The organism is Klebsiella sp. w6 (assembly GCF_033100215.1).
In the GTDB taxonomy this organism is placed as follows: Bacteria; Pseudomonadota; Gammaproteobacteria; order Enterobacterales; family Enterobacteriaceae; genus Klebsiella; species Klebsiella variicola.
This window is the reverse complement of record NZ_CP136907.1, coordinates 1833689-1890114: the sequence shown is the minus strand read 5'-3', so window position 1 is coordinate 1890114 and position 56426 is coordinate 1833689. Positions and strand designations below refer to the sequence as shown.

General features: G+C 55.7%; 57 protein-coding genes, 5 tRNA genes and 2 pseudogenes (2 of these 64 running past the window's edge). 22 read left to right on the top strand and 42 right to left on the bottom strand.

The features are described 5' to 3' along the window. From ruvA to aspS, 5 genes are all read right to left on the bottom strand, one after another. Positions 1 to 441, bottom strand: the 5' portion of a protein-coding gene (gene ruvA, locus R0140_RS09105; RefSeq protein WP_002911454.1) for a Holliday junction branch migration protein RuvA. The gene continues 171 nt to the left of window position 1, outside the view; the window shows 441 of its 612 coding nt (coding positions 1-441); its start codon is at positions 439 to 441; its stop codon lies beyond the left edge, outside the window. 79 nt (positions 442 to 520) lie between these two features. After that, positions 521 to 1042 (bottom strand): crossover junction endodeoxyribonuclease RuvC, encoded by a 522-nt coding sequence (ruvC, locus tag R0140_RS09100; protein ID WP_008804247.1) that lies wholly within the window; start codon positions 1040 to 1042, stop codon positions 521 to 523. A 34-nt stretch (positions 1043 to 1076) separates the two neighbouring features. Next, complete coding sequence (locus R0140_RS09095) at positions 1077 to 1817, bottom strand: YebC/PmpR family DNA-binding transcriptional regulator (RefSeq protein WP_002911459.1); 741 nt, start codon at positions 1815 to 1817, stop codon at positions 1077 to 1079. A 27-nt stretch (positions 1818 to 1844) separates the two neighbouring features. Next, a complete protein-coding gene (gene nudB / locus R0140_RS09090) occupies positions 1845 to 2288 on the bottom strand; it encodes a dihydroneopterin triphosphate diphosphatase (RefSeq protein ID WP_002911477.1) in 444 nt (147 codons plus the stop codon). A gap of 1 nt (position 2289) precedes the next feature. Then, the gene (gene aspS / locus R0140_RS09085) at positions 2290 to 4077 is read right to left on the bottom strand and encodes an aspartate--tRNA ligase (RefSeq protein ID WP_008804246.1); all 1788 of its coding nucleotides are present in this window, start codon (positions 4075 to 4077) and stop codon (positions 2290 to 2292) included. A gap of 267 nt (positions 4078 to 4344) precedes the next feature. Here aspS and R0140_RS09080 point away from each other — a divergent pair, with 267 nt between their 5' ends. Genes R0140_RS09080 through cmoB form a run of 5 tightly spaced genes read left to right on the top strand, consistent with a single transcriptional unit; the run spans position 4345 to position 7958 of the window. Beyond that, positions 4345 to 4911: a hydrolase gene (locus R0140_RS09080; protein ID WP_012541248.1), complete on the top strand. Its 567-nt coding sequence runs from the start codon at positions 4345 to 4347 to the stop codon at positions 4909 to 4911. After that, positions 4908 to 5726, top strand: a complete 819-nt coding sequence (locus R0140_RS09075; protein WP_012967677.1) for a DUF72 domain-containing protein — start codon at positions 4908 to 4910, stop codon at positions 5724 to 5726. Before R0140_RS09080 ends, R0140_RS09075 begins: the two co-directional genes overlap by 4 nt. Before the next feature lie 52 nt (positions 5727 to 5778). Further along, on the top strand, positions 5779 to 6174 hold the full coding sequence (locus R0140_RS09070; protein ID WP_008804243.1) for an MAPEG family protein: 396 nt from the start codon (positions 5779 to 5781) through the stop codon (positions 6172 to 6174). 39 nt (positions 6175 to 6213) lie between these two features. Next, positions 6214 to 6957 (top strand): carboxy-S-adenosyl-L-methionine synthase CmoA, encoded by a 744-nt coding sequence (gene cmoA / locus R0140_RS09065; RefSeq protein WP_008804242.1) that lies wholly within the window; start codon positions 6214 to 6216, stop codon positions 6955 to 6957. Next, complete coding sequence (gene cmoB, locus R0140_RS09060; RefSeq protein WP_008804241.1) at positions 6954 to 7958, top strand: tRNA 5-methoxyuridine(34)/uridine 5-oxyacetic acid(34) synthase CmoB; 1005 nt, start codon at positions 6954 to 6956, stop codon at positions 7956 to 7958. The genes cmoA and cmoB overlap by 4 nt, the downstream gene beginning before the upstream one ends. A gap of 81 nt (positions 7959 to 8039) precedes the next feature. Here cmoB and cutC read toward each other — a convergent pair whose 3' ends face one another. Both cutC and R0140_RS09050 read right to left on the bottom strand, forming a co-directional pair. Continuing rightward, the gene (cutC, locus tag R0140_RS09055) at positions 8040 to 8783 is read right to left on the bottom strand and encodes a copper homeostasis protein CutC (RefSeq protein ID WP_008804240.1); all 744 of its coding nucleotides are present in this window, start codon (positions 8781 to 8783) and stop codon (positions 8040 to 8042) included. 76 nt (positions 8784 to 8859) lie between these two features. After that, the gene (locus tag R0140_RS09050; RefSeq protein ID WP_008804239.1) at positions 8860 to 9429 is read right to left on the bottom strand and encodes a VOC family protein; all 570 of its coding nucleotides are present in this window, start codon (positions 9427 to 9429) and stop codon (positions 8860 to 8862) included. A gap of 235 nt (positions 9430 to 9664) precedes the next feature. Here R0140_RS09050 and argS point away from each other — a divergent pair, with 235 nt between their 5' ends. Next, positions 9665 to 11398, top strand: a complete 1734-nt coding sequence (gene argS, locus R0140_RS09045; protein WP_012541245.1) for an arginine--tRNA ligase — start codon at positions 9665 to 9667, stop codon at positions 11396 to 11398. A gap of 60 nt (positions 11399 to 11458) precedes the next feature. Here the strand turns inward: argS and R0140_RS09040 are convergent, their stop codons facing one another. Both R0140_RS09040 and R0140_RS09035 read right to left on the bottom strand, forming a co-directional pair. After that, positions 11459 to 12598 (bottom strand): beta-galactosidase BglB, encoded by a 1140-nt coding sequence (locus R0140_RS09040; protein WP_023322900.1) that lies wholly within the window; start codon positions 12596 to 12598, stop codon positions 11459 to 11461. Between the two features lie 4 nt (positions 12599 to 12602). After that, complete coding sequence (locus tag R0140_RS09035) at positions 12603 to 14186, bottom strand: MFS transporter (RefSeq protein ID WP_008804236.1); 1584 nt, start codon at positions 14184 to 14186, stop codon at positions 12603 to 12605. Positions 14187 to 14533: 347 nt separating this feature from the next. Here R0140_RS09035 and uspC point away from each other — a divergent pair, with 347 nt between their 5' ends. Next, a complete protein-coding gene (gene uspC, locus R0140_RS09030; RefSeq protein WP_008804235.1) occupies positions 14534 to 14962 on the top strand; it encodes a universal stress protein UspC in 429 nt (142 codons plus the stop codon). A gap of 23 nt (positions 14963 to 14985) precedes the next feature. Here the strand turns inward: uspC and otsA are convergent, their stop codons facing one another. The 5 genes from otsA to R0140_RS09005 form a co-directional block, all read right to left on the bottom strand. Next, on the bottom strand, positions 14986 to 16410 hold the full coding sequence (gene otsA, locus R0140_RS09025; protein WP_008804234.1) for an alpha,alpha-trehalose-phosphate synthase: 1425 nt from the start codon (positions 16408 to 16410) through the stop codon (positions 14986 to 14988). Then, positions 16385 to 17173, bottom strand: a complete 789-nt coding sequence (gene otsB, locus R0140_RS09020; RefSeq protein WP_032741239.1) for a trehalose-phosphatase — start codon at positions 17171 to 17173, stop codon at positions 16385 to 16387. Before otsB ends, otsA begins: the two co-directional genes overlap by 26 nt. Positions 17174 to 17334: 161 nt before the next feature. Further along, a complete protein-coding gene (gene araH, locus R0140_RS09015; protein WP_004203438.1) occupies positions 17335 to 18315 on the bottom strand; it encodes an L-arabinose ABC transporter permease AraH in 981 nt (326 codons plus the stop codon). A gap of 14 nt (positions 18316 to 18329) precedes the next feature. Further along, a complete protein-coding gene (gene araG, locus R0140_RS09010; protein WP_016161396.1) occupies positions 18330 to 19844 on the bottom strand; it encodes an L-arabinose ABC transporter ATP-binding protein AraG in 1515 nt (504 codons plus the stop codon). 60 nt (positions 19845 to 19904) lie between these two features. Next, a complete protein-coding gene (locus tag R0140_RS09005; RefSeq protein WP_002911518.1) occupies positions 19905 to 20885 on the bottom strand; it encodes an arabinose ABC transporter substrate-binding protein in 981 nt (326 codons plus the stop codon). Between the two features lie 889 nt (positions 20886 to 21774). On the opposite strand from R0140_RS09005, the gene R0140_RS08995 reads away from it, so the two are divergent. Further along, positions 21775 to 22284, top strand: a complete 510-nt coding sequence (locus tag R0140_RS08995) for a non-heme ferritin-like protein (protein WP_032741243.1) — start codon at positions 21775 to 21777, stop codon at positions 22282 to 22284. Positions 22285 to 22348: 64 nt separating this feature from the next. Here R0140_RS08995 and R0140_RS27810 read toward each other — a convergent pair. Beyond that, positions 22349 to 22513, bottom strand: a pseudogene (locus tag R0140_RS27810) (succinate dehydrogenase). Between the two features lie 65 nt (positions 22514 to 22578). On the opposite strand from R0140_RS27810, the gene R0140_RS08990 reads away from it, so the two are divergent. Further along, positions 22579 to 24090 (top strand): MFS transporter, encoded by a 1512-nt coding sequence (locus R0140_RS08990; protein WP_012541237.1) that lies wholly within the window; start codon positions 22579 to 22581, stop codon positions 24088 to 24090. 37 nt (positions 24091 to 24127) lie between these two features. Here the strand turns inward: R0140_RS08990 and R0140_RS08985 are convergent, their stop codons facing one another. Beyond that, a complete protein-coding gene (locus tag R0140_RS08985) occupies positions 24128 to 24379 on the bottom strand; it encodes a DUF2766 family protein (protein ID WP_002911524.1) in 252 nt (83 codons plus the stop codon). A 149-nt stretch (positions 24380 to 24528) separates the two neighbouring features. Here R0140_RS08985 and R0140_RS08980 point away from each other — a divergent pair, with 149 nt between their 5' ends. Beyond that, the gene (locus R0140_RS08980; protein WP_012541236.1) at positions 24529 to 25950 is read left to right on the top strand and encodes an MFS transporter; all 1422 of its coding nucleotides are present in this window, start codon (positions 24529 to 24531) and stop codon (positions 25948 to 25950) included. Positions 25951 to 25986: 36 nt separating this feature from the next. Here the strand turns inward: R0140_RS08980 and R0140_RS08975 are convergent, their stop codons facing one another. Further along, positions 25987 to 26625 (bottom strand): RpiB/LacA/LacB family sugar-phosphate isomerase, encoded by a 639-nt coding sequence (locus R0140_RS08975; RefSeq protein WP_008804227.1) that lies wholly within the window; start codon positions 26623 to 26625, stop codon positions 25987 to 25989. Positions 26626 to 26869: 244 nt separating this feature from the next. On the opposite strand from R0140_RS08975, the pseudogene R0140_RS08970 reads away from it, so the two are divergent. Together R0140_RS08970 and ftnA are read left to right on the top strand one after the other, a co-directional pair. Continuing rightward, positions 26870 to 26980, top strand: a pseudogene (locus R0140_RS08970) (hypothetical protein); the annotation flags it as partial. Positions 26981 to 27037: 57 nt separating this feature from the next. Beyond that, positions 27038 to 27535: a non-heme ferritin gene (ftnA, locus tag R0140_RS08965; protein ID WP_008804225.1), complete on the top strand. Its 498-nt coding sequence runs from the start codon at positions 27038 to 27040 to the stop codon at positions 27533 to 27535. A 36-nt stretch (positions 27536 to 27571) separates the two neighbouring features. On the opposite strand, the gene R0140_RS08960 is transcribed toward ftnA, so the two are convergent. Beyond that, positions 27572 to 27811 carry a YecH family metal-binding protein gene (locus R0140_RS08960; RefSeq protein WP_004200338.1) on the bottom strand — a complete coding sequence of 80 codons (240 nt, stop codon included), beginning with the start codon at positions 27809 to 27811 and terminating at the stop codon, positions 27572 to 27574. Positions 27812 to 28001: 190 nt separating this feature from the next. On the opposite strand from R0140_RS08960, the gene tyrP reads away from it, so the two are divergent. Beyond that, positions 28002 to 29213 (top strand): tyrosine transporter TyrP, encoded by a 1212-nt coding sequence (gene tyrP, locus R0140_RS08955; RefSeq protein WP_012541234.1) that lies wholly within the window; start codon positions 28002 to 28004, stop codon positions 29211 to 29213. A gap of 27 nt (positions 29214 to 29240) precedes the next feature. Here tyrP and R0140_RS08950 read toward each other — a convergent pair whose 3' ends face one another. Both R0140_RS08950 and R0140_RS08945 read right to left on the bottom strand, forming a co-directional pair. After that, on the bottom strand, positions 29241 to 29909 hold the full coding sequence (locus tag R0140_RS08950; protein WP_008804222.1) for a YecA/YgfB family protein: 669 nt from the start codon (positions 29907 to 29909) through the stop codon (positions 29241 to 29243). A 90-nt stretch (positions 29910 to 29999) separates the two neighbouring features. Further along, entirely contained in the window at positions 30000 to 30881 is an 882-nt protein-coding gene (locus R0140_RS08945) for a dihydrodipicolinate synthase family protein (protein ID WP_023297887.1), read from the bottom strand. A 329-nt stretch (positions 30882 to 31210) separates the two neighbouring features. Here R0140_RS08945 and R0140_RS08940 point away from each other — a divergent pair, with 329 nt between their 5' ends. Beyond that, positions 31211 to 32101 carry a DUF1796 family putative cysteine peptidase gene (locus tag R0140_RS08940; RefSeq protein WP_032741245.1) on the top strand — a complete coding sequence of 297 codons (891 nt, stop codon included), beginning with the start codon at positions 31211 to 31213 and terminating at the stop codon, positions 32099 to 32101. 264 nt (positions 32102 to 32365) lie between these two features. On the opposite strand, the gene R0140_RS08935 is transcribed toward R0140_RS08940, so the two are convergent. The 6 genes from R0140_RS08935 to uvrY form a co-directional block, all read right to left on the bottom strand. Continuing rightward, positions 32366 to 32452: transfer RNA gene (locus tag R0140_RS08935), tRNA-Leu, on the bottom strand. 13 nt (positions 32453 to 32465) lie between these two features. Then, positions 32466 to 32539, bottom strand: a tRNA-Cys gene (locus R0140_RS08930). Positions 32540 to 32579: 40 nt separating this feature from the next. Next, positions 32580 to 32655 (bottom strand) — tRNA-Gly (locus tag R0140_RS08925). A gap of 150 nt (positions 32656 to 32805) precedes the next feature. Next, entirely contained in the window at positions 32806 to 33354 is a 549-nt protein-coding gene (pgsA, locus tag R0140_RS08920; RefSeq protein ID WP_008804219.1) for a CDP-diacylglycerol--glycerol-3-phosphate 3-phosphatidyltransferase, read from the bottom strand. A 57-nt stretch (positions 33355 to 33411) separates the two neighbouring features. Continuing rightward, positions 33412 to 35244, bottom strand: coding sequence for an excinuclease ABC subunit UvrC (gene uvrC, locus R0140_RS08915; RefSeq protein WP_032740035.1), 1833 nt, complete (start codon positions 35242 to 35244; stop codon positions 33412 to 33414). Beyond that, a complete protein-coding gene (gene uvrY / locus R0140_RS08910) occupies positions 35241 to 35897 on the bottom strand; it encodes a UvrY/SirA/GacA family response regulator transcription factor (protein ID WP_002911539.1) in 657 nt (218 codons plus the stop codon). Before uvrY ends, uvrC begins: the two co-directional genes overlap by 4 nt. 461 nt (positions 35898 to 36358) lie before the next feature. On the opposite strand from uvrY, the gene R0140_RS08905 reads away from it, so the two are divergent. Further along, positions 36359 to 36583, top strand: a complete 225-nt coding sequence (locus tag R0140_RS08905; protein WP_004122104.1) for a DUF2594 family protein — start codon at positions 36359 to 36361, stop codon at positions 36581 to 36583. 67 nt (positions 36584 to 36650) lie between these two features. On the opposite strand, the gene sdiA is transcribed toward R0140_RS08905, so the two are convergent. The 5 genes from sdiA to tcyJ form a co-directional block, all read right to left on the bottom strand. After that, positions 36651 to 37373, bottom strand: coding sequence for a transcriptional regulator SdiA (sdiA, locus tag R0140_RS08900; protein WP_008804217.1), 723 nt, complete (start codon positions 37371 to 37373; stop codon positions 36651 to 36653). Positions 37374 to 37691: 318 nt separating this feature from the next. Next, positions 37692 to 38444, bottom strand: a complete 753-nt coding sequence (gene tcyN, locus R0140_RS08895) for an L-cystine ABC transporter ATP-binding protein TcyN (RefSeq protein ID WP_008804216.1) — start codon at positions 38442 to 38444, stop codon at positions 37692 to 37694. Next, positions 38441 to 39109 carry a cystine ABC transporter permease gene (gene tcyL / locus R0140_RS08890; protein WP_008804215.1) on the bottom strand — a complete coding sequence of 223 codons (669 nt, stop codon included), beginning with the start codon at positions 39107 to 39109 and terminating at the stop codon, positions 38441 to 38443. The genes tcyN and tcyL overlap by 4 nt, the downstream gene beginning before the upstream one ends. A gap of 15 nt (positions 39110 to 39124) precedes the next feature. After that, on the bottom strand, positions 39125 to 40111 hold the full coding sequence (gene dcyD, locus R0140_RS08885) for a D-cysteine desulfhydrase (RefSeq protein ID WP_012541230.1): 987 nt from the start codon (positions 40109 to 40111) through the stop codon (positions 39125 to 39127). A gap of 95 nt (positions 40112 to 40206) precedes the next feature. Further along, the gene (gene tcyJ / locus R0140_RS08880) at positions 40207 to 41007 is read right to left on the bottom strand and encodes a cystine ABC transporter substrate-binding protein (RefSeq protein WP_008804213.1); all 801 of its coding nucleotides are present in this window, start codon (positions 41005 to 41007) and stop codon (positions 40207 to 40209) included. Positions 41008 to 41207: 200 nt separating this feature from the next. Here tcyJ and amyA point away from each other — a divergent pair, with 200 nt between their 5' ends. Further along, complete coding sequence (gene amyA / locus R0140_RS08875; RefSeq protein WP_032733298.1) at positions 41208 to 42695, top strand: alpha-amylase; 1488 nt, start codon at positions 41208 to 41210, stop codon at positions 42693 to 42695. A 46-nt stretch (positions 42696 to 42741) separates the two neighbouring features. Here the strand turns inward: amyA and yedD are convergent, their stop codons facing one another. Beyond that, on the bottom strand, positions 42742 to 43176 hold the full coding sequence (yedD, locus tag R0140_RS08870; protein WP_074423851.1) for a lipoprotein YedD: 435 nt from the start codon (positions 43174 to 43176) through the stop codon (positions 42742 to 42744). A 370-nt stretch (positions 43177 to 43546) separates the two neighbouring features. On the opposite strand from yedD, the gene rcsA reads away from it, so the two are divergent. Further along, the gene (gene rcsA / locus R0140_RS08865) at positions 43547 to 44170 is read left to right on the top strand and encodes a transcriptional regulator RcsA (RefSeq protein WP_008804210.1); all 624 of its coding nucleotides are present in this window, start codon (positions 43547 to 43549) and stop codon (positions 44168 to 44170) included. A gap of 32 nt (positions 44171 to 44202) precedes the next feature. Here rcsA and dsrB read toward each other — a convergent pair whose 3' ends face one another. Continuing rightward, complete coding sequence (dsrB, locus tag R0140_RS08860) at positions 44203 to 44394, bottom strand: protein DsrB (protein ID WP_012541227.1); 192 nt, start codon at positions 44392 to 44394, stop codon at positions 44203 to 44205. 133 nt (positions 44395 to 44527) lie between these two features. On the opposite strand from dsrB, the gene R0140_RS08855 reads away from it, so the two are divergent. Then, a complete protein-coding gene (locus tag R0140_RS08855) occupies positions 44528 to 44749 on the top strand; it encodes a YodD family protein (RefSeq protein ID WP_032691215.1) in 222 nt (73 codons plus the stop codon). A gap of 299 nt (positions 44750 to 45048) precedes the next feature. Here the strand turns inward: R0140_RS08855 and dgcQ are convergent, their stop codons facing one another. Then, the gene (gene dgcQ / locus R0140_RS08850; protein WP_032740364.1) at positions 45049 to 46728 is read right to left on the bottom strand and encodes a cellulose biosynthesis regulator diguanylate cyclase DgcQ; all 1680 of its coding nucleotides are present in this window, start codon (positions 46726 to 46728) and stop codon (positions 45049 to 45051) included. Positions 46729 to 46843: 115 nt separating this feature from the next. After that, the gene (locus tag R0140_RS08845) at positions 46844 to 47755 is read right to left on the bottom strand and encodes a DUF808 domain-containing protein (RefSeq protein ID WP_032730735.1); all 912 of its coding nucleotides are present in this window, start codon (positions 47753 to 47755) and stop codon (positions 46844 to 46846) included. A gap of 182 nt (positions 47756 to 47937) precedes the next feature. Here R0140_RS08845 and yedA point away from each other — a divergent pair, with 182 nt between their 5' ends. Next, a complete protein-coding gene (yedA, locus tag R0140_RS08840; protein ID WP_008804205.1) occupies positions 47938 to 48849 on the top strand; it encodes a drug/metabolite exporter YedA in 912 nt (303 codons plus the stop codon). Here yedA and R0140_RS08835 read toward each other — a convergent pair. The 4 genes from R0140_RS08835 to drpB form a co-directional block, all read right to left on the bottom strand. Then, positions 48824 to 49318 (bottom strand): very short patch repair endonuclease, encoded by a 495-nt coding sequence (locus tag R0140_RS08835; RefSeq protein ID WP_012967659.1) that lies wholly within the window; start codon positions 49316 to 49318, stop codon positions 48824 to 48826. The genes yedA and R0140_RS08835 overlap by 26 nt on opposite strands. Then, positions 49299 to 50699, bottom strand: a complete 1401-nt coding sequence (locus R0140_RS08830; protein WP_165818811.1) for a DNA cytosine methyltransferase — start codon at positions 50697 to 50699, stop codon at positions 49299 to 49301. Before R0140_RS08830 ends, R0140_RS08835 begins: the two co-directional genes overlap by 20 nt. A 76-nt stretch (positions 50700 to 50775) precedes the next feature. Beyond that, entirely contained in the window at positions 50776 to 51483 is a 708-nt protein-coding gene (locus R0140_RS08825) for a phosphohydrolase (protein WP_032730737.1), read from the bottom strand. A 42-nt stretch (positions 51484 to 51525) separates the two neighbouring features. Continuing rightward, positions 51526 to 51807, bottom strand: a complete 282-nt coding sequence (drpB, locus tag R0140_RS08820) for a cell division protein DrpB (protein ID WP_008804201.1) — start codon at positions 51805 to 51807, stop codon at positions 51526 to 51528. Between the two features lie 538 nt (positions 51808 to 52345). Between drpB and ompC the strand changes: the two genes are divergently transcribed. Then, positions 52346 to 53491, top strand: a complete 1146-nt coding sequence (gene ompC / locus R0140_RS08815) for a porin OmpC (RefSeq protein ID WP_008804200.1) — start codon at positions 52346 to 52348, stop codon at positions 53489 to 53491. A gap of 274 nt (positions 53492 to 53765) precedes the next feature. On the opposite strand, the gene R0140_RS08810 is transcribed toward ompC, so the two are convergent. Further along, positions 53766 to 53855, bottom strand: a tRNA-Ser gene (locus R0140_RS08810). A 90-nt stretch (positions 53856 to 53945) separates the two neighbouring features. Between R0140_RS08810 and mtfA the strand changes: the two genes are divergently transcribed. Further along, positions 53946 to 54746, top strand: coding sequence for a DgsA anti-repressor MtfA (gene mtfA, locus R0140_RS08805; protein WP_008804199.1), 801 nt, complete (start codon positions 53946 to 53948; stop codon positions 54744 to 54746). Positions 54747 to 54846: 100 nt separating this feature from the next. Next, positions 54847 to 54922, top strand: a tRNA-Asn gene (locus R0140_RS08800). A gap of 90 nt (positions 54923 to 55012) precedes the next feature. Here R0140_RS08800 and R0140_RS08795 read toward each other — a convergent pair. Together R0140_RS08795 and R0140_RS08790 are read right to left on the bottom strand one after the other, a co-directional pair. Next, on the bottom strand, positions 55013 to 56203 hold the full coding sequence (locus tag R0140_RS08795; protein ID WP_023297892.1) for an ABC transporter substrate-binding protein: 1191 nt from the start codon (positions 56201 to 56203) through the stop codon (positions 55013 to 55015). A 4-nt stretch (positions 56204 to 56207) separates the two neighbouring features. Beyond that, positions 56208 to 56426: the final stretch of a CobW family GTP-binding protein gene (locus R0140_RS08790; RefSeq protein ID WP_032740041.1), read on the bottom strand. Its footprint extends 804 nt past the window's final position; 219 of the gene's 1023 nt are visible here — the last part of the coding sequence; its start codon lies off the right edge, out of view; the stop codon is at positions 56208 to 56210.

Sequence of the window (56426 nt, the reverse complement as noted above, 5' to 3'; positions counted from 1 at the left end):
CACCAGATCGGCCGCCGGAGTGAACAGGTCGCCGTGCAGCCCTTTGAAGCGGTCTTTCATCTCGACGATCAGGCGTTCTGCGGTTTTTTTGCCAATCCCCGGCAGCTTCACCAGCGAGGCGACTTCTTCCCGCTCAACGGCATTGACGAACTGCTGCGCCGACATGCCGGAGAGGATCGCCAGCGCCAGCTTTGGCCCCACGCCGTTGGTTTTAATCAGCTCTTTAAACAGCGTACGTTCCTGTTTGTTGTTAAAACCATACAGCAGCTGGGCATCTTCACGCACCACAAAGTGGGTAAAGACTATCGCCTCCTGACCGGCCTCCGGCAGCTCATAGAAGCAGGTCATTGGCATATGCACTTCATAGCCGACGCCCGCCGTTTCCAGCAACACCAGCGGGGGTTGTTTTTCGAGAATGATGCCTCTGAGTCTGCCTATCACGTGGGGCTCCTGCGTTATGGTCTAAGTATCTGGCGGTATCATAAAAAAAGGCTGGATAGATATCCAGCCTGATTTGCGATTATCGTAAGCGCCCTCGCGCCAGATTGAGCCGGGTCTCGCTGACCTGAGCAACATTCTGGCTGATATGGCAATGGGTGATGGCAATCGCCAGCGCATCCGCCGCATCCGCTTGCGGATTGGCAGGCAGTTTGAGCAAGGTGCGCACCATGTGCTGAACCTGGCTCTTTTCGGCGCTGCCGATCCCGACAACGGTCTGCTTGACCTGACGGGCGGCGTATTCAAACACCGGCAGCGACTGATTGGTCGCTGCAACGATCGCCACTCCGCGCGCCTGCCCAAGCTTTAACGCCGAATCGGCGTTCTTCGCCATAAAGACCTGCTCAATGGCGAAATAGTCGGGCTGAAACTGGGTGATGATCTCCGTCACCCCGGCGTAGATCAGCTTCAGCCGCGACGGCAGATCGTCCACTTTGGTGCGGATGCATCCGCTGCCAAGGTAGCTCAACTGCCGTCCGACCTGGCGGATCACGCCATAACCGGTGACGCGCGACCCCGGGTCAATGCCGAGAATAATAGCCATCACGCGCCTCCGGTTAACCGTGGATGCGACTGCATCACAGGGTGGCCGCGACCTCGTCGGAGATCTCGCCGTTATGGTACACTTCCTGCACGTCGTCGCAGTCTTCCAGCATATCGATCAGACGCAGCAGCTTCGGCGCCGTCTCGGCATCCATATCCGCTTTGGTGGACGGGATCATCGAGACTTCGGCAGCGTCGGCTTTCAGGCCAGCGGCTTCCAGCGCGTCGCGCACAGCACCCATCTCTTCCCACGCGGTGTAGACGTCGATGGCGCCGTCGTCATAGGTCACCACGTCTTCTGCGCCAGCTTCCAGCGCCGCTTCCATAATGGTGTCTTCATCGCCTTTCTCGAAGGAGATGACGCCTTTCTTGCTGAACAGGTAGGACACGGAGCCGTCGGTACCGAGGTTACCACCGGTTTTGGTGAAAGCGTGACGCACTTCCGCAACGGTACGGTTACGGTTGTCGGACAGACATTCCACCATTACCGCGGTACCGCCAGGGCCATAGCCTTCGTAAATGATGGTTTCCATGTTCGCGTCTTCATCACCGCCGACGCCGCGCGCGATGGCGCGGTTCAGGGTGTCGCGCGTCATGTTGTTTGACAGCGCTTTATCAACGGCCGCACGCAGGCGCGGGTTGGAAGCCGGATCGCCGCCGCCCAGACGCGCCGCAGTCACCAGCTCGCGAATGATTTTCGTAAAGATTTTACCGCGTTTAGCATCCTGTGCCGCTTTGCGGTGTTTGGTGTTGGCCCATTTACTATGACCTGCCATAAAAAACTCTCCAAAAAGCGCGCCCTTTCAGGCGGCGTTAATTACAAATTCTTCAATCGCCTGCCGGTTGCTCCACGACTTGGTCAGCGCAGCGGCTTCCGTCGCGCTGACCCAGCGGTAGGCCAGATGTTCGGTGAAGGTAATCTCCCGCTCATGAGGCAGCGCAAGACAGAACCAGAATTCTGTATTGCGCTCTACACCCGGCGCATAGCGATGACGCAAATGAGAAAATATCTCGAACTCCACCGTGCGCTGACAGTCAATTAAGGTCAGTTGCTCGCAGGCAACATCAATGGCGACCTCTTCCTTTACTTCACGCGCGGCGGCCTGCAGCGCGGTCTCTCCAGCTTCCAGGCTGCCGGTCACCGACTGCCAGAACGCGGGATCGTCACGCCGCTGTAACATCAGCACCCGTTTCGTATCTTCGGCGTAAATCACCACCAGCACCGAAACGGGCAGCTTAAATGACATATTACTTGTTCTCCAGAGACGCTTTCGCCTCTTTCTCCACAACCTGAATACCCAGTTCACCGAGCGCAGCCGGATTGGCGAAGCTTGGCGCTTCGGTCATCAGACAGGCCGCGGCGGTGGTTTTCGGGAAGGCGATAACGTCGCGGATGTTATCGGTACCGGTCAGCAGCATGGTCAGACGGTCAAGACCGAACGCCAGACCCGCGTGCGGCGGCGTACCGTATTTCAGCGCATCCAGCAGGAAGCCGAATTTTTCACGCTGCTCTTGTTCATTAATGCCCAGAATACCAAATACGGTCTGCTGCATGTCGCCACGGTGAATACGTACAGAACCGCCGCCGACTTCATAACCGTTAATGACCATATCATAGGCGTTCGCTACGGCCTCTTCCGGCGCAGCTTTCAGCTCGTTCGCGGTCATATCTTTTGGCGAAGTGAACGGATGGTGCATCGCCGTCAGGCCGCCTTCGCCGTCGTCTTCGAACATCGGGAAGTCGATCACCCACAGCGGCGCCCATTTGCTCTCGTCAGTCAGGCTCAGGTCTTTACCGAGCTTCAGACGCAGCGCGCCCAGCGCGTCCGCCACCACTTTCTTGTTGTCGGCGCCGAAGAAGATCATATCGCCGTCCTGCGCGCCGGTGCGTTCGAGGATCGCTTCCACGATCTCAGCGGTGAGGAATTTCGCCACCGGGCTGTTGATCCCGTCCATGCCTTTCGCACGCTCGGTCACTTTAATATAGGCCAGCCCCTTCGCGCCGTAGATCTTCACAAAGTTGCCGTATTCGTCAATCAGCTTGCGGGTCAGAGAGGCACCGCCCGGGACGCGCAGGGCCGCCACGCGCCCTTTCGGATCGTTGGCCGGGCCGGCAAAGACCGCGAATTCGACGGACTTCAGCAGGTCGGCGACGTCCACCAGCTCCATCGGGTTACGCAGATCCGGTTTATCGGAGCCATAGCGACGTTCGGCTTCGGCGAAGGTCATGATCGGGAAATCACCCAGGTCGACGCCTTTAATTTCCAGCCACAGCTGACGCACCATTGCTTCCATGATCTCACGCACCTGCGGCGCGGTCATAAAGGAGGTTTCCACGTCGATCTGGGTAAATTCAGGCTGACGGTCGGCACGCAGGTCTTCATCGCGGAAACATTTAACGATCTGATAATAGCGATCGAACCCGGACATCATCAGCAGCTGTTTGAACAGCTGCGGGGACTGCGGCAGCGCGTAGAATTTGCCTTTATGCACGCGGGAAGGCACGAGGTAATCGCGAGCGCCTTCCGGGGTGGCTTTGGTCAGCATCGGAGTTTCGATGTCGAGGAAGCCATGGTCGTCCATAAAGCGGCGCACAAAGCTGGTGATTTTCGCGCGGGTTTTCAGACGCTGCGCCATTTCCGGACGACGCAGGTCGAGGTAGCGGTATTTCAGACGCGCTTCTTCGGTGTTGACGTGATTGGAGTCCAGCGGCAGCGATTCTGAACGGTTAATAATCGTCAGATCGGAGGCCAGCACTTCGATGGCGCCGGTGGCCATGTCCGCGTTGATGTTTTTCTCTTCACGCGCGCGGACGGTGCCAGTGACCTGAATGCAGAACTCATTACGCAGTTCAGAGGCTAATTTCAACGCATCCGCACGATCCGGGTCGAAAAACACCTGAACGATGCCTTCGCGGTCGCGCATATCGATAAAAATGAGGCTACCGAGATCGCGACGGCGGTTGACCCAACCACACAGAGTCACCTGCTGCCCAACGTGGGACTGTCGAAGCTGTCCGCAATATTCTGTACGCATGAGATATCCCTTAACTTAGCCGTCGGCGGATTGTCGTCTGCCCTGCAGGCGACGAGGTCGCAGCTTTAGCTGATGTCACAACTGAATGAAAAAAGGCGGCTATTATACTGGAAATTCTGTCGTTCGATAAGTCCGACGCACGATGTACGCTGCTTTGCTGCGCGCTTAACGTCTACACTCACATAAATTAACAATATTTGTTACCCTTTTGCTGAAGCCGCGCAGGTATTGTAGCCGCCTGACAACAGAAGAAGATACGGGGATACCATGTTAGAACTCAATGCAAAAAAAACGGCGCTGGTGGTGATCGATCTGCAGGAAGGTATTCTGCCTTTCGCCGGCGGACCACATCGGGCTGACGAGGTGGTGGCGCGTGCCGCTCGCCTGGCAGACAAGTGTCGACAACAGGGTTCACCGGTCATCATGGTCCGCGTCGGCTGGTCGTCCGATTTCGCCGAAGCGCTGAAACAGCCTGTCGACGCTCAGGCCGGGGCGCATACGCTGCCTGAAAACTGGTGGACCTACCCGGCCACGCTGGGTAAGCAGGAGAGCGATATCGAAGTGACCAAACGCCAGTGGGGCGCGTTCTATGGCACCGACCTTGAGCTTCAGCTGCGCCGCCGCGGTATCGACACCATTATTCTCTGCGGTATCTCCACCAACATCGGCGTCGAATCCACCGCCCGCAACGCCTGGGAGCTGGGTTTTAACCTGGTCATCGCTGAAGATGCCTGCAGCGCCGCCTCCGCCGAACAGCATCAGGGCAGCATGACGCATATTTTCCCGCGCATCGGTCGGGTGCGCAGCACCGAGGAGATCCTCGCCGCGCTATGATTTATATTGGGCTTCCCCAGTGGTCGCACCCGAAATGGGTGCGCCTTGGCATCACCAGCCTTGAAGAGTACGCCCGCCACTTTAACTGCGTGGAGGGCAACACTACCCTGTATGCGCTACCGAAGCCGGAGATAGTCACCCGCTGGTATGAACAAACCCATGATGACTTCCGCTTCTGCTTTAAATTCCCGGCCACCATCTCGCACCAGGCCGCCCTGCGTCATTGCGACGATTTAAGCAGTGAATTTTTTGCCCGCCTGGCGCCGCTGGCCTCGCGCATCGGCCAGTACTGGCTGCAGCTGCCGGCGACCTTCGGTCCTCGCGATCTCCCCGCGCTATGGCATTTTCTCGACGGGCTGCCGAAGGATTTCACCTACGGCGTCGAGGTTCGTCACCCCGAATTCTTCGCCAAAGGCGAAGCGGAACAGCAGCTCAACCGCGGGCTGCACGAGCGCAACGTTAACCGTGTGATCCTCGACAGCCGCCCGGTCCACAGCGCTGCGGCCACCAGTCCGGCGATGATCGACGCGCAGAAAAAGAAACCCAAAGTGCCGGTACATGCGGTGATGACCGCCCGGCAGCCGATGGTGCGCTTTATCGGCGGTGACGATATGGCCCACAATCGGGAACTGTTTCGCGTCTGGCTGCAGACCCTGCCGAAGTGGCATCAGTCTGGCACCCCGTGGCTGTTCCTGCATACCCCAGACATTGCTTACGCGCCGACGCTGGTCGATACGCTGTGGAGCGATCTGCGCACCGCCCTGCCGGCGGCAGGAAATGCGCCGTCGATTCCGCAGCAATCCTCCCTTTTCTGATATCCTGCTATCATAATCGGAGCCATCTGCCAGAGTTAAAGGGAGTTTTCGTATGGTCAGCGCGCTGTATGCCGTTTTAGGTGCGTTATTGTTAGTGAAGTTTTCTTTCGACGTGGTGCGGTTACGCACCCAATACCATGTAGGCTACGGTGACGGCGGCTTTAGCGAGCTACAGGTCGCCATCCGCGTTCACGGTAATGCCGTCGAATATGTGCCGATTGGCCTCATTTTGCTGTTATTTATGGAGATGAACGGCGCCCAGACCTGGATGGTGCACGTTTGCGGCATTTTATTGATTGTCGGGCGACTGATGCACTCCTGGGGTTTTCATCACCGCGTCTACCACTGGCGCCGCTCCGGCATGAGCGCCACCTGGTGCGCCTTGTTGCTGATGGTGCTGGCCAACCTCTGGTATATGCCCTGGGAGTTGGTTTTCTCCCTCCGTTAGCGCACAATACGCCGTTTTCGTTTTTTCGGGTTTAACGTTATGTCTCACCGCGATACGCTTTTTTCCGCGCCGATTGCCAGCCTCGGCGACTGGACCTTTGATGAACGGGTTGCTGAAGTCTTCCCGGATATGATCCAGCGCTCAGTGCCCGGCTATTCCAATATCATCTCGATGATCGGCATGCTGGCCGAGCGCTTCGTTCAGCCCAACACCCAGGTTTACGATCTTGGCTGTTCGCTGGGCGCCGCCACCCTCTCTGTGCGCCGCAATATTAGTCATCCGGGCTGTCGCATTATCGCCATCGACAACTCTCCCGCGATGGTAGAGCGCTGCCGTCGCCATATTGACGCCTATAAAGCGCCGACGCCGGTCGAGGTCATTGAAGGGGATATCCGCGATGTGGCCATTGAAAACGCCTCGCTGGTGATCCTGAACTTTACCATTCAGTTCCTTGAGCCGGGCGATCGCCAGGCGATCCTCAATAAAGTCTATCAGGGGCTTAATCCGGGCGGCGCGCTGGTGCTCTCGGAGAAATTCAGCTTCGAAGACGCCCACGTCGGCGAGCTGCTGTTCAATATGCATCATGATTTTAAACGCGCGAACGGCTACAGCGAGCTGGAGATCAGCCAGAAACGCAGCATGCTGGAAAATGTGATGCTGACGGACTCCGTGGAAACCCATAAAGCCCGCCTGCGTCAGGCTGGGTTTGAACATGCCGAACTGTGGTTCCAGTGCTTTAACTTTGGCTCGCTGGTGGCAGTAAAATCCGGGGAGCAGGCATGATCGACTTCAGTAATTTCTATCAGCTGATCGCCAAAAGCCCGCTATCTCACTGGCTGGAAACCTTGCCAGCTCAGGTAGCCGCCTGGCAGCGCGAGGCCCTGCACGGCAAGTTTCGCGAATGGGAGCGCGCCGTTGAGTTTCTTCCGGAATTAACGCCGTGGCGTCTGGATCTCCTGCACAGCGTCACCGCCGAGAGCGAAACGCCGCTCAGCGAAGGTCATCAGTTGCGGGTAGAAAACCTGCTTAAAAACCTGATGCCGTGGCGCAAAGGGCCTTATTCGCTGTACGGCATTAATATCGATACCGAATGGCGTTCCGACTGGAAATGGGAGCGCGTCCTGCCGCACCTGTCCGATCTTACCGGGCGGACTATCCTCGACGTGGGCTGTGGCAGCGGCTATCACATGTGGCGAATGATCGGCGCCGGCGCGCATCTGGCGGTCGGCATCGATCCCACCCAGCTGTTCCTGTGCCAGTTTGAAGCGGTGCGTAAGCTGCTCGGCAACGACCAGCGGGCGCATCTCCTGCCGCTGGGCATCGAGCAGCTGCCGGCGCTGGAGGCCTTCGACACCGTGTTCTCGATGGGCGTGCTCTACCACCGCCGCTCGCCGCTGGACCATCTGTGGCAGCTGAAAGATCAGCTGGCGCCGGGAGGCGAGCTGGTGCTGGAGACGCTGGTGGTCGAAGGGGATGAAAATACGGTGCTGGTTCCGGGCGACCGCTATGCGCAGATGCGCAACGTCTATTTTATTCCCTCGGCGGCGGCCCTGAAAATGTGGCTGGAGAAGTGCGGGTTTATCGATGTGCGCATCGTCGATGCCTGCGTCACCTCGACCGATGAGCAGCGGCGCACCGAATGGATGACCAGTGAATCGCTGGCCGATTTCCTCGACCCGCAGGATCAGCGCAAAACCGTGGAGGGGTATCCGGCTCCGCTGCGCGCGGTGATTATCGCCACCAAACCGGAAACGCAGCAGTCGCTGGCAAAAAAAGCGAGATAAAAAAAGGCCCCTGTTTAATGGGCAGGGGCCTGGTACGGGCAATCATCATATTGGGCGACATGATGTGCAGCAAAAAACCGTTTAACTTCTCCAGGCGGAGATAATCCCTTTCATCTCCGCCACCGCTTCGCCATTGACGGCGTAGCGCCTGTATTCGTCCGCATCGGGATCGGCTGACATCGAAACGCCTGGATGACGAAAGCGCATCTCCGATGGCAACCACTGGCCTGCAGAGCTATGAACCTCTTTCACCCCCGCCTGCAGCAACAGCGGCAAGTTCGCGGCGCGCACTCCCGCACCGGCCATAATGATTGGAGTATCCCCTGCGGCAATAAGTTCCGTAATTAATGAAATACCTTTCTCCGCCGAGGATTGCTGACCGGAAGTCAGGATACGTTTAACCCCCAGCTCACCCAGCGTCTTCCAGGCCTGACGCGGGTCGGCACACAGATCGAACGCGCGATGAAAGGTCACCGCCAGCGGCCCGGCCGCGGCCATTATTTTTTTCATCCGCGGGATATCGACCTGGCCATCGGCATTCAGTACGCCGGTCACCACCCCGGGAAAGCCGAGCTCCCGCACCATGCAGATATCGCTAAGCATCGCGGCGAACTCCTCTTCGGTGTAGCAGAAATCGCCGCCGCGCGGGCGAACGATCGGATGCACCGGGAGGGTAATCGCCTCGCGGACCGAGACCAGCACCCCATAAGAGGGTGTTAATCCCCCTTCCTGCGGCGCGGCGCAGAGTTCAATACGATCGGCGCCGCAGCGCTCAGCCTCCCGAGCGCACGCCATGCTGTAGCAACACACTTCCAGTACCGCCATTCCTCTCTCCCTGATCCAGACAACCTTTGCAGCATGTCATGATTTCACGCGGCAGACGCCGCGCGGCTTCACACTGTTACGTATCAGCTTGCTCGCTGGCGACGATTTGTTCAATCGACCACGGATGAAATTTCACCGTCACGCTGCCGTCGGTCACCGCCAGGGTGGGATTCGGCAGACGCTCATGCTGCCCTTTCGGCGAGCTGGTTTTGACGACGATCCCCGGCTGGCTGAGTCCATCATCGGCCAGCAGCGCCAGCGCGCGGGCATTTAAGGTTGCCGGATCGCCAGGCAGGACAATTTCAATATGCTCCCAGCCTTCATGGGGATAACGCTTTTCACCCGGCCACGGCAGCTCAATGATATGGAAGCGCCAGTGCGCCACGCAGACCGGCTCCGCCAGCTTGAACAGGCAAATGGGCCGGCCGTTAATCATATTCTCCGACAGCAGGGTTCCGCACTGTTCCAGACCGCGGCGCCAGCGTTCCGCAGTGGTATTCTGATGACAGCGCAGGGAGATATGGTCGGCGTCGAGCCCGGCGATCTCCAGTCCCAGTCGCGCAGTGAAGCGCTGAAGCGCATCGGAAAATCGCGGGAGATCCGCCGTAATATCGGCCAGTTGTTCAATTTGCTGCCAGTTTGCCATGGGTTTGCTCGTCAATGATGCTCGTCAGTAATGAAAAGGTAATTTACCGTGTTTCGGTCTGCGGACCAACCGCCGCCCTGCTGATGGGCAACTGAACGGCGATGGATTGCGCACGCCGCCGCGCCGCGCGCAATGCTGACGGACGGGGACAAATGCAGTATACTCCCGCCCTAATTTGTCCACATTATGGCGCTGCCTCCCTCGGGGGCAGGCGCATTACACGTAAGGTATTCCGGTGAATATTCAGGCTCTTCTCTCAGAAAAAGTCAGCCAGGCCCTGATCGCGGCAGGCGCGCCTGCCGATTGCGAACCTCAGGTCCGCCAGTCAGCAAAAGTTCAGTTCGGTGACTATCAGGCCAACGGCGTGATGGCTGTCGCCAAAAAACTGGGCATGGCGCCGCGACAACTTGCAGAGCAGGTACTGTCTCATCTTGACCTCAACGGCATTGCCAACAAGGTTGAAATCGCCGGGCCGGGCTTTATCAATATTTTCCTCGATCCTGCTTTTCTGGCGGACAACGTCAACCGCGCGCTGCAGTCTGAGCGCCTGGGCGTCACGAAACCGCAGGCGCAGACTATCGTCGTCGACTACTCGGCACCCAACGTAGCGAAAGAGATGCACGTTGGCCATCTGCGTTCGACCATCATTGGCGATGCTTCAGTCCGTACCCTGGAGTTCCTGGGTCATAAGGTGATCCGCGCCAACCACGTCGGCGACTGGGGCACCCAGTTCGGTATGCTGATCGCGTATCTGGAAAAACAGCAGCAGGAAAACGCCGGTGAGATGGCCCTGGCCGACCTCGAAGGTTTCTATCGCGAAGCGAAAAAGCACTACGACGAAGACGAAGCCTTCGCCGAGCGCGCACGTAGCTACGTGGTTAAACTGCAGGGCGGCGATCAGTACTTCCTGCAGATGTGGCGTAAGCTGGTCGACATCACCATGTCGCAAAACCAGATCACCTACGATCGCCTGAATGTGACGCTGACCCGCGATGACGTAATGGGTGAGAGCCTGTACAACCCGATGCTGCCGGGGATCGTCGCCGATCTGAAAGCCAAAGGGCTGGCCGTCGAGAGCGAAGGCGCCACCGTGGTGTTCCTTGATGAGTATAAAAACAAGGAAGGCGAACCGATGGGCGTCATCATCCAGAAAAAGGATGGAGGCTACCTTTACACCACCACCGATATCGCCTGCGCGAAGTATCGCTATGAAACGCTGCACGCCGACCGCGTGCTCTATTACATCGACTCTCGTCAGCACCAGCACCTGATGCAGGCGTGGACCATCGTGCGTAAAGCAGGCTACGTGCCGGACTCTGTGCCGCTGGAGCACCATATGTTCGGTATGATGCTGGGGAAAGACGGCAAGCCGTTTAAAACCCGCGCCGGCGGTACCGTGAAGCTGGCCGATCTGCTGGACGAAGCGCTGGAGCGCGCCCGTCGCCTGGTAGCGGAGAAAAACCCGGACATGTCGGCTGACGAGCTGGAAAATCTGGCGAAAGTGGTCGGTATCGGCGCGGTGAAATATGCCGATCTGTCGAAAAACCGCACCACCGATTACGTTTTTGACTGGGATAATATGCTGGCGTTCGAAGGCAACACCGCGCCGTATATGCAGTATGCCTATACCCGCGTGCTCTCCGTCTTCCGCAAAGCCGGCATCGACGAAAACGCGATGAACGACGCGCCGGTGGTCATCGCCGAAGATCGCGAAGCCCAGCTGGCCGCGCGCCTGCTGCAGTTTGAAGAGACCCTCTCCGTGGTCGCTCGCGAAGGGACGCCGCACGTGATGTGCGCCTACCTGTACGATCTGGCGGGGCTATTCTCCGGCTTCTACGAGCATTGCCCGATCCTCAGCGCGGAAAGCGAAGAGACCCGCAACAGCCGCCTGAAGCTGGCGCTGCTGACGGCGAAAACCCTCAAGCTGGGTCTCGATACCCTGGGTATCGAAACCGTAGAGCGTATGTAACAAACAACCCGGCGAAAGCCGGGTTAGTTTTATTCGGCGCCCCGTCAGCGGGGCCCCTGCTCAGAAATACTTGCGCAGATACTCGGTCAGACAAAGGATCGCCATCGCCTGGCCATAGGGCATCGAGGTAAGCGGGATCTGGCGATAAAAATCAAGGTCTGCCCCCATTCCGGTGCCAAACGAGGTCTGCAGCAGCTCCCCCTGCGGCGAAATATTCTGCACAATCCCGCGAATCGCTTTTTCAGCCACCCCGGCATAGTGCTGCCCGACGTAACGCTTGCGCACCGCTTTGAGAATGCCGTAGGCAAAGCCGGCGGTCGCGGAGGCCTCAGGATAAGAGTGCGGATCGTCCAGCAGGGTATGCCACAGGCCGCTGTCGTCCTGGCATTTTGCTAAGGCGGCAATCTGTGCGTCGAGTACCGTCATCAGATAACGCCGTACCGCGTTCCCCTCGGGGAGATCCACCAGCTCCAGAAAGTCCGGGATCACCATGGTGAGCCAGCTGTTGCCCCGCGCCCAGCGCGCCCGGGCAAAGTTGTGCCGCCCCTCATAACTCCAGCCGTGAAACCACAGCCCGGTCTCCCGGTCCATCAGGTTCTGCACATGGAGCAGGAACTGATAGGTCGCCTCCTCCACATACTGCGGGCGATTAAGCAGCTTGCCAATTTTGGCTAACGGCAGCACGGTCATCATCAGCGTGTCATCCCACATTTGCTGATGGTTCTCCTCCGCCAGGGTCATGTGCTGCATGCCGCCCTGCTCGGTGCGCGGCATCTCATGCATCGCCCACTCCGCCCAGCTCTCCAGCCACGGCAGATACGCCATCCGGCCGGTCTCTTCAAAGCGGTATGCCAGGGTCAGGAACGGGGCCATCGTATTGACGTTTTTGGTCGTTGCCCCCTCGGCGAAGCGGTCGGCAAACCAGCGGTCGATGATATCGCGCATCTCGATATCGCCGGTTTGCTGATAATACTGATAGATGCCGTACAGCCCAACGCCGTGGGTCCACTCCCAGCCGGCCCAGCCTTTGGTATCGATCACGCGCCCGTCATCGAGGCGCAGTAAAAATTGCCCGCTCTCATCCTTAATGTTCACCAGGTTTTGCGTCACGTTGCGGATCAGTGCCTGCAGTTCGCTGCGGGCGATAAAACGCTCAGGCTGACACAGTAATGGGCTATGTTTGACTGGCCAAACTTTCATGTTGTTAACCTCGGGTGTATGTCGAATTTAAAGCGCCGCCCTGGGTGAGCCCCGGGGCAGCAGGTTTATGACGATTCAGATAGCCAATATTGTTATTGCCCCACAGGCAGTCGTAAGGCATCCCCGCCAGCATCTCGACCACCGCGCGGTGTTCTGCAATGGTCTGTTCCGGCTGGGCACTGCCGAGATCGCGCATTCTGAGGGTTTCACTGCGCAGGATGCTGTGGGTGTGCAGGTTGAGCTTGAAGCGTAGCGAGACGAGGAAGCCGCAGGCTAACACCACCAGAGTGCCGACGCTGAGGATCAGCAAAATGGTATGACTCACCCCTGGCGGTTGTATTTTTTGCCCGGAGACAAACCCCGACAGCTGCATGATGATACCCACCAGCATGACCGCCCCCGCCTGCGAGGCTTTGCGGGTCAGCGTCATGATGCCGGCAAAAATTCCTTCGCGGCGCTGGCCGGTGATCGCCTCGTCGACGTCGGCAATATAGGTATAGGTATTCCACGGTACGTAGTTAATCCCGCCGCGTCCCAGTCCGGCGACAGCAGAGATGAGCAGCAGTAAGGAATAGACGTCGCTCAGTCCGGCGTAATAGAGCAGCGCATACGAGAGCGAGCTCAGGCCAAACAGGACCACCACCATGCGGTAGGACGGCGCGGGACCAAAGCGAATGCACAACGGGATCATGGCGATCACCGCAATAAACTGGAAGATGGCCATCGTCCCGAGCAGATTCGAGGCGACAGAGGCTTCCTGCATCAGGACAAAAACCACGTAATAGGTAAACACGGCATTGAAGACGTCCTGGGCGATATAGCCCCCCAGATACATGCCGAGGTGCTGGCGGAAAATTTTTATCCGCAGCGTGGAGCTTAGCTCAATCACCAGGCGATTGAGGCTCTGAGCGAGGGTTAAGTTTTGTTTTTCCGCTTCCGCCCGCAGCGCCGCCTCTGACCACGCCTCACGCGGCCGTTCCCACGTGAAGCACCAGACGAAGGTCAGCATCACCGCGCACAGGACCGAGAACACCAGACTGGCATAAAAGAATGAGCTGGCATTGTCTTTCCCGAGCCAGGTGAGGAGGATCCCCGGCAGAAAGGAGGCTAAAATCGCCGACATTTGCGCCATCGAGATGCGCGCGCCAGAAAATTTGGTTTTCTGTTTAAAGTCATCAGTCATCTCTGGCACCAGCGTTTCGTAGGGCACCAGAATCATGGTGTAAACCATATCAAACAGCAGATAGGTGACGAGGTAGTACCAGAAGCCCATCTCGCCGACCCACATCGCTGAATAGCTGAATACGCACGGAATACCGAGCAGAATAAAGAATTTTCTGCGGCCGAAGCGCTTTCCGAGCCAGGTGGTGCCGAAGTTATCGGTGAGAAAGCCCATCAGCGGGCTCACCACCGCATCCAGCACGCGGGCAGCAGCAAAAATAAGCGTGGCCTCAATCGGGGTCAGTCCGCAGAAGGTCGTGTAAAAGTAGAGTAGCCATGCGGCAGTTAGCGCTGTCGTGCCGGCGCCGAGAAAATCGCCCGCGCCGTAGGCCAGGTAGTTAGCCAGTCCAATTTTTCGTGTTTTCATCGCCGTGATCCTGTGTCTTTTATTAAAAGAACGCCGACAATCGTTCCGGATTTGCCACCGGAAGGGAGTGGGTACCTGGCTACACTAAAAGCAGTGAAACGACGTTACCTTTGTGTTTTTGCCACGGAACAACCGCCGGTGGCAAAATGACAAAGAGACGATGTCTCTACTTCACTCATTTATAAAACAGCATTTCTTTTAAATAAAAAGCCAGGTTCATTTATGTGATCTTGTGAGGAAAACACGGACTGGCGAAGAGCGTCGCAAATCACGGGAGCAACCCTTGCGCCGCTGGGGAAACAGGAGTAAAGAAAGAAGGGTTATTCCGCGTATCTCAAGGAGGCCAGATGCCTTATTCACATCTGCTGGTTGCCGTCGCGCCAACGCCGGAGAGTCAGATATTAATTAAAAAAGCGGTGTCGATTGCCCGCCCCGTTAACGCGAAAGTGAGCTTTATCACCTTCGCCACGGATCCGGAAATGTATAACCAGTTCGCCGCACCGATGATGGAAAATCTGCGTGAGCTGATGCAGGAAGAAACGCGGGAGTTTCTCAATGAGCTGGCTCGTCAGGCGGACTACCCGATAGAAAAAATGACCATCGCCTGCGGCGAACTGGGTCACCATGTCAAAGACTTTTGCCAGTCGCACAAGGTTGATCTGGTGATCTGCGGCAATCACAACCACTCGCTTTTCTCGCGCGCCACCTGCTCGGCGAAAAATATCGTCGGCAGTAGCGGCGTCGATGTTCTGCTGGTTTCCCTTGAAAAGGGCTAACGCCGGTTAGCCCTTTTCCTGAACTAGGCCAGTTTAGGGAAGGTGGCTATCTTCCCCCGCAGGCGGCTCTCCTCGCTGCGCGGCGAAATATGCTGCAGATCGTCGACAAAACGCGCCTGCCAGTTATGAATATCATTCTCTCTGATCACGTCCAGCATCGCGGAATGACGGGCGATACGTTCCGCCAGCGGCATGCTGAGAGCACGATCCAGCGCGGTGGCAACCTCATCGCGATCGTAAGGGTTGACGATCAGCGCGCTGGTCAGCTCCTGCGCCGCCCCGGCAAACTGCGACAGGACCAGCACCCCGGGGTTATCCGGATCCTGCGCCGCGACGTATTCTTTCGCCACCAGGTTCATGCCATCACGCAGCGGCGTCACCAGCCCGACGTCAGAGTAGCGGAAGACCTTCATCAGCAGCTTACGGTCAAAATGCTGGTTCAGGTAGTAGAGCGGGGTCCAGCCAAGCTGGCCAAACTGGCCATTGATGCGTCCGGCTGCAGTTTCCAGCTGGTGACGAATATCCTGATAGGCCTGTACATCGCCACGGGAAGTGGGCGCGATCTGAGTATAACGGATCTTGCCATGATGTTGAGGGTACTTCTCAAGCAGCGTCTCATAGGCGAGGAATCGCTCCGGCAACCCTTTCGAGTAGTCAAGCCGCTCCACGGAGAAGATATTCTTCACATTTTTCAGCTCATTCTTCAGCTGGGCCAGCTTCGGCGGCAGCGGGCCTTTGGCGTTGCGCGTAATTTCGTCCGGATCGATCCCAATCGGATAAACCTCGGTACTGAACGCCTTACCCCATGCCTGATAGCGTTTGTCCCCGAGATCAGAGAGCCGGGTCTGCATGGCAATGCTGTCAAGAAAGGCGGTTCTGTCGCTTTCGGTCTGGAAGCCCAGCAGATCGTAATCGCACAGTTGCTCCAGCAACTCGGCATGCGGCGGTAGCGCGTTAAAAATCTCCGGCGTCGGGAATGGAATATGCAAAAAGAAGCCGATCCGGTTGTTCACTCCGCGCTTACGCAGTTCACTGGCGAACGGCAGCAGATGGTAATCATGGATCCACAGCGTATCGTCTGGCTCGATCAGCGGCAGAAGCTTGTCCGCCAGCATCGCGTTGACCCGCAGATATCCCTCCCAGGCTTCGCGCTGGAAGCTGACCAGGTCAAGACGATAGTGGAAGGCCGGCCACAGCACGGCGTTGGAAAACTGGTTGTAATATTCATCATGGTCCCGTTCATTCAGGTTGAACGACGCCCAGGAGATATTTCCGCGGGAGACCTGCTTCAGCGGCTGCTGGTCATCGCCAATTTCGCCGCTCCAGCCAAACCACAGACCCCCCGCCGCTTTCAGTGCCCCCAGGATGCCGACGGCCAGACCGCCAGCGCTCGATTTTTTATCGTCCGGTAAGGCGATACGGTTAGAGACTACGACTAAACGACTCATGGTCATCCCTCCTTTCGGTTTGCGCGTCATACGCCAGATGTTGCAACCACGTCCTTACAGCGGCGGCATCCGCCAACCGCCAGTGCGCCTGAGTTTCTCCGGCACCGACTTTTACCGACATTCCCTGCAGTTGATTAACCACGCTAAATCCCGCCTCATCGGTCAAATCATCGCCGACAAAAACCGGTTCGCGGCCGGCAAACGGCGCCTCCTGCATGAAGGCGCTGATCGCCTCCCCTTTGTTCACTCCGCGGGGTTTAATCTCCACCACGCATTTACCCAGCTGCAATGCCAGCAGCGGGTAGCGCTGAACGATGCGCTGAGCCAGCTCCAGTACTGCGCTCTGCTGCTCCGGAGCCTGGCGGTAGTGCAGCGCGAAGGCCATCTCCTTACTCTCCAGCTCGCAGCCGGAGAGCCCCTGCAGCGCCGAGGTCAGCTCAGTCGCGATTTCATCGCGCAGCGCCGACGGCAGAGAAACGATATAGGTTTTACCATTGATATCACGGCGTTCTGCCCCGTGAACGCCGGCCAGCGGTAGCCGCCAGGGATGGGTTAGCGCGTCAAGTTCAGCCATTGAGCGCCCTGAAATCAATGCCACCGCCCCACCCTGCTGCTGGGCCAGCGCGTTGAGCGCCTGCAACGTGTTGTCGGGTATCACCACCTGATCGGGGTGCGGTTGGATATCGGCAAGAGTACCGTCGAGGTCAAAGAAAAAAGCGTAGTTTCCGGTTAGCGCAGGCGGTACAGATATCTGGTTATCCACCCTGTTTCCTCCTTATCATGGCCAGCCGAAGCTGGTTGTTAATTATATGTTAGCCATGTAAGTATAGACAGTGTGACCAACCTCGCCATTTTTGATAGTTACCGCCAGCGAAACGGGCGCTGGCGGTAATTACTCTGTAGACTTAAAAGTTATGCCTGAAATCAGGCCGCGCGTTTGGCTTTTTGTTTGTAGCGGTCAAAAATCACCGCCGCCAGCAGGATCACACCGCGCACGACGTATTGTGAGAAAGGCGAGATGTTCAGCAGGTTCATCGCGTTCTCCACGGTCCCGAGGATCAGGATCCCGGCGACCACGTAGGAGATCTTGCCGATCCCGCCCTTCAGCGATACCCCGCCCAGCACGCAGGCTGAAATAACAATCAGCTCATAGCCAATCGAGGTCATCGGCTGGCCGCTGGTCATCCGCGACGCCAGAATGATCCCCGCGGCGGCCGATACCAGACCGGAGAGCACAAAGATAATAATCTTGGTGCGCACCACCGGGACCCCGGCCAGACGCGCCGCCTCTTCATTGCCGCCAATAGCCAGCGTATTACGGCCAAAGGTGGTTTTGTTTAGTAATAATCCGAAAACCACCAGGCAGGCGACCGTCAGCCAGATTGGCGCCGGCAGACCAAACCAGTTGGCGTAGCCGAGAGTGAAGAAGCGCTCATCTTCGATCCCCACCGCTTTCCCGTCGGAGATAATGTAGGCCAGGCCCCGGACGATTTGCATCGTCGCGAGGGTGGTGATCAGGGCGTTAATCTTCAGGCGCGCAATGACAAAGCCGTTGACCAGACCACTGACCGCGCCCAGCAGCAGGCCGGCGGCAATCCCCAGCCACAGGCTTTCGCTCAGGTTAATCACCACTGCGGTAGTGACCCCGGCACAGGCGATAACCGACGCCACCGACAGGTCAAAATCGCCGGAGGCCAGGCAGAAGAGCATGCCGCAGGCCACCATTCCGGACATCGAGATCGCCAGCCCCAGCCCCTTCATATTGACGAATGAGGCAAAGTTGGGCACAAAAATAACGCAGCCGATAAACAGCACAGCAAACACCACCAGCATGCCAAACTGATCCCAAATGCGGGCAAAGCTAAAGGCAGAGCGGGTAGCGCCGGACGTAGTCACAGATGACATCATTTACTCCTTACTCAGGCGACAGCCTGACTCACTTTTGGCATCGCAAGGCTTAACGCCTGCTGTTCATTGGCTTCGTCATGCAGCAGTTCGCCGGCGATTTGCCCTTCGCGCATCACCACGATGCGGTCAGCGACGCCCAGCACTTCCGGCAGGTCGCTGGAGGCAAACACCACGGCAACACCTGAGGCGGCGAGGCCATATATCACGTTGTAAATTTCATGTTTGGCGCCGACGTCGATGCCGCGGGTGGGCTCATCGAGCAGGATCACCTTCATCTCTTCCGACAGCCAGCGGCCAAGGATCGCTTTCTGCTGGTTGCCGCCCGACAGGTTCATGATCAGCTGTTCCGGGCCAGGCGTTTTAATGTTCAGCGACTGGATATGCTGATCGGCATTGTCCGCCTCCCAGGCGTTGTTGATCAGGCAGCCAGCGTGAATATGCTTGCGCCGGGCGCTGATATTGATATTGTCGCGTACGGAGTGAACCGGAATAATCCCCTCCGCTTTGCGATCTTCCGGGCACAGCATCATCCCGGCCTGGATGGCCTGGGCCGGTTTACGAATGTCGACGGGCTGGCCATCGATATACACCTGACCGCCGGTGATCCGGGTGCCGCCAAATAAGCCTTTCATCAGTTCGCTGCGCCCGGCGCCCACCAGCCCGAACAGGCCGACGATTTCGCCACTGCGTACCGAGAGGCTGACCGGCGTACGCACGCCCGGTGCTTTGACCTCCTCCAGACGCAGCCGCTCTTCGCCATAGGGGCGAGGTTTCCAGCCGTATATATCGCCCAGATTGCGCCCCACCATCGCCTGAACCAGGGCGTCATGACTGACGCTCGGCATATCGTCAAAAGTGCAGACATAGCGGCCATCCTTAAAGACGGTGATGGCATCGCTGAGGGCAAAAATTTCTTCCATCCGGTGCGAAACATAGATGATGACTCGCCCCTCCTCCCGCAGTTCGCGGATAACGCGAAACAGATTGTCTATCTCGCGGGCGGAGAGCGAACTGGTCGGTTCATCGAAAGCGATGATCTTGGCATTGCGCGCCAGCGCTTTGGCAATCTCCACCATCTGCCACTGGCCTATAGAGAGATACTTCAGCGGCGTCTCCGGATCGATATCCAGCCCCAGATGTTCCAGCTGCAGGCGGGCCTCATAGTTGAGCAACGATCGGTTGACGATACCGCCTCTGTGCGGTAGCTGGCCAAGATAGATATTTTCGGCGACGGTCATCTCCGGGATCAGATGCAGCTCCTGGTAGATAATCGCCACGCCGGCGTTCAGCGCCTCCATGGTATTGCTGAACGCCATCTGCTGGCCGCCGATCTGCAGGTGGCCAGCGGTCGGAATATAGTTGCCGCTGAGAATTTTCAGCAGCGTCGATTTGCCTGCGCCATTTTCACCCATCAGCGCGTGGATCTGTCCGGGGTAGCAGTCAAAACTGATATCGGACAAAGCCTTTACGCCAGGGAACGTCATGGTGATGCCGCGAAATGAGAGATAAGGGGTAGACTGTTGCATAACGACTCCGCTCTTCAGCACTCAGCCCCCGCCGCGGCGGGGGCCAGTTCAACCAGGCTGTTACAGCCCTTTTTTCGCCAGCTCTTCTTTGAAGTTATCGCGGGTAATCAGCACCACATCGGTCACCGCCGTGAACTTCGGCGGCTCAACGCCCTTAGTGACCCAGTTGTAGAGCATTTCGCTGGTTTTATAGCCATGAATATCCGGGCTTGGCAGCAGGGAACCATAGAAGCCGGTCGGTTGCGCCTTCGACAGTTCGTTGACCGCATCCACACCGTTGATGCCGATGCCAATCACATCCGGTGCTTTAAAGCCCTGGCCTTCAGTGGCACGCACGCCGCCGAGCACGGTGTTGTCGTTCATCCCCACGATCAGCCAGTGTTTCACCTGCGGGTGCTGGACCAGCATGGAGTTACCGGCGTCAAACGCCCCCGGGATATCGTTAGATTTTGTCGGCACGCGGTAGATTTGCGCGTCCGGGAAGCCGGCTGCCTTCAGGGCATCGATGGAGCCGGTGGTGCGACGACGGGCGGTGTCCAGCTCATCGGCGGTGATAGCCATCACCGCGGTGTCTTTAACATCCCAGCCGCGTTTTTGCATCTCTTTATAGAGTTCCTGCCCCTGGCGGGCGCCGATTTCGCTGGCCGCCATCATCACCAGCGGTACGCTCTCCATCGGTTTGCCTTTCGCATTGACGAACTGGTCATCGACGGTAATGACCTTCATGTCATAGCCGCGCGCTTTGGCGACAATCGCCGACCCGAGCTTGGGATCGGGGGTACAGATGACAAAGCCCTTCGCGCCGCTGGCTGCCAGGCTGTCGATTGCGTTGAGGGTTTTCTCACCATCCGGAACCGCAATTTTAATGACGTCAAACCCTAAATCTTTTCCTGCTTTATCAGCAAATTTCCACTCAGTCTGGAACCATGGCTCTTCCGGCTGCTTCACCAGAAAACCCAGTTTCAAATTTTCCGCCATAGCTGATTGTGACATAACCGCAGCGAGACCAATGGCCGCCAGCGCTTTAGTAAATTTGTGCATGGTAAACTCCAGCTTTAATTCGCTTTCATGTAGGGAAAAATCGGAATTAACAATTTTATCGGCATCAAAACAAGGCATTAGAAAAATCGCATTCCCCACTGCCGTTGTTAGAGTAGTAATACCCGGAAATTATTTCTCCATACGAGAGCATTATCACATCGCGGAATTACAGTAATTGCGTGCATACATTTAGCAAAAAATGACATAAAAAATGACACAATTGTCATACAATTTTACCGGGCTATAGCAGGATCATCTATACCACCAGCAGACTTATCCTTGTGATGTCAGAGGATGTTTAACAGAGGGTTACAGCGCTGTTATCCCCGGCGATTGCCGGCCTCGTAAAGGGCGTTCGCCTCTGTGCCTCTTAAGTGACAACAGCCCCGTATCGCCGGGCGACCGGGACCGCTTAATATCGCGAAAAAACGGATCTTTTCCGTAATTAATACCGAATTGAAAAAATATTCCGCTTCAAATAAAAGCCTGCAACAAAAAATAAAAATAATGATCATTAGCCAGAAACATTACGCTTGAAATAACTTATTCCGCTCTGTTCTACGACAAATTTCGTAGTCAAATACCTATAACTTATCACTAACGCGATGCCAGCAAGCCCCGGCCAACGGCGCATGATTTCAGTCCAGATACCCTCTAAAAATAATGGTGTAACAAAACGTAAATTACCGCGATTGAGAGTTTTCTTAATTCCGTTGAGCGAGTATTCTTAAATCGTCGGCAAATGGAAAAAATACCCGACTCATACGGAATGTGTAGAGTTTTATTATTCTGCAACAGTGCCGCGTGTCACTATTTTATCTTGTGGTTATCCGCAGGATCTGTCGACACGCATCAGTAACCCCTTCCCGGTTAATAAGGATATTTTTTTATGGCAGTTCCAGGAATGGCACAAAAGCTAAACACCCAGATGAATCTTGAGTTTCACGCCTCTAACGTTTACCTGAACTTAAGCGAGTGGTGTGCCCGGCATCGCTTCGACGGCGCCGCGACATTTTTGCGCACCCGCGCGCAAAGCAGCATTACCCTCACCATGCACGTATTTGACTATCTGAAAAAAGCCGGCAGCTGGCCGATAGTGAATCCCGACCGCGCCTGTAATCCCGAATGCACCTCGCTGGAAGATCTGTTTACCCAAACCCTGAACGATTACCAACAGCGAAGCAGTATGCTGAGCGGTCTTGCCGAAGAAGCCAGGGCACAAAGCGACGACAACACCTGGCGATTTCTGACGCTGCTGGCGGAAGAGCAGCAACAGGATGGTCTGCTGTTGCAAAGCGTGCTTGAGGAAATCCGCAATGCCGATAAAGCTGGTCTCGGAATGGAGCAGACCGATCGGCGTCTGATGGCATTGGTCGGAGAACCACGGAAGCCGCATTAGTCAGCCATTTTCGCTCTGTCAGGGGGAGCGTGCCCACGCTGCCCCGTCTCTCGCTTTAAATCAGTTATGTCAATTTTTCCACCTCATTTATTCCCCAATAGAATAAAAAAGTTTTAACGCGATCGCATTCCCTCGTCACCGTTACCCCTTCTCAGGGATTAGTGAGCGCGGTCACTTTTTATCAAGCCACAAAGAAATATAAAAACAGTGTTTCAAAAATATAAAACACGAGGTTTATTTTTTATGGCTAGATACACGGCTTCAGCCCCTGAAGGGCTGCAGGGAAGACCGATCTTGTTACGCCATCAGTTAGCTTACGGCGGTGGTAATTTGTTGGGGAGTGGCGCGCTGGCGATAAGCGGCGCCTGGCTGCTCTATTTTTATACGACTTTTTGCGGCCTGACGCTGATCGAGGCCTCATTTATCTTCTCCGTCGCCAGCATCATCGATGCTATCAGCAACCCGCTGATGGGCTATCTCACCGATAACTTTGGCAAAACGCGCTTAGGCAAGCGCTTTGGCCGCCGGCGTTTCTTTCTGCTGATCGGCATCCCCTTGATGATGTTCTACCCGCTGCTGTGGGTGGAAGGCCTGAGTTTCTGGTACTACCTCTGCACCTATGTGGTGTTTGAGATCATCTACACCTCTATCATGGTGCCTTATGAAACGCTGGCGACAGAGATGACCGATGATTTCTCGCTGCGCTCAAAACTGACCGGCTATAAAGCCATTTTCGGCAAGCTAGCCAACTTCCTTGCGGCGTTTATTCCCGGACAGTTCATTCTGCTGTATGGCAAAGATTCTGCCACCCCTTTCTTCCTCACCGGTCTGACCTACGGCGTTATCCTCATCGTCGCGATTTCCTGCCTGTGGCTTTGCAGCTGGGAACGAAAGCGCGAGGAAGAGATAGAAACCAGCGCCAGGAAAGGGCTGCTGAGCACCCTGCTGTCGCTGGCAAAAGACATGCGTTCCACCTTTTATCTGCGCGTATTCCGCAAACATCTTGGTATGTACCTGTGCGGGTTTGGCGCTGAATGGCTGTTTGCCTCCATCTTTACCTATTTCGTGATATTCGTTCTTCAGCACGACCCGGCGATGGTCGCCGGACTGAATAGCCTGAACTCGATTCTGCAACTGATCTCTACAGCGCTGTTTATCGGCCTGTGCGTAAAAAAAGGCTTCAGTAAACCCTATATTCTGGCGCTGGGGATCGTGATTTTCGCGGTCCTGCTGTATACCTCGCTGTGGTTCTTCCATCTGCCGTCAGGCCTGGCGACGGTGCTGATGTTCGGCATTACCGTACTGTTCGGCCTGGGTACCGGCGGGGTTTACTACATTCCCTGGACCGTTTACACCTTCCTGGCCGATGTCGATGAGATCTACACCGGACGCCGTCGGGAAGGGATCTATGCCGGCGCCATGACCTTCTCAGGGAAAATTCTGCGCTCGATTGTGGTGTTCTCGATGGGGGCGATCCTGAGCTTCTACGGTTTCCAGTCAAAAGCGCACAGCCAACCGGAAAGCGCGGTGACCGCTATCGCGGTGGTATTCTGCGTCGGGGTGATCGCGTTAGCGTTGGCCGCCATCGTCTTCAGCAAGCAGATGAAGCTGGATCGTAAAGCTCATCTGGTGGTGCTGCAGGAAGTCGCGCGGATCAAAGCGGGCGGAAAAATCAGCGATATCGCGCCGGATGTACGAGTTATCGTGGAGGATCTGGTCGGTCATCGCTACGAAGAGTGTTGGGGCAACAGCAAATTGTTCAAAGATGCTGCCCCTGCGCCTGCGCAGACCGTCGTTTCCCATTAAAGAAGAAGGCCCCGCCGGTAAACGGCGAGGCCTGTTATTAATGCGTCTCTTCCTGCGGGGTAAACTTCAGCTCAATCAATGCGATCGCTTTTTGCACCGCGCGAAGGGTCACCGGATCGGCAGAGGCCGGATGGCTGGCGAAGTCGATAGCTTTCAGCTGAGTAGTCATTTTTTCACGCACTTCCACGGGCGCAATGACGTCAATGACATCGAGGATCTGTTTGATAACCAGCTGGCAAGCAACCACATCGGAAACCAGCTCATCGTGTTCGGTAAGATGTTGAGACATTAATTACTCCTTTTTTCAGGAGCGTAATAGTACCCTAAATTTTCACAGATAAAAAAACCTGCCGTCGCAGGTTTTTTTATCTACCCTACTGGCGGCGGAACTTCTCCTGCCGCTTTGCTCAGGCTCACATTCTTGATGGCAGTGACAACATGAATACCGCGATCTCTTCCAGAGACGAACGTGCTTTTTCAGCGCCTGCGCTGCTGGTGGCCGGTGCTTTTTTTATGGAGTTTCTCGACGGGACGGTGATCGCCACCGCGCTGCCCGATATGGCGAAAGATTTTGGCGTCACCGCGGTCGAGCTGAATATCGGCATCAGCGCCTATCTGATCACCCTCGCGGTACTGATCCCGGCCAGCGGTTGGATCGCCGATCGCTTCGGCGCCCGCGCTATTTTTACCCTCGCCCTGGCGATCTTTACCCTTGCCTCGGTCTTCTGCGGCCTCTCCACCGAGGTGCATACTTTTGTCGCCATGCGTATCCTGCAGGGGATCGGAGGCGCGCTGATGGTCCCCGTCGGTCGCCTGGCGGTACTGCGAACCACGCCGAAACACCTGCTGATCAAAGCCATCGCTACCCTCACCTGGCCGGCGCTGGTGGCCCCCATTATCGGCCCGCCTTTGGGCGGCTTTATCACCCGCTACGCCAGCTGGCACTGGATCTTCTTTATCAATGTCCCGCTGGGCCTCGCAGCCATCATCCTTGCGCTGCGCATTATCCCTGATATTCGCGAAACGGAACGGCGCTCCTTCGATCTCACCGGCTTTATCACCACCGCAGTCGCGATGGTCAGTCTGGTCACCGCGATGGAACGGCTCGGCGATCGCCAGCCGCAGATTTGGCCGACGCTGGCTCTCGCCGTGCTTGGCTTCGGCTGTCTGACATATGCTATACGCCACTTCCGCCGGGCGACGGCGCCCATGGTTCGTCTCGACGCCCTGCAGGTGCCAACGTTCCGGGTGACGATGTATGGCGGCTCGCTGTTCCGCTCCTCCATCAGCGCGGTCCCCTTTCTGCTGCCGCTGCTGTTTCAGGTAGGGTTCGGCATGGATCCCTTCCACTCCGGCCTGCTGGTGCTGGCGGTGTTTGTCGGCAATTTGACCATCAAACCCGCCACCACGCCGCTGATCCGCTGGCTGGGTTTTCGCCGACTGCTGTTGATCAACGGTGCACTGAACGTCTGTTCACTGCTGGCCTGTGCGCTGCTCACGCCGCAGACGCCGGTCTGGGCCATCATGTTAATCCTTTATCTCGGCGGGGTATTTCGCTCGATCCAGTTTACGGGCGTAAGCACGCTGGCCTTTGCCGATGTCCCCGCCGCGCAGATGAGTGATGCCAATACGCTGTTCAGTACCGCGTCGCAGCTGGCGGTGGGGCTGGGGATCACGCTCGGGGCGATTGGCATTCGCCTGGGCGAGCAGGTCGGCGACTGGCTGCACCTTTCCACGCTGCCGGGGATCAGCTTTCGCCTGTCGTTTGTCTTTATCGCGGTGATCTGTCTGGTAGGGATGATCGACAGCCTGCATCTGGCCAAAACGGCTGGCAGCAGCGTGTCGGAGAAGAAGAAATAATGATGGAAGGGCCAGCGGCGCTGGCCCTGATGACGGTTAACCGACGATCTGGCGAACGAAGGCTTCGATGGCTTTATCCTGACAGTTTTCGAAGAAGCACTGCTGGAAGCGTGGGCCGGATACCGCGGTTTTCACCAGCTCCGGATCGATGGCGCGCAGGGTGTCGAGATAGTTTTCTTTTACCACTGCCGCTTTAACCTGGTTGAGGATCCCGGCATTTCGTACCTGCGGCTCTTTGCGCTCCGGCGGATAGCCTTCGCCGTTGCGGCCGGTAAACGCTTTTTCAAAGATAAAGCGTACATTCAGCTCCGCGCCCCAGCCGAAACCTTTGGCAAACGGCAGCGACAGCGCATTACCATTGTTGATCTGAGCAAACAGGAACGCGTCCGCCGGATCGATACAGTAGCCGCAGACCACGCCCGGGTGAATATTCAGCGACATCAGCGCCCCCTGACCGGTACCGCAGCCGGTGACCACGAAGTCGACCGCTTTCGAATTCAGCAGGATGCTGGCCATGATCCCGAGGTGAATGTAGGTCAGATGATGATCGTGCTCATCGCTCATGCCGACGTTGAACACCGGGAATCCTTTTTCGTCAGCAACGGCGTTAAGCTCCTTAAGGATGATGGCGTTTTTGTTCGCCTGGCTGTTCTCCATCATCAGTGCAATCTTCATGGTTTACTCTCCTGAATGCTGTGCGGGCCTGCCCGCAGAATGTCATTGGCGTTGACTGCACTCTACTACCTGGAAAACAAACTTTCAAATTTTATGAAAAGTTGTTTTAAAAATTACGCAGCGCTTCACACTTTCGCCCTCTCCGCCAGTCCAGTCGCCAGGTCCCCGCCCCCAGGCATGCCCCCCCTCACCTCGCGCGCTCTACCTCGCAGCCCGTTGGCCGGTCATACCATTTTCCACCACAATTAATAATAAATTAAAACCATTCTCATTTATTATTAAATTGCCAATGCGTGTTATTCCCATTAGCATTTTAAATAAAACATTTTTAAATTTACTTTTTGCAAATAATTAAATAACAAATTATAGTGGCAGCCGATAACATCTATTTTTTAATTCCAGGAGCGCGACAATGCTGAAAACGGAAATGATCGACAAACTGAATGAACAGATGAATCTTGAACTTTATTCTTCTCTTCTTTATCAGCAGATGAGCGCCTGGTGCAGTTACCACAGTTTTGAAGGGGCTGCGGCCTTCCTGCGTCGCCATGCCCAGGAAGAGATGACCCATATGCAGCGCCTGTTCGACTACCTGACCGACACCGGTAGCCTGCCGCGCATCAACGCGATCGCCTCCCCGTTTGCCGAATATGCCTCACTGGACGAGCTGTTCCGCCAGACCTATGAGCACGAGCAGCTGATCACGCAAAAAATTAATGAACTGGCGCACGCCGCCATGACCAGTCAGGATTACCCGACCTTTAATTTCCTGCAGTGGTATGTCGCTGAACAGCACGAAGAAGAGAAATTATTTAAATCGGTGATTGATAAACTGACCCTCGTTGGAAAAAGTGGCGAAGGTCTGTACTTTATCGATAAAGAACTGGCGACCCTCGACACACAGAATTAATCTTCCGCGCCGCGACACCCCCGTGTCGCGGCCATTTTAATGCCGGCAAATCTTATTTTCTGCGGTAGTAAAACCTTCCTCTCTGGCAATAAATTTGCCTTTTTTCTCTAAAAACGCCACCAGCTCTGCGGCGCTTAGATTCTCTGCTGAACAGGTGTGAAACCGCGCCTCTTCGCCAAAGCGGCGGCGAATGGCGGCCTCCAGCGAGGCGACCGTCCAGGACTCACCCGAGGCGAGCATCATCTGTAAAACTTCATGACCATGAATAGAAGACATAACCCCTCCTGAAAACCACCAGCTTAGGCCAGCCATGCCATCGGCGCCTTGCGCCAGCGCAGGCTTTCGCACCCTTAAATGCGTAAAGATAAAATTACAGGACTTGTAACCCTCATTTGACGAACGCTGTAATATCCCCTACTCTGCGCGGCATAATTTATTGTTATTAGCTGTAGGGATAGCGAAAAGCGTGAAAAACCGCACTCTGGGCAGTATTTTAATCGTAGCTGGCACCACTATCGGTGCAGGAATGTTGGCGATGCCCTTGGCCGCCGCCGGCGTCGGGTTTGCCGTCACGCTGGGTTTACTTTTCACCTTGTGGGCGTTGATGTGCTATACCGCCCTGTTGCTGCTGGAAGTCTACCAGCACGTGCCTGCCGACATGGGGCTCGGTTCCCTGGCCGCACGCTATCTGGGCCGTTACGGGCAGTGGGTTACCGGGTTCTGCATGCTGTTTCTGCTGTATGCCCTCACGGCGGCCTATATCAGTGGCGCCGGTGAATTGCTCGCCTCCAGCCTCAACCAGTGGCTGGACTGGCAGCTGCCGCCGGCGGCCGGCGTACTTTTGTTTACGGCGCTGGGCGGGGCGGTGGTGTGCATCGGTACCTCGCTGGTCGACTTATTCAATCGCTTCCTGTTCAGCGCCAAAATCATCTTTCTGGTGATTATGCTGGCGCTACTGATGCCGCATATTCATCAGGTCAATCTGTTGACGCTGCCGGTTGAGCAAGGCCTGGCCCTGTCCGCCATTCCGGTGATCTTTACCTCCTTTGGTTTTCACGGCAGTGTGCCGAGCATCGTCAGCTATCTTGGCGGCGATATCCGTAAACTGCGCCGGGTATTTATTATCGGCAGCTTTATTCCGCTGGTGGCTTATATTTTCTGGCAGCTGGCGACGCTGGGGAGTATCAACCCTCCCGCTTTTACCGCTCTGCTGGCCAAAAACGCTGGTCTTAATGGCCTGCTGGAGGCGATCCGCGAAGTGGTGGCGTCGCCGCACGTGGAGCTGGCCGTACACCTGTTTGCCGACCTCGCGCTGGCGACCTCATTCCTCGGCGTCTCGCTCGGCTTGTTTGATTACCTGGCCGATGTGTTTCAACGCAAAAACAGCGTCAGCGGACGTCTGCAGAGCGGCGCGATCACCTTCCTGCCGCCGGTGGCGTTCGCCCTGTTCTATCCCCGCGGTTTTGTTATGGCCCTGGGCTACGCCGGGGTGGCACTCGCCGTGCTGGCCCTGATGTTGCCTGCCCTGCTGGCAATGAAGAGCCGCCGACAACATCCGCAGGCTGCCTGGCGGGTGGTCGGCGGCGCGCCGGCGCTGTGGCTGGTTCTGCTGTGCGGGATCGGTATTGTGGCGATTCAGTTCAGTATCGTCGCCGGACTGCTGCCTGCGGTGGGATAAAAAAAGGGGCCGGCTGGCCCCCTGGTTTTATTTTGCTAAGCAGCACTGCTTATACTTTTTTCCGCTCCCGCACGGGCAGGGATCGTTGCGTCCGACCTTCGCCTCATTTCTGACCGGCTGCGGAACCACCACCGGCAGGGGATTCGCCATCCAGTACTGGTAAAGCGCCAGCGCCGCCGGCGTGATACGCTCGATGCTGTCAATAAACTCATCCGCCGTCAGATTATCCAGCGCGGTAAACTGCGCTTCGCTGCCGTGGAGCGCGATAGCGTCCAGCGCCGGCTTAAGTTCAGCGGGCAGCGTCGACCAGTCGCTCAGCGCTACGCCGCGCAGGTAGCCAAAGCACCACTCTTCGACGATCGTCAGCTCCTGACCTTCCGCTTCGCGGGTGCCAAACAGCGGTTCGAACTGATCGGGATAGGACTCCAGCCGTTCAGCGATGTCGCTCATATGCTGCAGCGTCAGATCGACAAAGCGATCGCGCTCGCGGTCGTTGGCCCAGCGCGGCACATTATCCGCCCCGCCCCAGATCGCCACCAGCCACTGGGCTGGTTCGATATCGGTCGGTGCAGAGAGGATAGCCGTCAGCAGGCCATCCAGTTCAGACACATCCAGAATAGCGCCTTCGGTGGCGTATTTCGCCAGCGTCTCGTCCAGCCATTCCAGTTCGTTTTCGTTTAAAGGTCCGGTATTCATTCACAGGCTCGCATGGTAAAAATCGGGCCTACAGTAGCCGAATTGCCGACAGAAAGCCACCAGGCGCGGCAATCCGCCTTCCCATGCCCATCAGGCCAGGCCGTGCAGCGCCGCCGCCACGTCGCGAATGGCCTCCTCCCCTAACGGCAGCAAGGGGCGGGGAAGGCAGTCAGGGTCGCACAGCCCCAGAATGGCCGCCGCGCTGGCGATTACCCGCAGGCTGCCGCCATAGCGGTCGAAGCATCGCCAGAGCGGGGCCAGCTGCGCATTCAGCGCCGCAACCCGTGCCGCGTCGCCAGAACGAATCGCCCTTACCAGCGCCCCTGAAAGCTGGGGAAAGAGCCCGCCGCAAACCGAGTACCAGACTTGGCAACCGGCCTGCAATCCCGCCGTCGCCAGGGCATCGCCGCTGGCGCCAAGCGTAACGCGGGCAGGAAGATGACGGCGTAGCGTTGCCACCCGCTCACTCGCCTGCGGCTCAGGCAAGCCGGGAATTTTAATCGAAGCGATGGCCGGCAAGGCGGCGATGCGCCCCTGCAGCTCATCCGCCAGCGTGACGTGAGTGGTGCGGGGATTGTCATACAGGCAAACCGGAACCGAGACGTGCCGACAGACCTCTTCGTAGAAGGCAAAGATCTCCTCCGCAGAAAGCGGCTGATAGGACATCATCGGCAGTAATAACGCATCCGCCCCGGCCTGCTGGGCATCCTCCACCAGGCGCAGCACCTCGCTGGTAGCGATGGCGCCGACGCCAACCATCATCGGGATCGACCCAACATGCGCTTTCGCCACCTGCACCACCCGCTTGCGCTGCTCACGATTCAGATACGCGTAGCTGCCGGTCGAGCCTAAGATGCCCAGAGAGTCGACTCCGGTATCGGTAAGACGAGAGAGAATACGGATAAACGCCTTTTCATCAAGATGCTGCTGATGCAGCGGCGTCAGCGGAAATGCGCAAAGCCCTGTGAACATGATGCCTCCGGCAGGCTGGGATAAAAGTCCGGTTGATAGTAGCAAGGAGAGATCGTTTTGTCCTGGGACAAATGAACGATCGCCGCTGAGCGTGATGGATTCATTCGCCTGCGTGCGATGCTCTCCTCCGGGATATTTTCCCTGTCAGTTCAGGCATCAGGATCCGTAGATTCTGGCGAGCGTCTTCAATAACCGCGTCCTCTGTAGCCGCCCGTATTTCCTCGATTGCCAATATCCTGTCTATTTGACATAATCCCACACGATTTGTATGCCTACCTGTTTTAGCAGCAATAAAATAAAGAAAGACTACAGCTTCAATTGGATAAAAAATGAGATATGACATTAAAGAAAATTACTTAAAAATACATCTAATAAAAACAACCTATAAAACGCTACTCGGTAGACCGGCAGATAGCGATGGTCTGAAAAACCACCTCAACGCCATTGCTAATAAGTCACTTGCAGAATCAGCAGAATTTCTTAACTCATCGCTGATGCATAGCGACGAGTTTATTGCTTTCACGAAATCCAGAATGTCATCTGATAAATTCAGTTACACACCACAAGCGTTAACAGAGAGTGCTCCTGATGATTCAATGCACGTCAAACATATTGTCTCCCTGGGTAGCCATTGTTTAACTTCATGGACATTGAAAAAATTCAACCTGAAAAAGATATCACTGCCTTTTGACTGGCTATTTTCCTGTCCAGCGATGATTATCGACTGCCTGAGGGATGATTTTACCTCATTTTTAGATAAAAATGAGTACAGCTCATTACGTCGCCAGTCGCGAGAACCCGGAGCACACCACAATAAATACAAAGAAAAATATCGTCTGAATGATATATTCACGCATCGCGACCCAAACACCCCTGCTGATTATGAGTATTACGTCCGAGCGGTTAAAAGATTCAGAAACATATTAAAAAGCAAAGAAGGGAAGCTTTTTGTGATTTGCTGTAGAGAGGAAATAGATATAGCAAAGCAACTCCCTGAATTAGTCACTGAACTTTCTCACCACACGACTAATTTCTATCTGTTGGCTTTTGCCTTGCAGAAACCCGCCTATCTTCAACTGGAGCGTATATCTTCGGGTGAAAATTATTCACTATATAGTTTGACACCTGAGTCTGAAGAAAGATTTACCGGAAAATTCTCCTCGCTTACGGATGAGATGGTAATTATATCTAAAGTCCTTTCGTTCAACCTCGAACTCTAGAGACGGTTTCACCTCCGGCCTCTGGCACGCAGAGTATCGATTTGCCTCCCCCTGCCGGTTTGGGGGAGCGAAATCATCCCAACGACATTATTCCACGAGGCGCGACGGTTTAGCCGGGTGCGGTTATCCTGGGGGAAGAGCAAGGTGGACAAGAAAACTAGTATGAAGTGATATTATGAAATGGGTGGTTTTGAAACAAAAAAACCACCCGTAGGTGGTTTCACGACACTGCTTATTGCTTTGATTATTCTGCTTTTATCCCAATGGTACCCGGAGTGGGACTTGAACCCACACAGCGCGAACGCCGAGGGATTTTAAATCCCTTGTGTCTACCGATTCCACCATCCGGGCTCGGGATAGAAAGTGGAGGCGCGTTCCGGAGTCGAACCGGACTAGACGGATTTGCAATCCGCTACATAACCGCTTTGCTAACGCGCCTTTAATACTGAAGCACCCGCTACTGCCGATGCTGTTAATCTGGAGCGGGAAACGAGACTCGAACTCGCGACCCCGACCTTGGCAAGGTCGTGCTCTACCAACTGAGCTATTCCCGCATTATCAAGTTATTTGCTAATCACTTGATTTTGTTATCGTCTGGAAGACTGTGCCGCCGTTCGATGCGTTGCATTCTACTTATCTCTCGCGGTGAGTCAACGGTATTTTTCGCAACTTTGCATCGTTTGCTGAAAATAACGGCGAAACGATCACTGATCAAGCAAATCGCCGCGCGCCGCGTTCAGATACTGCAGCATCGACCACAGCGTCAGCACCGCCGCCACGAGGAAAAGCGCGATCCCGGCCCACTCTACCCATGGATAAGGACGCCACAGCATCCATACCAGGGCGGCCATCTGTGCGGTCGTTTTAACTTTGCCAATCCACGAGACCGCCACGCTGCTGCGTTTCCCCAGCTCAGCCATCCATTCGCGCAGTGCCGAAATAATAATTTCACGCGCGATCATGGTCGCCGCCGGCAGCGTGACCCACCAGGTGTGATAGTGCTCGGCAACCAGCACCATGGCGATAGCCACCATGACTTTATCCGCCACCGGGTCCAGGAAGGCGCCAAACCGGGTGCTCTGATTCCAGCGACGAGCCAGAAAACCATCAAACCAGTCGGTCACGGCGGCGACAAAGAAAATTAACGCGCAGGCAAACGGCGCCCAGCTAAAGGGGAGATAAAACGCCAGCACAAAGAACGGGATCAGGATGACGCGAAACAGAGTAAGCAACGTAGGGATATTAAATTGCATAGTGACGGGTAACTATCTGTTGTAAGTAAAAATTAGCCCTATGTTGCTACAGAGCCCCTAATGTTTCAACGAGTAGAAGATCTTTTCTGCCAGACCGTGAGAGATGCCCGGTACTTTAGCAATTTCCTCGACGCTGGCCTGCTGCAGCCCCTGCAGCCCACCCATATACTTCAGCAGCATCTGGCGACGCTTCGGCCCTACTCCCTCGATAGTCTCAAGCGAGCTGGTGCTCTTCACTTTCGCCCGTTTTTTACGATGTCCGGAAATCGCATGATCGTGCGATTCATCGCGGATGTGCTGGATTACGTGCAGAGCGGGCGAATCCGGCGGCAGGCTAAACCCCTCGCCTTCCGGTTCAAAGAATAACGTTTCCAGGCCGGCTTTACGATCGCTGCCTTTCGCCACGCCCAGCAGCAGCGGATGATGTTTATCCCAGGGAACATCCAGTTCGGCAAACACCGCTTTCGCCTGCGCCAGCTGCCCCTTTCCGCCATCTATCAGGATCACATCCGGAATTTTATTATCATCAATCGCTTTACCATAGCGACGGCGCAGGACCTGATTCATCGCCGCGTAGTCATCGCCAGGGGTGATGCCGGTGATATTATAGCGCCGGTACTCCGCACGCAGCGGACCATTACTGTCAAACACCACGCAGGACGCCACGGTCTGCTCGCCCATCGTATGGCTGATATCAAAGCACTCCATCCGCTTCACGGCCGGCAGTTCCAGCACGGTGGCCAGCGCCTGCAGGCGCTGATGAATGGTCGACTGCTGAGCCAATTTCGTGGTTAACGCCGTCGCGGCGTTGGTGCGCGCCAGCTTAAGGTAACGCGCTCTGTCGCCGCGCGGTTTAGTCTGTACATTGATTCGACGTCCCGCCAGCTCCGACAGCGACTCGGCCAGCAGCGTCTTATCACCAAGGCTGAAGTCGAGCAAAATCTCCCCCGGCAGGGTACGCATCTGGCTACCCTGCAGGTAGAACTGACCGACAAACGTCTCCACGACCTCTCCCAGCTCAGTGCCGCCCGGCACTTTCGGGAAGTAGCTCCGGCTGCCCAGCACTTTGCCCTGGCGGATAAACAGCACATGGACGCAGGCCATTCCGGCCTCAAAGGCGACGCCGATAACGTCAAGATCGTCGCCGGTATTAGAAACAAACTGTTTCTCCGTCACCCGGCGGACCGCTTGAATCTGGTCGCGAATGCGCGCGGCCTCTTCAAACTCCAGACTTTGGCTCGCTTTCTCCATTCTGGCGATGAGCTGGGTCAGGACCTGATCGTCCTTGCCGGCAAGGAACAGCCGTACATACTCAACCTGCTGAGCATACTCTTCTTCGCTGACCAGCCCCGCCACGCACGGCCCCAGACAGCGGCCAATCTGATACTGCAGGCAGGGACGCGAGCGGTTGCGATAGACGCTATTTTCGCACTGGCGAACAGGAAAAATTTTCTGCAGCAGCGCCAGGGTCTCCCGCACGGCATAGCCGTTGGGGAAAGGACCAAAGTACTCGCCTTTCGCATGTTTGGCGCCGCGATGCATCGCCAGACGTGGATGAGTATCACCGCTGAGGAAAATAAAAGGATAAGACTTATCATCGCGCAACAGCACGTTGTAACGCGGCTGGTACAGCTTGATATAGTTGTGCTCCAGCAGCAGCGCTTCCGTCTCGGTGTGAGTGACGGTCACGTCAATCTGCGCAATCAGCGCCACCAGCGCTTCGGTTTTACGCGACGCGAGATTGCTGCGGAAATAGCTGCTGAGCCGCTTTTTCAGATCTTTGGCTTTGCCAACATAGATGACGGTCCCGCCAGCATCATACATCCGATACACACCGGGCTGGCTGGTCACCGTTTTCAGGAAAGCTTTTGCGTCAAAAACATAACTCACTGGCTTGCTAACGACTCCGCATTACACAGGCCATGGCGAATTGCCAGGTGGGTCAGCTCCACATCGCCATGAATGTTTAATTTGCTGAACATTCGGTAGCGATAGCTGTTAACCGTTTTGGGACTCAGATTGAGCTGCTCTGAGATCTCATTCACCTTCTGACCTTTGGTGATCATCAGCATAATCTGCAATTCGCGTTCAGACAAACTGGCAAACGGCGATTCCGTTTTTTCCGGTTCAATCTGACTTAGCGCCATTTGCTGAGCAATATCGGAAGCAATGTAACGTTGTCCGGACGCCACGCAGCGGATCGCATTCACCACTTCCTGCGGTGCAGCCCCCTTGCTAAGATAGCCCGCCGCCCCCGCCTGCATGACCTTGGCAGGTAGAGGATTCTCGGTATGCACGGTGAGCATGATCACTTTCGTGCCCGCCACGGAGCGCGCGATTTTGCGCGTGGCTTCAAGACCACCGATCCCGGGCATGTTCATGTCCATCAGGACGACATCTGCGGAATTAGCCCGGCACCACTTCACGGCGTCCTCGCCGCAACAGGCTTCGCCAGCGACTTTAATCCCTTTTATATCTTCCAGAATGCGTCGTATCCCTGCGCGCACCAGTTCGTGGTCATCAACAAGAAGAACGTTGATCAAAGGAATAATCTCCAGAATGAGGGATAACGCTACTGATACTTTATCTCCCACATATTACCGGGTTTTATTGCTAATTTAAAAGGCAAAAAAATGCCCTCACCTCGATTTGCCGCTCATTTATGGCAATGTCTGTGCACACATAGTGGAAAGTCATTGAGAACAGTCAGTTGCCGTCGTCTTATTTTTTAACAATCCTCATACAGAAAGCACAAAAAACACAACAGATTACGTAGCGCATAAATACGCAGCAAAATATGTAACAAATATTAACGTGCTAAATAGATGGAATAAATTAATGGCGGCCTGGCGGCTATTACGTATTATCCGAAGCACTGAATCATTCACAGCTCAGATGAGAGAACAGAAATTAAGCACTCCTTTTTTTCCCGTCGCTTGTGGTATACTGCGCGGCCTTCACATTGGGTAAGGCGCATTAGCGCAGCGAGTAAACGAGGATATCGATGAGCACACCAGATTTTTCCACTGCAGAAAATAATCAAGAACTGGCGCAGGAAGTCTCCTGCCTGAAAGCGATGATAACGCTGATGCTGCAGGCGATGGGCCAGGCGGATGCGGGTCGCGTGATTATTAAAATGGAAAAGCAGATCGCGCAGATGGAAGATGAGGCTCAGGCTGCCGTATTCTCCAGCACCGTTAAGCAAATTAAACAAGCTTACCGTCAGTAATCCTGTACCGGCTGAAAGTATCCCTGACAGCCGGTGTCACGTCTGGCACGCAGAACGACAGGCGCTCTCAGATTAACCCTGTCGCCACCGCGTAACAGGCTATCTGCGTTTTGTTCGGCGCATTGAATTTCCGTTGCATATTCTTCTGGTGGAAATTCACCGTATTTTCCGAAATAGAAAGAATCATCGCCACCTCCGCCGAGGTCTTCCCTTCCGCGGTCCATTTCAGAATTTCCAGTTCACGGCGGCTGAACTTCATCTCCGGCGGCATGACCATCTCATCTTCCAGACGCAGGAGCGCCAACAAGCTTAGCTCCGTCAGCATGCGCAGGCGCATCTCCAGTTCATCATCAGGATAAGAGCCCGGTAAACGGTTATTCGCGGAGACGGAGAGAAAACCCTGCGCATGGTTGGGCAACGTCAGGCACTGGGTCACCCCTTTTTTCAGACCATGATCGCGGGCGCCGTCCCATAATGCCGCCGCATCGCGAAACAGCCCATCCTCCCATGGCAGATGACCACGCATAAAATTCTCCGGGCGTAATACCGGATCTATCGCGAAATAATTCTCGGCCTGGTAGTGCGACATCCATGCGCGCGGATAGGTCGACTGGAAGGTGACGCGGGGGCGAGTGAAAGGCACCGGGTGGCGTACACAAAGCGTGTAGTAATCATATTCCAGCGCTTCGGTTTCTCGTTGCAGGAGATTATAAACCTCCTCACCAGCGGCCACGGACTGAAATTGATGCAGCATATCCCGCCGCCAGCTGAAAAAATCATTGTCCCTCATAGCTGTGCAAATAACTCCTGATTGATAATCATTATTATAAATACAGAAAACTAACACATAAATCTTATTTATATGTATAAAATATTGTCGGTGTCGCATTTATTAGTCTGAAGGCTTGCCTTTTTCCCGTTCTCAGCGCAGAACCTCGTGCTCACTTTCCCGTCATTTTCTACACCCTACAAGGGGGGATGGGAAGCGGTGTATACGGCCACAGGGAGAAATAGCACAAAGAGGTGACGAGGAGCGTGGCGCGCCGCAGGGAAGACAGGCTGTACGCGGAGGCCCTCCCCCGGGAAAGCCGCCACGTCAGCGCATGGTTTACTGCATCAGAAATTTTTCGAGGAACTGGCGAGTACGCGGCTGCTGCGGGGAGGCGAACAATGCTTTCGCTTCTCCCTGCTCGACAATGCGTCCTTGATCCATAAAGATGGCCCGATCGGCAACGTCGCGGGCGAAACTCATTTCATGGGTCACGATAACCATCGTGCGTTTCTCCTGCGCCAGCTGGCGGATGGTGTTGAGCACCTCCCCCACCAGCTCAGGATCGAGGGCCGAGGTTGGCTCATCAAACAGGATCACGTCCGGACGCATGGCCAGCGCGCGAGCAATAGCCACCCGCTGCTGCTGACCGCCGGAGAGGCGACGAGGATAGCTATTCTCTTTACCGCTGAGACCCACTTTCGCCAGCAGATCGCGCGCCCGCACAATCGACTCCTGCTTATCTTCACCTTTTACGATGACCGGCCCCTCAATAATGTTCTCCAGCACCGTACGGTGGGGAAACAGATTAAAGTTCTGGAAGACAAAGCCGACATGCTGGCGCAGCTGGCGAATGAGTCCTTTCTGCGGCCCCAGGCTGCGACCGGCGTCGATGGTCACATCGCCAACGCGGATGGTGCCGCTCTCCGGTTGCTCCAGCAAGTTGATGCTGCGCAGCAGAGTGGTTTTACCCGAGCCGCTGGGGCCGATGATCGCCACGACTTCCCCTTTCTGTACCTCCAGGTCGATACCGTGGAGCACCGTCTGGCCATGGAATTTCTTCACCAGGCTTTTCACTTCTATCGCACTCATTTCGGATCACGCTCCTGGCGGTTCAGCTGGTTTTCAAAATAGTTCTGCAGCGAGGAGAGGACGGTCGCCATCACCCAGTAGATCAACGAGGCCGCGAGATACATGGTGAAGACCTCAAGGGTTCGCGAGGTGATAAGCTGCGCCTGACGGAACAGCTCTGGCACCTGGATCGTCGCCGCCAGAGAGGTATCTTTGACCAGGCTGATAAAACTGTTGGACAGCGGCGGCAAAGCGACCCGTGCCGCCTGGGGTAAGATGGCCCGGCGCATCGTCTGCCACGGCGTCATGCCGATACTGGCCGCCGCTTCCCATTGCCCTTTGTCGATCGAGGCGATGGCCGCGCGCAGGGTTTCCGCCGCGTAGGCCGCCGTATTGAGCGACAGGCCGATCATCGCCGCCGGAATCGGGTCAAGCTCGATGCCAAACTGCGGCAAGCCGTAGTAGATCATAAACAGCTGGGCGATAAGCGGCGTGCCGCGAAAAATGGAGATATACATGCGCGCCAGCCATTTTACCGGCCAGAGGGGCGACATGCGCATCAGCGCCAGGATAAAGCCCAGCACCAGGCCGAAAAACATCCCGCCAATGCTCAGCTGCAGCGTAAAGACGGCCCCTTTGAGCAGAAAAGGAGCGGAATCGATGACCAGTTGGATACTTTCTTGCATGCTGTCGTTTCTGTATTAAAGGTGAGGATGATAGGCAAACAGCGCCGGCGCCCCGCCGGTATGGACGAACAAAATCGGTCCTTCATCCTTAAAACGCTTCTGCGTAATGCCGTCGATAAGCCCGGCCATCGCTTTGCCGGTATAGACCGGATCGAGCAAAATACCTTCCAGTTGCGCCAGTAGCTTCACGGCGGCCATGCCTTCCTCGTTCGGCGTACCGTAGCCCGGGGCAAAGTAATCATCCCAGAGGGTGATGTCGGCTTTCGCCTGCAGCTCGAGGCTGTTGGCCACGGCCTGCTGCAGCGCCACCACTTTTGGCAGCTGGTCAGCAACAGAGCGCGATACCGTCACGCCAATCAGTTCCGCCTGCGGCATCAGCTGTTCGAGTCCCACTGCCAGCCCGGCATGCGTACCGGCGCTACCGGAAGCCACCACCACCGATGAGATCTCCACCGCGCCTTCACACTGCTGGGCGATTTCCAGCGCGCTTTCCACATAGCCTAACGCCCCGAGCGCATTGGATCCGCCGACCGGGATGACGTAGGGGCGATAGCCCTGCGCCTCGATGCGGGTCGCCAGCTCGTCGAGCTGTTCGGCAGGATTGGTCAGGGCATCGCACATCTCAACCTGGGTATTAAACAGATCCAGCAGCAGGCGGTTGCCATTGCTCAGATAGTTCTCCGCCCCGGTGCCAATGGGGTTTTCCAGTAGCGCCACGCAGTGCAGCCCCAGCTTCGCGGCGACCGCCGCCGTCTGACGCACATGGTTGGACTGGATCGCGCCGGCGGTGATTAAGGTATCTGCCCCTTCCCGCAGCGCATCGGCGGCGAGAAACTCCAGCTTGCGCAGTTTATTGCCTCCCATCGCCAGCGGCGTTGTATCATCGCGTTTGATAAAAATCTCGCGCCCAAGGTGATCGGACAAACGCGGCAGATACTCCAGCGGCGTCGGCGCGCCAATCAATTCCAGACGCGGAAAGCGGGTTAAATTTTGCAGTGACATGGCCCCTCCTGACTCAGTTATGCTTCATTATGCACACAGTTACGCGCTAAATAAAAAAAGGCGCTTCCAGGAGCGCCTTTTTTCACCACTGACCGTTATTTCGTCACGTCAGCGCCAAACCATTTCTCTGACAGCGCCTTCAGGGTGCCATCTTTCTGCATATCCGCGATCGCGGCGTCAATCGCTTTCAGCAGATCGTCGTTGCCTTTGCGCAGCGCCACGCCGGCCTCCTGACGGGAGAATGCTTCACCGGTTACCGCCAGCGTATTGTTAGTTTTCTTCACCAGATCCAGCGCGGCCAGACGGTCAACCAGAATGGCGTCAATACGGCCTACACGCAGATCCTGGTATTTAGTCGGGTCATCATCATAGGTGCGAACATCAACGCCCTGGACGTTCTGACGCAGCCACTCTTCATAGTTAGTGCCCAGCCCGACGCCGACTTTCTTGCCTTTCAGATCCGCCGCGGTTTTAATCGCGCCTTCGTTACCTTTCTTCACCAGCGCCTGCACACCGGAGATAGTGTACGGGGTTGAGAAATCGTATTTCTTCTTACGCTCATCGGAGATAGTGACCTGGTTAATCACTACGTCAATGCGTTTGGAGTCCAGCGAGGCCAGCATACCGTCCCATTTGGTCGGTTTGAGATCGGCTTTCACGCCAAGATGTTTCGCCAGCTCGTTGGCAAACTCCACTTCAAATCCGGTCAGCTTGCCGTCATCGCCCTGGAAGCTGAAAGGAGGATAGGTGCCTTCGAGGCCCACGCGCAGGGTACCGCGCTCTTTAACCTGATTGAGCAGGTTTTCCGCTGCAAAAGTTTTCACGCTAACGCCAGCCATCAAAACAACGGCCATCGCGCCCATCAGCGCCTGACGACCCAGAAGTGCTAATTTCATAGATACCCCGAAGGTTAGGATTTTCCTGTAGTGTAAGGCGCTTAACGGCCCGGCACCAACATCGTTACGCTACATCTTATGCCAATTTATTATATATGATCCCGATTAGGGTATAGCGAAAATCAGGGCTTTCCTCTCCCGTTTTGCGGGATATCTCCCATACTGCAAAGGTCAGCCTGTTGACGTCTGGAGCATGGAAGATGAAAAACCCCACTTTGTTGCAATGTTTTCACTGGTACTACCCCGCCGGCGGCGAGCTATGGCGTGAAGTCGAAGCGCTGGCCCCCAGCCTGAATGAAATCGGCATCAATATGGTCTGGTTGCCGCCCGCCTATAAAGGCGCCTCGGGCGGTTATTCCGTCGGCTATGACACCTATGATCTCTTCGACCTTGGTGAGTTTGATCAAAAGGGTTCAGTCGCCACCAAATATGGCGATAAAGCGCAGCTGCTGGCGGCGATGAAGGCTCTGAAAGAGCATGATATCGCCGTGCTGCTGGATGTGGTGGTGAACCACAAAATGGGCGCCGATGAAAAAGAAACTCTGCAGGTGCAGCGCGTCGATGAGCACGATCGCACCCAGATTGCCGAGGAGATCATTGAGTGTGAGGCATGGACTCGCTATACCTTTCCGGTGCGGGCCGGGCAGTATTCGCAATTTGTCTGGGACTACAAATGCTTTAGCGGTATCGACCACATTGAGAATCCGACGGAAGACGGTGTGTTTAAAATCGTCAACGATTACACCGGTGAAGGCTGGAACGAGCAGGTCGACGATGAGCTTGGCAACTTCGACTACCTGATGGGCGCCAACATTGATTTTCGTAATCACGCCGTTACCGAGGAGATCAAATACTGGGCGCGCTGGGTCATGGAGCAGACCGGCTGCGATGGTTTTCGTCTTGACGCCGTGAAGCATATCCCCGCCTGGTTTTACAAAGCGTGGATCGAGCACGTCCAGGAGGTGGCGCCGCAGCCGCTGTTTATTGTCGCGGAGTATTGGTCCCATGAGGTGGAAAAGCTCCAGCAGTATATCGACCTGGTCGAGGGCAAGACGATGCTGTTCGATGCCCCGCTGCAGATGAAATTTCATGAAGCCTCACGCCAGGGGCGCGATTATGACATGAGCCAGATATTCAGCGGCACGCTGGTGGAAGCCGACCCTTTTCACGCCGTGACGTTGGTGACAAACCACGATACGCAGCCGCTGCAGGCCCTCGAGGCGCCGGTTGAACCCTGGTTCAAGCCGCTGGCCTATGCGCTGATCCTGCTGCGTGAAAATGGTGTGCCGTCGGTCTTTTATGCCGATCTTTTCGGCGCATCCTATGAAGATACCGGCGGCGATGGACAAACCTACGCCATTGAGATGCCCGTTATCGAACAACTGCATGAACTGATCGACGCCCGTCAGCGCTTTGCCCATGGCGTGCAAACGCTGTGGTTCGATCACCCCAACTGTATTGCCTTCAGCCGTAGCGGCACCGACGAGGATCCCGGCTGCGTGGTGGTGATGTCCAATGGCGATGAGGGAGAAAAAACCCTGACTCTGGGCGAGAACTATGGCAATAAACGCTGGCGGGATTTTCTCGGCAACCGGGAAGAGATTGTCGAAACCGACGCTGAGGGTTGCGCGATCTTTACCTGCAACGGGGGTAGCGTGAGCGTGTGGGTGATGGAAGCCGTGCTGTAGTCAGCTGGCGATGTACCTGGCGGGCCGGAACGGGCCCGCCGGAACCTCAGCGCACGGAAGCCGGCGCGCTGACGGCCCCTGTCGTACGCGCTTTGGCCCACGCCTTTTCGCACTCAGGGGTGAGGCGTTCAACGCGAGTCAACGTCATACGATCGTAGGAGAGGGTATTGCCCTCACGCTCGATTGGATAGATATCCAGGGAAGCGGTAACGTTGTAGATCTGGTTATCGCGGTTCATCAGTTTACCCGGCTGCGCGATCACGCGCTGCCACTGGCGGCAGTCGAAGGTATCCCCTTCTTTAGTGACGATCAGGCTGGCGATCGCGTCAGGGCTCATCATTTCACTCTGCGGCCCTTTCGATTGCCAGTAGCCCTCAAGGCCAGCCGGCGCCGGTGCTTTAACGACGTCATCGTAATGATCAACCTGCACACATCCGGCCAGCGCCACCACCATGCCCGCAAAAACTAACTGTTTCATCATTCATCCCACAAGCCGATAAAAAAGTATTGTGGCATTAAAGCGTTAAGCCTTCCACCCCCGCTCCCGGCGGAAAACCGGGCAAAACAGGAACGGGCAGCACCGCCTTCATTTGAAATAAGGAAATTCCGAAAATAAAATAATGTTTGGGGCGTAACCATAGCATCTATGGGCACTTTTTGTTTTTAATCCGCTCACACTACCGGTTCTCGACTTTACTTTAAGAGTTTTCCTGGCAAATTATATGCATAGATGCGGAATAGTTTAACGGAACTAATAGGTTCTTTCGTAAACCTACTATTACTGCTCGCAAGGACTGCTTCGCACAATGCGTGTGAAGAGAATATCGTTACGTGTTGATTGAGGATGGGTCATGTCAACGATGATTATGGATTTGTGCAGTTATACCCGGTTAGGCTTAACGGGTTATCTGACCAGTCGGGGAATAAAAAAACAGGAAATCGTTGAGGTCCATTGCGCGACAGATTTGCAAAAACATTGCGCGTCGTGTTGTCCGGCAGTGGTGTTTCTTAATGAAGACTGCTTCGTGCATGATGATGAAAGTAATGGCATTATTCGCCAGATCATTACGCAAAACCCGGCGACGCTGTTTGTTATCTTTATGTCGCTGGCAAACATTCATTTTGACCGCTATTTGCGGGTACGGAAAAACCTGCTGATCAGTTCGAAATCGATAACGCCAAAAGACCTTGATGTTATTCTGGTTAATTATCTAAAATACAAAAACAGCAGTCTGGGGCAATTAAATTTACCGACGTTGTCGCTGAGTAAAACAGAATCAAATATGCTGCAAATGTGGATGGCCGGGCACGGCACGTCACAAATTTCAACGCAAATGAACATCAAAGCGAAGACGGTATCATCGCATAAAGGCAATATTAAAAAGAAAATACAAACGCACAATAAGCAGGTGATTTACCATATCGTTCGGCTGACCGAAAACGTAACTTCAGGTATTCAGGTGAATCTGCGTTGAAACAGACTGGCGGTAGTACCGCCAGTCCCGTTTTATGAGGCTTCTTTTTCGACGAAGATCCCATCCGGATGCCCTATTTCGTTGAAAAACCAGATCCCTAAAGGATAGTCTTCCAGCGAAACCAGATACATCGTCCCTTCACTAAACGACTCAATTGCCAGCACTACCCCCGATCGACGTGGGCCACCGTCGGTCTTCACCGTGACACGATCGTTCACCTGCATATTCACTCTCCTCTATTTTTCAGCCAGTGTAGAACAAAACCACGCAACTCGCAGCGTCGCGGCCCATGACTGGTGTTTTTTTAGACCGACTATACTTAAAGAGGCTTGAGCGACGCTCAGCGAGGGGGTAATGATGAAGAATCGATTGACTGGCCAGGCCGGAAATGACGTTGATGTCAACGTGGATGCGCTACTGGCAGCGATTAATGAGATTAGCGAAAGTGAAATCCATCGCACTCTGGACGACCCACAGCGCGCCAGCATTGATGGCCGCGGGTCACATACCTGGCGCGAACTGGCGGAGGCATTTGAGCTCGACATTCACGATTTCAGCGCCAGTGAAGTTAACCGCTAACGGCAGGCGAAAAAAATCCCGACTCGCAGGAGTCGGGATCAAACTTGCTAATGCAAGAAGCACTTGAAAATTCGTTACACCGGGAAATCCGATGCGTTAAAACATTATCCTCAATTATTTTGCATGACAAGCGATATTCATGACGCAAATTATTGAGAATGTTAGCGCTTTGCTTTGAGCAGGGCTGCAGGGCTGATGCGAGAAGGCTTCGCCGCAAACCGGTTTCATTCGATAGCGCGATCCCCGTCGAACACTTTAAGAAAAATCTCATTTTGCCTGATTCGGGCGAAACGTTTTGCTCACGCTTCGCTGCGAAAACAGACCTGATTGCGGCCGTTCTGCTTTGCCAGATAGAGACGACGATCGGCCACCGACTGTAAGGCTTCAAACTGATACTCCCCCTGCTCTTCGCTGGTACTGACCCCCAGTGAGGCACTGACCCGCAGCGTCACATTGTTATGTAAAAAGACCTCCCGGCCCTGAATTCGCAGGCGTAGCCGCTCTGCCACCGCCACCGCGTCCTGTAGTGTGGTATTCGGCAGCACGACACAAAACTCCTCCCCGCCCACGCGGCCCAGCAAGTCACCCTCACGAACGGTGCTGGCAAGGGTACTGGCCACCGTCGACAGCACTCTGTCACCCGCCTGATGGCCATAGCGATCGTTGATGCGCTTGAAGTGATCCAGATCGAGCTGGATCACCGACAGCGGCCGTCCACTGCGCTGGCAGGCGCTGGCTACCGCCATCGCCTGTTCAAACAGCGCCCCGCGATTGAGCAGACGGGTTAAGGCATCATGCCATGCCTGCCATTCAAGGGAGGTTTGCAGGACGCTCATATTGCGGACCATGCGGCGGATCACCAGCCAGGAGAGCAACAGCATCAAGGTGAAGAGGACCCACATCAGGGTCAGGGCGATGGTGATGGTGCCAAAATTGCCCCGCACGCCTTCCCGCAGGGTGTGGATCCGCAGCAACACGCCGTCAAAATTGCGCAGTTTGGCCCAGCTGATATAGCGCGTCAGCAAGCGCAGCCCCCCCTGGTTATCATGGACAAACGCGCGGCTGAGCAGTTCCTGTTCCCTGGGGGACAATAGCGTCAGGACATTCCCCGGCGCGGAAGAGGCCAGCAGGTTCAAATGGCTATCATAAAGCTGGTACTCCCCCTCCTGCCCGCCCTGCATGGCGCTGACCAAAAACGCTTTTATTTCACTGACCGAGAAATCCATCGCCAGCACCCCGCGCCAGTAACCGGCGAAATCCAGCGGTATCGAAGCGGTGACCACCTGCTCTTCCAGCTGCGGGTCATCGTCAGGAAAGGTTTGCCAGATAACGCCCCGCCCCGGATTATTCCGCTGGCTCTGTCGGGTAAACCAGAGGGCGCTGATGGCTTGCGAATAGTGGGTCATCACCTGCGACTCGTCCCGCAGCGGCAGGGTCGAGGTGAAAAAGCCGCTGCGAGAGATATACTGCATCCGCTCGGCGAAATCGCGGTCATGTTGCGTCAGATTCAACAGATACCCCAGCTCCAGCGTCGCCATCAACTCATCAGCCGCGAGCGGATCGTCCTTCAGCAGTATAGGGTTGTTACCGACGACGCTCCCCGAGACGCCAAACACCGGCAGCGTACGACGATTCGGCAGCGCTACTCGCCAGGCCTCCTGGTGACGCTGGCTCAGATAGCGCTGACTGGCACTACGCAATACGTCGATATCGAGCGGCTGCTCAAGGGCAGACTGCATGCCGTGGCGAAAAAACATCATCCGGTCAATATTGAACTGCAGCAACCCATCCATTTCATGGGCGACATTAGCCAGATTATTACGCTGGTTGGCCACATAGGCCTCTTCCAGGACGTTGATTTCACGCCAGATCAGTAACGTGGAGAAAAAAAGCACCACAATAAAACAAACGTTAACCACATGCGCCGGGCGAGTCAGGTGGCGGAGCTTGTTTATCTTCAACCGAAGTGGCTTATCCATCATTATCTCGCAGTACGTTGCGCAAACCTGACGACATCAGCGCCCCAGCTGGTGTCTACGCCGGGCGCGCTTTTAGCGTAGACGACGCAGCGCCGTCACGCTGCGTGCAGCCACTCTACTTCACTGACCGGCGCAGACTGCTCACCACTTTCACGCCCGCCAGCACCACTGCGCCAATGATAAAACCCAGCACCAGGTTGGCAATGACCGGCAGCAGGGAAGCCAATATCCCGCCCAGCCCCGCGCTCCAGTGCGCAATGGCATGATGCAGTGGCGCAATGCCGTGAACCACAATCCCGCCGCCGACAAGGAACATCGCCAGCGTCCCAACGATGGAGAGCACTTTCATCAGCCAGGGGGCTACCACTAACAATCCTTTGCCCAGCCATTGCGCCAGCGCAGCGCGTTTCTCTGCCAGCCAGTAGCCCATGTCGTCCAGCTTAACGATCACCCCCACCAGGCCATAGACCCCGATGGTGACCAGAATCGCGATCCCCGAGAGGATCAGGATCTGATTGAGCAGCGGCGCTTCCGCCACAATGCCGAGGGTGATGGCGACAATTTCCGCGGACAAAATAAAATCGGTGCGAATCGCCCCTTTCACTTTGTCACGCTCAAAGGCCAGCGGGTCACGTTCCGCCAGCGCCTGAAGACGCTGCTGCCGTTGCGCAGGGTCCTCCTTGTGCTTACGCGCCTCCAGGCTGTGAAGGACCTTCTCCACCCCTTCAAAACAGAGGAATGCGCCTCCCAGCATCAGCAACGGCGTAATCGCCCAGGGGATAAAAGCACTGATCAATAGCGCCAGCGGCACGAGGATCACTTTATTAATGAACGAACCTTTCGCCACGCCCCAGACGACCGGCAGTTCACGATTCGCTCGCACGCCGGTCACCTGCTGAGCATTGAGCGACAGATCGTCGCCCAATACCCCGGCTGTTTTTTTCGCCGCCAGCTTGCCCATCACGGAAATATCGTCCAGCAGCGTGGCGATATCATCGAGTAATGTTAAAAGACTACTTCCTGCCAAAATAATTTCCTTCTCTTTTCATCAATGTCTCCCTCGAGTATGCGTTAAAAAACGGCCGGTGCCCAAGGTACAATTAGTCAATATAAATTTAACAAACTCGGGCAAATTAAGCGCTCGCCAGCGCGATAGTTTTCACGTTTACTATATGTCCCCTTTCTATCTCTGCACCGTCGTGAGGAAGTATGTCTACCCGTCAGCTGTTACCGCTTATCGGGGCGCTGTTTGCGCTGTATATCATTTGGGGCTCTACCTATTTTGCCATCGCCGTCGGCGTCGCCAGCTGGCCGCCGCTGATGATGGCCGGTATTCGCTTTCTCTCTGCCGGCGTGCTACTGCTGGGCTGGCTGCTGGCCACCGGCCATAAGCTGCCAGCCCGCCGGCCGCTGCTTAACGCCGCGCTGATCGGGGTCTTGCTGCTTGCCGTCGGCAACGGCTTCGTCACTCTCGCCGAACATCAGCACGTTCCGTCAGGGATCGCGGCGGTGATGGTCGCCACCGTGCCGCTGTTCACGCTATGTTTCAGCCGCTTTTTCGGCATCGCCACCCGTAAACTGGAGTGGCTGGGCATTGCCATTGGCCTGGCAGGTATCGTCATGCTCAACAGCGGTGGCAACCTGAACGGCAACCCCTGGGGCGCGCTGCTGATCCTGATTGGTTCGCTAAGCTGGGCGTTCGGCTCGGTTTACGGGTCGCGGATTGAGCTGCCGACCGGCATGATGGCGGGAGCTATCGAGATGCTCGCCGCCGGGATCGTCCTGCTGGTCTCGTCATGGCTGACCGGTGAGACGTTAACCCATGTCCCCTCGTGGTCCGGGATCGCCGCCCTGGCCTACCTGGCTATCTTTGGCTCGCTAATCGCCATCAACGCCTACATGTTTTTGATCCGCAACGTCACCCCGGCGGTAGCCACCAGCTATGCCTATGTTAACCCGGTGGTGGCCGTCTTGCTCGGCACCGGGTTTGGCGGTGAAAGCCTGTCGCTCATTGAATGGCTGGCGCTGGCAGTGATTATTTTCGCCGTAGTGCTGGTGACGCTGGGAAAATATCTCTTCCCCGCCCGCAGCGAAGCTACTCCTTGCAAGGCGGCGAAGTAAACGCCAGCTCGCGGATCCCCTGCGTATCGATCTGCGCGTCGTGCCCGGCGCCGCAGATCCACTCTTCCAGACGCTCGGTGAGCGCCTCATCATTTAGTTTCAACCGGCCGCGCAGGGCGCATTCCCAGATGATAAGCACCCGCCAGCCCTGCTCAGCCAGCTGTTGCCGGTCGCGGGCGTCACGCGCCACGTTGCCAGCGATTTTATCCAGCCAGAAAGCCGTCCGGGTGGCCGGCACCTTAAACAGATAACAGTCATGGTGATGCCAGAAACAGCCGTGAGTAAAGATAACGCAGCGGTAGTCGGGTAAGGCGAAATCGGGGCGTCCTGGCAGCGCGCGATCCTGGGCGACAAAGGTGAATCCCGCCCCGGTCAGCAGCGTCGCTATCCGCTTTTCAATCGCCGTATCGCGCGTGGCGATAGCCCGCATATTTTTACTGCGCGTGGCTTTATCGTGAACATCCGCCATCGTTATCATCCGCTTCGCGACGCGCCACCGCCTGGGCGATACGCGGCGCCAGGAGCTTCGCCACCGCGGCGAAGACCGGAACCACCACCGAGTTGCCGAACTGACGATAGGCTTGGGTATCCGACACTGGAATGCGGAACCGTGAACCCTGGGGCGATTCAAAGCCCATCAGCCGGGCGCATTCGCGCGGCGTCAACCGGCGAGGCCGCCGCTGTTGGTTCTGTGGATCGTCAAAATGCTGCTCGCCCAACGGCCGGTCCCAGCCGCGGTCGACGAGAATTTCGGCACCGTCTTTATAGTAGCGGGCAGAGAGTGTTCGAGCCACGCTGTGGGGATTACCGGGGTCTACCAGGCCATAACCAAAGCCATTACCCCGCGCCTGATGCTTGCGGGCATAACGATAGAGATATTTCCACAACACCGGCGTAAGGATAAATTTGGCATCCACCGTCGGCTCCAGCAGCTCGCCAAACGTCGGCCGCACCGCCGGATAGAGCGCAGCGATATCGCGCAGCGTAAATCCTTCATGCAGCTGCAGGTCGCGGCGGAAACCCACCAGCACGATGCGCTCCCGGTGCTGTGGTAAGAAATGGCGCCCGTCGATGACCTTAGGGTCATCCGGCCCGGTATGCCCGGCATCGGCCACCTCATACCCTAGCTCATCCAGCGTCTGCATGATGATGCGGAAGGTGCGTCCCTGATCGTGGCTTTTGAGGTTTTTGACATTCTCCAGCACAAAAATCGCCGGCTGACGCGCGGCGATAATTCTCACGACATCAAAAAATAGCGTCCCCTGGGTTTCGCAGGCAAAGCCGTGCGCGCGCCCCATGGCATTTTTTTTGGAGACGCCAGCGAGTGAGAAAGGCTGGCAGGGAAAGCCGGCCAGTAAGACATCATGCTGAGGAATCGTCTCGCGGATATGCTGCGCCGCTTCTTCATCGCTGACATCGGGGCGGTGGCTGAGCGTGGCATCGCGGATATCTTCATTAAAACGATGCTGTTGCGGATCACAGTACCAGTTGGCCTTGTAGGTACGCACCGCGTGCTTGTTCCACTCGCTGGTAAAGACGCACTGCCCGCCGATGGCTTCAAAACCGTTGCGGATCCCGCCGATACCGGCAAACAAATCGACAAAGCGGAACGCATAATGCGGGTGATGAGCTGGCGGCGCCGGCAGCAGCGTCGCCAGATGGGCGATCTCCTGCGGACGCAAACGCCCCGCCGCGCGGGAGAGCGCCGCCACGCGCTTGAGGATCGCCGCGCTCCAGTGCTGTTCGCCGACGCTTACCAGTTCGGCGACCAGCGTTTTCACATCATAGATCGTCATCAGCTGACGCAGCAGCGCCTGAGCCTCTTCCCCGGCCTGCTCAGCCAGCGGCAACGACCTGTTTTCCTTAATTAACTTTTGCGGCATATCCTCAACCAGCGCGGACGATTTTTGCAGAGAGTACCATAAATCACCGGTCGGTTGACGCCTGCGGTGCAAAGCGGCGTAAAACCGCTTCATCCAGCGCCAGCGGCTCCCCCTGCAGCTCCGCGCTAAGCTTGGCCATAAATTCGACGAGGAAGCGGGCATTGTGCTGCGCCATCTCTTTTCCTCTGGTCGTCTGCATGGTCTCCGGCAGGCGCAGGAGTTTGCACTGGAAATGGTCAAGGGCATATCTGCGGTCATCCAGCGCCCGCCGGTCAGCAAATGGATCTTCAGCATCAAACAAGATGGTATTCAGGGCGCCGGCGACGGCGAAGACGCGCGCCAGACCAATCGCCCCCAGCGACTCAAGACGGTCGGCATCCTGGACGATTTTCGCCTCCAGCGTGCGTGGCGGGATCGCCGCGCTGAAGCTGTGCGCCTCGATGGCATGGCTGACCGCCGCGTAACGCTCCACGGGAAAATCGGCAAAAGAGGACTGTAGGATCGCGAGGGTTTTCTCGGCGGCCATCATCGAGGAACGGCTTCGCTCCGGATGATTCTTCGGCAAGCTGACGATGTCATGAAAATAGCAGGCCGTGAGGAGTACCAGTCGGTCGACCTCCTCCCCGGCGGCCAACAGGGTAGCCGTGGCCCAGACGCGACGGAAATGGGACAGATCGTGTGCGGCATCATCCTGCGCGTGGTGCGTCAGTATCCAGTGCTCATATCGTTGCTGCCAGTCAACCAGGTTCATAGGCTTTCCTTTATGTGAAGGTCAGCCTCGAGCATAGCAACTTTACCGCTGATGATCCCGCTCGCCGCGAGACGGCCGGGTATACCAGACAACCGCCCCGAGGATCGCGCCAATGCCCGCAAGGACTAACATCCCCAACAGCGCACCAAGCCATTTTCCCGCTGTGGTTCCCAAATCGCCCTCCACGCTGGCGCCGGGAACGCTGTGAATTTTTCCGACCACCCACCAGTAACGCACGATGACCCAGACACAATATCCGCAAAAAGCATACAACGCCCATAACGCGAGCTTCCCTCCGGGGCTGCGTTTTGCCTGCTCTTCCATCTCATTCCTCTCCGTGACACAACACACTACCGCCACTCAAAACGTGACAAGCATCACATTATACCGCCAACCTGTGCAGCAGGCAGCAGTTTCATCCCCATCTTCTACGTCAACCTGCGACTTATGCTGCCGGTGAGCGGGCGCTGAAGTGTTTTATTTATTCTTCGCCCCATGCAAAAAATTTATTCCGGCGCGGGAGGTCGCGTGTTGCATTGATAATCTATTGATTATTTTTGCCGGCCAAAAAGCAATTTTCGTGATGAATGATGCCTTGATGTTAATTCATATAACTCATTTCATTAAGTTAACAAAATCAATCAAACCAAGTCATATCCCATTGCTATATAACAAAATAATACTCCACCAAAAATTATTCATAAATAATATAAAGAACCAAATTGAAATAAATTGAAATGTTTTATATTATTTATTTACATCTTTTATTTTAAATAAAAATGAACTTAGTCGTTAGTATCTGATAGTCATTCCGGAGGGATTGTCATAATTCATAGAAATTATTATTAAAAGGGAATATATAATGAAAAGAAAAGTACTGGCACTCATGGTACCGGCATTATTAATGGCCAATGCCGTTAATGCCGCGGAAATCTATAACAACAACGGCAACAAACTGGACCTTTACGGAAAAGTCGACGGCCTGCACTACTTCTCTGACGACACTTCAGAGGATGGCGATCAGACCTATGCTCGCTTTGGTATAAAAGGCGAAACGCAGATCGCTTCCGAGTTAACCGGCTACGGTCAGTGGGAATACAACATTCAGGCAAATACCACTGAAAAAGAAGGCGCAAACTCCTGGACCCGTCTGGCCTTCGCTGGTCTGAAGTTTGCCGACTACGGCTCACTGGACTACGGTCGTAACTACGGCGTGGTGTACGACATTGAATCCTGGACCGATATGCTGCCGGAATTCGGCGGCGATACCTACACCCAGACCGACGTTTACATGACCGGCCGTACCAACGGCGTGGCAACCTACCGTAACAGCGACTTCTTCGGCCTCGTCGACGGTCTGCATTTCGCTCTGCAGTATCAGGGTAATAATGAAAACGCCGGTTCTGGCGAAGGCACTAATAACGGCGGCAAACGTAAACTGGCGCGGGAAAATGGCGACGGTTTCGGTATCTCCAGCTACTACGATCTTGATATGGGGATCAGCGTAGGGGCAGCGTATTCGTCTTCTGACCGTACCCATAACCAGCTGGCAGAGGCTCGTAGCAGCCAGCGCTACGCCAATGGCGATAAAGCTGACGCCTGGACCGTCGGCGCGAAATATGACGCCAACAACATCTATCTGGCCGCCATGTATGCTGAAACCCGCAACATGACCTTCTACGGCAACGATAGTTTTGGTGGGATTGCCAACAAAACGCAGAACTTCGAAGTGGTCGCGCAGTATCAGTTTGACGACTTTAATTTACCGCTGCGTCCGTCTGTCGCCTATCTGCAGTCGAAGGGTAAAGATCTCTACACCTATTCTCGCTACGGCGACAAGGATCTGGTCAAGTATGTCGACGTGGGCATGACCTACTACTTCAACAAAAATATGTCCACCTATGTGGATTACAAAATCAACCTGCTGGATGAAGACGACCGCTTCTACAAAAACAGCGGTATCGCGACCGATGACATCGTCGCCCTCGGCCTGGTCTATCAGTTCTGATCCCCGTCAAAGCCCGCGTTCAGCGGGCTTTTTTATGTTCCCGCTCCGTTGAGATCACTCTTTTCGACATTGCCGCTTTCCAGGCGTACCTTCCCTCTTTATGATGCGTTTAAGCTCGTTCGGGCAAAAAGCGGCGATAAGGTCCTAAAAGGATAAAGCGCGCTACCGCGTCTCTACGCTGAAACCAGGACGATGATGATGGCGATACCCCAGCGCAGGCGTTATACCTGAAGCTAACGGTGTGATTGAAGGGGAATGGTCATTAAGAGAAAAGTGGCGGAGAGAGGGGGATTTGAACCCCCGGTAGAGTTGCCTCTACTCCGGTTTTCGAGACCGGTCCGTTCAGCCGCTCCGGCATCTCTCCGCTGTTGTGGTTGCTATAATGCCAGGATCTTTGGCATTTTAATAGCTCCCGTTTCGGTAATCGTGTTCAAGTGACGACTTTGCGAGCAATATGATGTTTAAATGGCCCTGGAAAGCAGATGATGAGTCCGGCAACGCAGAGATGCCCTGGGAGCAAGCGCTTGCCATTCCGGTTTTAGCCCATCTTTCTCCCACTGAGCAGCGCAAGCTTACTCAGTTGGCTGCCCGTTTCTTACAGCAAAAACGTCTGGTGGCGCTGCAGGGGCTGGAGCTCACCCCGCTGCATCAGGCACGCATTGCCCTGCTCTTTTGTCTGCCAGTGCTTGAGCTGGGAATAGAGTGGCTGGACGGTTTCCATGAAGTGCTGATCTACCCAGCCCCGTTCGTCGTGGATGATGAATGGGAAGATGATATTGGTCTGGTCCATAACCAGCGGGTGGTGCAATCGGGACAAAGCTGGCAGCAGGGGCCTGTAGTGCTGAACTGGCTGGATATTCAGGACTCCTTTGATGCGTCAGGCTTTAACCTCGTGGTGCACGAGGTGGCGCATAAGCTGGATGCGAGGAATGGCGATCGGGCCAGCGGCGTGCCGCTTATCCCATTACGCGAGGTTGCCGGCTGGGAGCACGATCTCCACGCGGCAATGAACAATATTCAGGATGAGATAGACCTGGTGGGGGAAAGCGCCGCCAGCATTGACGCCTATGCCGCCACCGACCCCGCGGAGTGCTTTGCCGTCCTCTCGGAATATTTTTTCAGCGCGCCCGAGTTGTTCGCGCCCCGCTTCCCCGCCCTGTGGCAGCGTTTTTGCCACTTCTACCAGCAGGATCCGCTGCAGCGGATACGTGAGAATGGCCTGCAGGATGAAGACAATCGGCGCATTGTTCACTAAAACAACGCCTTGGGCTAAATTTAGCCAGTTGAATCAGCAAGTTAATTTTAGTGTTGACACAAAAATGCGAGGCCAGTAGTATGCGCCTCGTTCACACGATTCCTCTGTAGTTCAGTCGGTAGAACGGCGGACTGTTAATCCGTATGTCACTGGTTCGAGTCCAGTCAGAGGAGCCAAATTTAAAAAAGCCTGCTTTCGAGCAGGCTTTTTGCTTTTTAGCTTCCGTCAGGTCTGCCTCAGTTCTGTCCGGCCCAGCCGCATAAGAGCTAGCGGCGCATCAGCGCCTCCTGCCAGCGTCGCGTCAGATAGTTATGTTCATCCATCACCGAATTCCATACCGCAATATGTCCCATCCGCTGCTCGTAGCTTCCACCATCCCGACGCTCACCCGCAGGAATAAGCGGCGCGCCAGAGGCATCGAGGAGTAATTCAGCTGCCGGTTTTCCTGCATACCAATAGTCCCATTCGGCCTGAGACAGACAAGCGCGGCTCCGCTGAGGGTTTGAAATATAATACCCCTGCCGGGCCATTACTGCGCCGGGCCAACCAGACTGCCACCAGTTAAGGTAATCATAAGCCGCTTCTTTTACCTTCCCAGTCACGCAGCGAGACAGCGACATGCCGCCATACCACGCCCGATAGCCTTCACGCGGGCGCGCCATTTTATAGCCTCGCTGATGGAAATGGTGCCGGAAATAGATGGGAGCCCATAAGCTCTGGACCTCAACGCATCGATTATCGATTAAATCGCATGCCTGCTCCTGGGACGACCAGAATGCGGCAAAGTGTCCCTGGCGATTAAGATGGGCTAATCCTTGTGTCAAAACATCGATCTCTTCCAACGTCAAATTGCCAATATCGGCAAACTGCGCCATCCCCGCGCCCTGCATGGCCAGAGCGGCATCGATCCCTCCCATAGCTGCATCCTCCTGCAGGGCGACCGCGCCAGTAAGCGCGCTATGCAGTAACCATCCCCAACTCTCTTCTTCCTGCTGAAGCGCCTCGGGAAGACGGTCGACATGATAAGCAAAGCTATCGGCATTATGCGTCAATGGCAGCATGCTGATGAGATCGCTCGGCTGGCTGCTTAAATGGCGATCCCGTTGAACGTACAAGCGCTGGGACGGTACGCTGCCATCGGCCACAACGCCGTTCAGGGTGCCCTGCTTCGCCAGTTCGTTCACCTCGTCCCAATATTTCAGCCGCTTCACCTCCAGCGGCTGAATAGCACGGGCCGGCCAGACAAAATCGATATTATGAAACCACTGGTCATAGAGATCGTAACTGTCAGGCTGCATAACCGCGATGCGCTGGGCATCTTCCACGCTATGCAGCAGGTATTCGATCTTAATCCCCAGCTCCTGCTCAGCGCGAACACGCAATATCTCCAGTAATGTCACCGACGTGCCCAACACCCGAAGCGTTAATGGAGGAGAAATAATCGCCGCAGAACTCATCCCTTCAGGACTCCTGTAATACTTGCATAAAGCGGCTAAAGGCCTGCTGCAAGCGATGCGCCTCCAGTCCACGTAAGATAAATACCAACGTTGAATGGCTTAAGGCTCCAGGCCAGTCATCCAAATGCACCGGAGGATGCAACGTGTGCTGTACACCATGAATAACCACCGGAGTCTCACTGTCGCTTACACGCAAAATGCCTTTCATTCTCAGCACCGCGTT

Coding starts and splice junctions, on each gene's coding strand:
- rcsA (WP_008804210.1), top strand. CDS start 43,547: ATGTCAACGATGATTATGGATTTGTGCAGTTATACCCGGTTAGGCTTA.
- cutC (WP_008804240.1), bottom strand. CDS start 8,783: ATGGCGGTACTGGAAGTGTGTTGCTACAGCATGGCGTGCGCTCGGGAG.
- R0140_RS08950 (WP_008804222.1), bottom strand. CDS start 29,909: ATGAATACCGGACCTTTAAACGAAAACGAACTGGAATGGCTGGACGAG.
- uspC (WP_008804235.1), top strand. CDS start 14,534: ATGCCTTATTCACATCTGCTGGTTGCCGTCGCGCCAACGCCGGAGAGT.
- R0140_RS08795 (WP_023297892.1), bottom strand. CDS start 56,203: ATGAGTTCTGCGGCGATTATTTCTCCTCCATTAACGCTTCGGGTGTTG.
- R0140_RS08855 (WP_032691215.1), top strand. CDS start 44,528: ATGAAGAATCGATTGACTGGCCAGGCCGGAAATGACGTTGATGTCAAC.
- R0140_RS09095 (WP_002911459.1), bottom strand. CDS start 1,817: ATGGCAGGTCATAGTAAATGGGCCAACACCAAACACCGCAAAGCGGCA.
- R0140_RS09080 (WP_012541248.1), top strand. CDS start 4,345: ATGTTAGAACTCAATGCAAAAAAAACGGCGCTGGTGGTGATCGATCTG.
- tcyL (WP_008804215.1), bottom strand. CDS start 39,109: ATGCAAGAAAGTATCCAACTGGTCATCGATTCCGCTCCTTTTCTGCTC.
- ruvC (WP_008804247.1), bottom strand. CDS start 1,042: ATGGCTATTATTCTCGGCATTGACCCGGGGTCGCGCGTCACCGGTTAT.
- otsA (WP_008804234.1), bottom strand. CDS start 16,410: ATGAGTCGTTTAGTCGTAGTCTCTAACCGTATCGCCTTACCGGACGAT.
- tcyJ (WP_008804213.1), bottom strand. CDS start 41,007: ATGAAATTAGCACTTCTGGGTCGTCAGGCGCTGATGGGCGCGATGGCC.
- R0140_RS08975 (WP_008804227.1), bottom strand. CDS start 26,625: ATGAAGATTGCACTGATGATGGAGAACAGCCAGGCGAACAAAAACGCC.
- ftnA (WP_008804225.1), top strand. CDS start 27,038: ATGCTGAAAACGGAAATGATCGACAAACTGAATGAACAGATGAATCTT.
- mtfA (WP_008804199.1), top strand. CDS start 53,946: ATGATGTTTAAATGGCCCTGGAAAGCAGATGATGAGTCCGGCAACGCA.
- dcyD (WP_012541230.1), bottom strand. CDS start 40,111: ATGTCACTGCAAAATTTAACCCGCTTTCCGCGTCTGGAATTGATTGGC.
- amyA (WP_032733298.1), top strand. CDS start 41,208: ATGAAAAACCCCACTTTGTTGCAATGTTTTCACTGGTACTACCCCGCC.
- R0140_RS09040 (WP_023322900.1), bottom strand. CDS start 12,598: ATGAAAGTTTGGCCAGTCAAACATAGCCCATTACTGTGTCAGCCTGAG.
- R0140_RS09070 (WP_008804243.1), top strand. CDS start 5,779: ATGGTCAGCGCGCTGTATGCCGTTTTAGGTGCGTTATTGTTAGTGAAG.
- yedD (WP_074423851.1), bottom strand. CDS start 43,176: ATGATGAAACAGTTAGTTTTTGCGGGCATGGTGGTGGCGCTGGCCGGA.
- tcyN (WP_008804216.1), bottom strand. CDS start 38,444: ATGAGTGCGATAGAAGTGAAAAGCCTGGTGAAGAAATTCCATGGCCAG.
- R0140_RS08995 (WP_032741243.1), top strand. CDS start 21,775: ATGGCAGTTCCAGGAATGGCACAAAAGCTAAACACCCAGATGAATCTT.
- ompC (WP_008804200.1), top strand. CDS start 52,346: ATGAAAAGAAAAGTACTGGCACTCATGGTACCGGCATTATTAATGGCC.
- R0140_RS08835 (WP_012967659.1), bottom strand. CDS start 49,318: ATGGCGGATGTTCACGATAAAGCCACGCGCAGTAAAAATATGCGGGCT.
- R0140_RS09050 (WP_008804239.1), bottom strand. CDS start 9,429: ATGGCAAACTGGCAGCAAATTGAACAACTGGCCGATATTACGGCGGAT.
- R0140_RS08960 (WP_004200338.1), bottom strand. CDS start 27,811: ATGTCTTCTATTCATGGTCATGAAGTTTTACAGATGATGCTCGCCTCG.
- araH (WP_004203438.1), bottom strand. CDS start 18,315: ATGTCATCTGTGACTACGTCCGGCGCTACCCGCTCTGCCTTTAGCTTT.
- pgsA (WP_008804219.1), bottom strand. CDS start 33,354: ATGCAATTTAATATCCCTACGTTGCTTACTCTGTTTCGCGTCATCCTG.
- R0140_RS09075 (WP_012967677.1), top strand. CDS start 4,908: ATGATTTATATTGGGCTTCCCCAGTGGTCGCACCCGAAATGGGTGCGC.
- R0140_RS09005 (WP_002911518.1), bottom strand. CDS start 20,885: ATGCACAAATTTACTAAAGCGCTGGCGGCCATTGGTCTCGCTGCGGTT.
- R0140_RS08985 (WP_002911524.1), bottom strand. CDS start 24,379: ATGTCTCAACATCTTACCGAACACGATGAGCTGGTTTCCGATGTGGTT.
- yedA (WP_008804205.1), top strand. CDS start 47,938: ATGTCTACCCGTCAGCTGTTACCGCTTATCGGGGCGCTGTTTGCGCTG.
- nudB (WP_002911477.1), bottom strand. CDS start 2,288: ATGTCATTTAAGCTGCCCGTTTCGGTGCTGGTGGTGATTTACGCCGAA.
- R0140_RS08945 (WP_023297887.1), bottom strand. CDS start 30,881: ATGTTCACAGGGCTTTGCGCATTTCCGCTGACGCCGCTGCATCAGCAG.
- cmoA (WP_008804242.1), top strand. CDS start 6,214: ATGTCTCACCGCGATACGCTTTTTTCCGCGCCGATTGCCAGCCTCGGC.
- R0140_RS08980 (WP_012541236.1), top strand. CDS start 24,529: ATGAATACCGCGATCTCTTCCAGAGACGAACGTGCTTTTTCAGCGCCT.
- R0140_RS08940 (WP_032741245.1), top strand. CDS start 31,211: ATGAGATATGACATTAAAGAAAATTACTTAAAAATACATCTAATAAAA.
- dgcQ (WP_032740364.1), bottom strand. CDS start 46,728: ATGGATAAGCCACTTCGGTTGAAGATAAACAAGCTCCGCCACCTGACT.
- aspS (WP_008804246.1), bottom strand. CDS start 4,077: ATGCGTACAGAATATTGCGGACAGCTTCGACAGTCCCACGTTGGGCAG.
- R0140_RS08825 (WP_032730737.1), bottom strand. CDS start 51,483: ATGAACCTGGTTGACTGGCAGCAACGATATGAGCACTGGATACTGACG.
- drpB (WP_008804201.1), bottom strand. CDS start 51,807: ATGGAAGAGCAGGCAAAACGCAGCCCCGGAGGGAAGCTCGCGTTATGG.
- dsrB (WP_012541227.1), bottom strand. CDS start 44,394: ATGCAGGTGAACGATCGTGTCACGGTGAAGACCGACGGTGGCCCACGT.
- sdiA (WP_008804217.1), bottom strand. CDS start 37,373: ATGAGGGACAATGATTTTTTCAGCTGGCGGCGGGATATGCTGCATCAA.
- R0140_RS08905 (WP_004122104.1), top strand. CDS start 36,359: ATGAGCACACCAGATTTTTCCACTGCAGAAAATAATCAAGAACTGGCG.
- R0140_RS09035 (WP_008804236.1), bottom strand. CDS start 14,186: ATGAAAACACGAAAAATTGGACTGGCTAACTACCTGGCCTACGGCGCG.
- araG (WP_016161396.1), bottom strand. CDS start 19,844: ATGCAACAGTCTACCCCTTATCTCTCATTTCGCGGCATCACCATGACG.
- cmoB (WP_008804241.1), top strand. CDS start 6,954: ATGATCGACTTCAGTAATTTCTATCAGCTGATCGCCAAAAGCCCGCTA.